Source organism: Streptomyces sp. NPDC017448, from assembly GCF_044330565.1.
GTDB lineage: Bacteria > Actinomycetota > Actinomycetes > Streptomycetales > Streptomycetaceae > Streptomyces.
Genome location: NZ_JBIRLM010000010.1, coordinates 167412 through 220599, shown reverse-complemented (window position 1 = coordinate 220599; position 53188 = coordinate 167412). Strand labels below are relative to the sequence as shown.

The 53188-nt window shown below is 73.5% G+C and carries 57 protein-coding genes, 1 pseudogene and 1 riboswitch (2 of these 59 only partly in view); of the genes and pseudogenes, 25 read left to right on the top strand and 33 right to left on the bottom strand.

The window, feature by feature from the left end:
- The 3 genes from ACH4K1_RS18990 to ACH4K1_RS18980 all read left to right on the top strand — a co-directional run.
- Positions 1-33, top strand: the 3' portion of a protein-coding gene (locus tag ACH4K1_RS18990; protein ID WP_398090437.1) for a hypothetical protein. Its footprint begins 147 nt before the window's first position; only the last 33 of its 180 coding nucleotides appear in the window; its start codon lies off the left edge, out of view; it ends in the stop codon at positions 31-33.
- A gap of 831 nt (positions 34-864) precedes the next feature.
- A complete protein-coding gene (locus ACH4K1_RS18985) occupies positions 865-1470 on the top strand; it encodes a TetR/AcrR family transcriptional regulator (protein ID WP_398090436.1) in 606 nt (201 codons plus the stop codon).
- 51 nt (positions 1471-1521) lie between these two features.
- Complete coding sequence (locus tag ACH4K1_RS18980) at positions 1522-3180, top strand: acyl-CoA dehydrogenase family protein (RefSeq protein WP_398090435.1); 1659 nt, start codon at positions 1522-1524, stop codon at positions 3178-3180.
- A 74-nt stretch (positions 3181-3254) separates the two neighbouring features.
- Here the strand turns inward: ACH4K1_RS18980 and ACH4K1_RS18975 are convergent, their stop codons facing one another.
- On the bottom strand, positions 3255-4088 hold the full coding sequence (locus ACH4K1_RS18975; protein ID WP_398090434.1) for a TioE family transcriptional regulator: 834 nt from the start codon (positions 4086-4088) through the stop codon (positions 3255-3257).
- 58 nt (positions 4089-4146) lie between these two features.
- On the opposite strand from ACH4K1_RS18975, the gene ACH4K1_RS18970 reads away from it, so the two are divergent.
- The 9 genes from ACH4K1_RS18970 (at position 4147) to ACH4K1_RS18930 (ending at position 14057) form a co-directional block, all read left to right on the top strand.
- Positions 4147-5349, top strand: a complete 1203-nt coding sequence (locus ACH4K1_RS18970) for an erythromycin esterase family protein (protein WP_398090433.1) — start codon at positions 4147-4149, stop codon at positions 5347-5349.
- Between the two features lie 126 nt (positions 5350-5475).
- Entirely contained in the window at positions 5476-6375 is a 900-nt protein-coding gene (locus ACH4K1_RS18965) for an LLM class F420-dependent oxidoreductase (protein ID WP_398090432.1), read from the top strand.
- Between the two features lie 144 nt (positions 6376-6519).
- Positions 6520-7614, top strand: coding sequence for a Rieske 2Fe-2S domain-containing protein (locus tag ACH4K1_RS18960; RefSeq protein ID WP_398090431.1), 1095 nt, complete (start codon positions 6520-6522; stop codon positions 7612-7614).
- 420 nt (positions 7615-8034) lie between these two features.
- Entirely contained in the window at positions 8035-8796 is a 762-nt protein-coding gene (locus tag ACH4K1_RS18955; RefSeq protein ID WP_228994656.1) for a DeoR/GlpR family DNA-binding transcription regulator, read from the top strand.
- A 138-nt stretch (positions 8797-8934) separates the two neighbouring features.
- On the top strand, positions 8935-10305 hold the full coding sequence (locus ACH4K1_RS18950) for an ABC transporter substrate-binding protein (protein WP_398090430.1): 1371 nt from the start codon (positions 8935-8937) through the stop codon (positions 10303-10305).
- Positions 10302-11264, top strand: coding sequence for a carbohydrate ABC transporter permease (locus tag ACH4K1_RS18945; RefSeq protein ID WP_398090429.1), 963 nt, complete (start codon positions 10302-10304; stop codon positions 11262-11264). The genes ACH4K1_RS18950 and ACH4K1_RS18945 overlap by 4 nt, the downstream gene beginning before the upstream one ends.
- On the top strand, positions 11261-12139 hold the full coding sequence (locus ACH4K1_RS18940) for a carbohydrate ABC transporter permease (RefSeq protein ID WP_398090428.1): 879 nt from the start codon (positions 11261-11263) through the stop codon (positions 12137-12139). Before ACH4K1_RS18945 ends, ACH4K1_RS18940 begins: the two co-directional genes overlap by 4 nt.
- Positions 12136-13125 (top strand): zinc-dependent alcohol dehydrogenase family protein, encoded by a 990-nt coding sequence (locus ACH4K1_RS18935; protein WP_398090427.1) that lies wholly within the window; start codon positions 12136-12138, stop codon positions 13123-13125. Before ACH4K1_RS18940 ends, ACH4K1_RS18935 begins: the two co-directional genes overlap by 4 nt.
- A complete protein-coding gene (locus ACH4K1_RS18930) occupies positions 13122-14057 on the top strand; it encodes a PfkB family carbohydrate kinase (protein WP_398090426.1) in 936 nt (311 codons plus the stop codon). Before ACH4K1_RS18935 ends, ACH4K1_RS18930 begins: the two co-directional genes overlap by 4 nt.
- Positions 14058-14175: 118 nt before the next feature.
- Here ACH4K1_RS18930 and ACH4K1_RS18925 read toward each other — a convergent pair whose 3' ends face one another.
- From ACH4K1_RS18925 to ACH4K1_RS18890, 8 genes and pseudogenes are all read right to left on the bottom strand, one after another.
- Positions 14176-14253 (bottom strand): 50S ribosomal protein bL37, encoded by a 78-nt coding sequence (locus ACH4K1_RS18925; protein WP_373465217.1) that lies wholly within the window; start codon positions 14251-14253, stop codon positions 14176-14178.
- A gap of 227 nt (positions 14254-14480) precedes the next feature.
- Entirely contained in the window at positions 14481-14867 is a 387-nt protein-coding gene (locus tag ACH4K1_RS18920; RefSeq protein WP_398090425.1) for a VOC family protein, read from the bottom strand.
- Positions 14868-14916: 49 nt separating this feature from the next.
- Positions 14917-15345 carry a DUF4190 domain-containing protein gene (locus tag ACH4K1_RS18915; RefSeq protein ID WP_398090424.1) on the bottom strand — a complete coding sequence of 143 codons (429 nt, stop codon included), beginning with the start codon at positions 15343-15345 and terminating at the stop codon, positions 14917-14919.
- A 122-nt stretch (positions 15346-15467) separates the two neighbouring features.
- Positions 15468-15729: pseudogene (locus tag ACH4K1_RS18910) on the bottom strand (transposase).
- Complete coding sequence (locus ACH4K1_RS18905; RefSeq protein WP_398090502.1) at positions 15687-15992, bottom strand: winged helix-turn-helix domain-containing protein; 306 nt, start codon at positions 15990-15992, stop codon at positions 15687-15689. The pseudogene ACH4K1_RS18910 and the gene ACH4K1_RS18905 overlap by 43 nt, the downstream one beginning before the upstream one ends.
- 176 nt (positions 15993-16168) lie before the next feature.
- Positions 16169-17422, bottom strand: coding sequence for a sulfite oxidase (locus ACH4K1_RS18900; protein ID WP_398090423.1), 1254 nt, complete (start codon positions 17420-17422; stop codon positions 16169-16171).
- A complete protein-coding gene (locus ACH4K1_RS18895; RefSeq protein ID WP_398090501.1) occupies positions 17419-18642 on the bottom strand; it encodes a homoserine O-acetyltransferase in 1224 nt (407 codons plus the stop codon). Before ACH4K1_RS18895 ends, ACH4K1_RS18900 begins: the two co-directional genes overlap by 4 nt.
- Positions 18639-20000 carry a bifunctional o-acetylhomoserine/o-acetylserine sulfhydrylase gene (locus ACH4K1_RS18890; protein ID WP_398090422.1) on the bottom strand — a complete coding sequence of 454 codons (1362 nt, stop codon included), beginning with the start codon at positions 19998-20000 and terminating at the stop codon, positions 18639-18641. The genes ACH4K1_RS18895 and ACH4K1_RS18890 overlap by 4 nt, the downstream gene beginning before the upstream one ends.
- A gap of 603 nt (positions 20001-20603) precedes the next feature.
- Between ACH4K1_RS18890 and ACH4K1_RS18885 the strand changes: the two genes are divergently transcribed.
- Complete coding sequence (locus tag ACH4K1_RS18885; RefSeq protein ID WP_398090421.1) at positions 20604-21101, top strand: YfbM family protein; 498 nt, start codon at positions 20604-20606, stop codon at positions 21099-21101.
- A gap of 194 nt (positions 21102-21295) precedes the next feature.
- Here ACH4K1_RS18885 and ACH4K1_RS18880 read toward each other — a convergent pair whose 3' ends face one another.
- From ACH4K1_RS18880 to ACH4K1_RS18860, 5 genes are all read right to left on the bottom strand, one after another.
- Entirely contained in the window at positions 21296-21514 is a 219-nt protein-coding gene (locus ACH4K1_RS18880; RefSeq protein WP_398090420.1) for an MbtH family protein, read from the bottom strand.
- Positions 21515-21644: 130 nt separating this feature from the next.
- Positions 21645-22538, bottom strand: coding sequence for a siderophore-interacting protein (locus tag ACH4K1_RS18875; protein ID WP_398090419.1), 894 nt, complete (start codon positions 22536-22538; stop codon positions 21645-21647).
- A gap of 318 nt (positions 22539-22856) precedes the next feature.
- Entirely contained in the window at positions 22857-23420 is a 564-nt protein-coding gene (locus tag ACH4K1_RS18870; RefSeq protein ID WP_398090418.1) for a DJ-1/PfpI/YhbO family deglycase/protease, read from the bottom strand.
- 54 nt (positions 23421-23474) lie between these two features.
- The gene (locus ACH4K1_RS18865) at positions 23475-24602 is read right to left on the bottom strand and encodes a glutamate--cysteine ligase (RefSeq protein ID WP_398090417.1); all 1128 of its coding nucleotides are present in this window, start codon (positions 24600-24602) and stop codon (positions 23475-23477) included.
- A gap of 29 nt (positions 24603-24631) precedes the next feature.
- On the bottom strand, positions 24632-24859 hold the full coding sequence (locus ACH4K1_RS18860) for a DUF5133 domain-containing protein (RefSeq protein WP_398090416.1): 228 nt from the start codon (positions 24857-24859) through the stop codon (positions 24632-24634).
- A gap of 285 nt (positions 24860-25144) precedes the next feature.
- On the opposite strand from ACH4K1_RS18860, the gene ACH4K1_RS18855 reads away from it, so the two are divergent.
- Positions 25145-25390 (top strand): hypothetical protein, encoded by a 246-nt coding sequence (locus ACH4K1_RS18855; protein ID WP_398090415.1) that lies wholly within the window; start codon positions 25145-25147, stop codon positions 25388-25390.
- 76 nt (positions 25391-25466) lie between these two features.
- Here the strand turns inward: ACH4K1_RS18855 and ACH4K1_RS18850 are convergent, their stop codons facing one another.
- On the bottom strand, positions 25467-25595 hold the full coding sequence (locus ACH4K1_RS18850; protein WP_398090414.1) for an LPFR motif small protein: 129 nt from the start codon (positions 25593-25595) through the stop codon (positions 25467-25469).
- A 228-nt stretch (positions 25596-25823) separates the two neighbouring features.
- On the opposite strand from ACH4K1_RS18850, the gene ACH4K1_RS18845 reads away from it, so the two are divergent.
- Entirely contained in the window at positions 25824-27371 is a 1548-nt protein-coding gene (locus ACH4K1_RS18845; RefSeq protein WP_398090413.1) for an MFS transporter, read from the top strand.
- Between the two features lie 79 nt (positions 27372-27450).
- On the opposite strand, the gene ACH4K1_RS18840 is transcribed toward ACH4K1_RS18845, so the two are convergent.
- The 7 genes from ACH4K1_RS18840 to ACH4K1_RS18810 form a co-directional block, all read right to left on the bottom strand.
- Positions 27451-27654, bottom strand: a complete 204-nt coding sequence (locus ACH4K1_RS18840; RefSeq protein ID WP_030188562.1) for a cold-shock protein — start codon at positions 27652-27654, stop codon at positions 27451-27453.
- A 267-nt stretch (positions 27655-27921) separates the two neighbouring features.
- Positions 27922-28320, bottom strand: a complete 399-nt coding sequence (locus tag ACH4K1_RS18835; RefSeq protein WP_398090412.1) for a DUF6221 family protein — start codon at positions 28318-28320, stop codon at positions 27922-27924.
- Positions 28321-28415: 95 nt separating this feature from the next.
- Positions 28416-28880, bottom strand: a complete 465-nt coding sequence (locus ACH4K1_RS18830) for a VOC family protein (RefSeq protein ID WP_398090411.1) — start codon at positions 28878-28880, stop codon at positions 28416-28418.
- A gap of 3 nt (positions 28881-28883) precedes the next feature.
- On the bottom strand, positions 28884-30494 hold the full coding sequence (locus ACH4K1_RS18825; protein WP_398090410.1) for an MFS transporter: 1611 nt from the start codon (positions 30492-30494) through the stop codon (positions 28884-28886).
- Between the two features lie 126 nt (positions 30495-30620).
- Entirely contained in the window at positions 30621-31637 is a 1017-nt protein-coding gene (locus tag ACH4K1_RS18820; RefSeq protein ID WP_398090409.1) for an NAD(P)/FAD-dependent oxidoreductase, read from the bottom strand.
- Positions 31634-32161 (bottom strand): isoprenylcysteine carboxyl methyltransferase family protein, encoded by a 528-nt coding sequence (locus tag ACH4K1_RS18815; protein WP_398090408.1) that lies wholly within the window; start codon positions 32159-32161, stop codon positions 31634-31636. The genes ACH4K1_RS18820 and ACH4K1_RS18815 overlap by 4 nt, the downstream gene beginning before the upstream one ends.
- Positions 32162-32242: 81 nt before the next feature.
- Positions 32243-33295 carry a type III polyketide synthase gene (locus tag ACH4K1_RS18810; protein ID WP_398090407.1) on the bottom strand — a complete coding sequence of 351 codons (1053 nt, stop codon included), beginning with the start codon at positions 33293-33295 and terminating at the stop codon, positions 32243-32245.
- Between the two features lie 118 nt (positions 33296-33413).
- On the opposite strand from ACH4K1_RS18810, the gene ACH4K1_RS18805 reads away from it, so the two are divergent.
- A complete protein-coding gene (locus ACH4K1_RS18805; protein ID WP_398090406.1) occupies positions 33414-34337 on the top strand; it encodes a UbiA family prenyltransferase in 924 nt (307 codons plus the stop codon).
- Positions 34338-34616: 279 nt separating this feature from the next.
- On the opposite strand, the gene ACH4K1_RS18800 is transcribed toward ACH4K1_RS18805, so the two are convergent.
- Complete coding sequence (locus ACH4K1_RS18800; protein ID WP_398090405.1) at positions 34617-35450, bottom strand: transglycosylase SLT domain-containing protein; 834 nt, start codon at positions 35448-35450, stop codon at positions 34617-34619.
- A 5-nt stretch (positions 35451-35455) separates the two neighbouring features.
- Positions 35456-35643, bottom strand: a riboswitch (cyclic di-AMP (ydaO/yuaA leader).
- Between the two features lie 451 nt (positions 35644-36094).
- Between ACH4K1_RS18800 and ACH4K1_RS18795 the strand changes: the two genes are divergently transcribed.
- From ACH4K1_RS18795 to ACH4K1_RS18785, 3 genes are all read left to right on the top strand, one after another.
- Complete coding sequence (locus ACH4K1_RS18795; protein WP_398090404.1) at positions 36095-37486, top strand: FAD-dependent oxidoreductase; 1392 nt, start codon at positions 36095-36097, stop codon at positions 37484-37486.
- 532 nt (positions 37487-38018) lie between these two features.
- Positions 38019-39359 carry a TrkH family potassium uptake protein gene (locus ACH4K1_RS18790; RefSeq protein WP_398090500.1) on the top strand — a complete coding sequence of 447 codons (1341 nt, stop codon included), beginning with the start codon at positions 38019-38021 and terminating at the stop codon, positions 39357-39359.
- Complete coding sequence (locus tag ACH4K1_RS18785; RefSeq protein WP_398090403.1) at positions 39352-40041, top strand: potassium channel family protein; 690 nt, start codon at positions 39352-39354, stop codon at positions 40039-40041. The genes ACH4K1_RS18790 and ACH4K1_RS18785 overlap by 8 nt, the downstream gene beginning before the upstream one ends.
- A 38-nt stretch (positions 40042-40079) precedes the next feature.
- Here the strand turns inward: ACH4K1_RS18785 and ACH4K1_RS18780 are convergent, their stop codons facing one another.
- Together ACH4K1_RS18780 and ACH4K1_RS18775 are read right to left on the bottom strand one after the other, a co-directional pair.
- On the bottom strand, positions 40080-42599 hold the full coding sequence (locus tag ACH4K1_RS18780) for a SpoIIE family protein phosphatase (protein WP_398090499.1): 2520 nt from the start codon (positions 42597-42599) through the stop codon (positions 40080-40082).
- Positions 42600-42762: 163 nt separating this feature from the next.
- Complete coding sequence (locus tag ACH4K1_RS18775) at positions 42763-43380, bottom strand: hypothetical protein (RefSeq protein WP_398090402.1); 618 nt, start codon at positions 43378-43380, stop codon at positions 42763-42765.
- A gap of 282 nt (positions 43381-43662) precedes the next feature.
- On the opposite strand from ACH4K1_RS18775, the gene ACH4K1_RS18770 reads away from it, so the two are divergent.
- Entirely contained in the window at positions 43663-45189 is a 1527-nt protein-coding gene (locus ACH4K1_RS18770; RefSeq protein ID WP_398090401.1) for a helix-turn-helix domain-containing protein, read from the top strand.
- Between the two features lie 146 nt (positions 45190-45335).
- On the opposite strand, the gene ACH4K1_RS18765 is transcribed toward ACH4K1_RS18770, so the two are convergent.
- Positions 45336-45527 (bottom strand): DUF6381 family protein, encoded by a 192-nt coding sequence (locus ACH4K1_RS18765; protein WP_228994628.1) that lies wholly within the window; start codon positions 45525-45527, stop codon positions 45336-45338.
- A gap of 228 nt (positions 45528-45755) precedes the next feature.
- Positions 45756-46952 carry an aromatic acid exporter family protein gene (locus ACH4K1_RS18760; protein ID WP_398090400.1) on the bottom strand — a complete coding sequence of 399 codons (1197 nt, stop codon included), beginning with the start codon at positions 46950-46952 and terminating at the stop codon, positions 45756-45758.
- Between the two features lie 125 nt (positions 46953-47077).
- Here ACH4K1_RS18760 and ACH4K1_RS18755 point away from each other — a divergent pair, with 125 nt between their 5' ends.
- Complete coding sequence (locus tag ACH4K1_RS18755; RefSeq protein ID WP_398090399.1) at positions 47078-47260, top strand: DUF6480 family protein; 183 nt, start codon at positions 47078-47080, stop codon at positions 47258-47260.
- Positions 47257-47928 carry an endonuclease gene (locus ACH4K1_RS18750; RefSeq protein WP_398090398.1) on the top strand — a complete coding sequence of 224 codons (672 nt, stop codon included), beginning with the start codon at positions 47257-47259 and terminating at the stop codon, positions 47926-47928. Before ACH4K1_RS18755 ends, ACH4K1_RS18750 begins: the two co-directional genes overlap by 4 nt.
- A gap of 81 nt (positions 47929-48009) precedes the next feature.
- Here the strand turns inward: ACH4K1_RS18750 and ACH4K1_RS18745 are convergent, their stop codons facing one another.
- From ACH4K1_RS18745 to ACH4K1_RS18725, 5 genes are all read right to left on the bottom strand, one after another.
- Positions 48010-48189, bottom strand: coding sequence for a hypothetical protein (locus ACH4K1_RS18745; protein WP_398090397.1), 180 nt, complete (start codon positions 48187-48189; stop codon positions 48010-48012).
- A 74-nt stretch (positions 48190-48263) separates the two neighbouring features.
- The gene (locus tag ACH4K1_RS18740; RefSeq protein ID WP_398090396.1) at positions 48264-48653 is read right to left on the bottom strand and encodes a hypothetical protein; all 390 of its coding nucleotides are present in this window, start codon (positions 48651-48653) and stop codon (positions 48264-48266) included.
- 198 nt (positions 48654-48851) lie between these two features.
- A complete protein-coding gene (locus tag ACH4K1_RS18735) occupies positions 48852-49592 on the bottom strand; it encodes a hypothetical protein (protein WP_398090395.1) in 741 nt (246 codons plus the stop codon).
- Positions 49593-49660: 68 nt separating this feature from the next.
- Positions 49661-49855, bottom strand: coding sequence for a hypothetical protein (locus ACH4K1_RS18730; RefSeq protein WP_073770646.1), 195 nt, complete (start codon positions 49853-49855; stop codon positions 49661-49663).
- A gap of 117 nt (positions 49856-49972) precedes the next feature.
- Positions 49973-50848, bottom strand: a complete 876-nt coding sequence (locus tag ACH4K1_RS18725; RefSeq protein WP_398090394.1) for a phosphatidylinositol-specific phospholipase C/glycerophosphodiester phosphodiesterase family protein — start codon at positions 50846-50848, stop codon at positions 49973-49975.
- 308 nt (positions 50849-51156) lie between these two features.
- Here ACH4K1_RS18725 and ACH4K1_RS18720 point away from each other — a divergent pair, with 308 nt between their 5' ends.
- Positions 51157-51918, top strand: coding sequence for a hypothetical protein (locus tag ACH4K1_RS18720; protein ID WP_398090393.1), 762 nt, complete (start codon positions 51157-51159; stop codon positions 51916-51918).
- A gap of 331 nt (positions 51919-52249) precedes the next feature.
- On the opposite strand, the gene ACH4K1_RS18715 is transcribed toward ACH4K1_RS18720, so the two are convergent.
- Positions 52250-52396, bottom strand: coding sequence for a hypothetical protein (locus ACH4K1_RS18715; RefSeq protein WP_398090392.1), 147 nt, complete (start codon positions 52394-52396; stop codon positions 52250-52252).
- A gap of 310 nt (positions 52397-52706) precedes the next feature.
- Between ACH4K1_RS18715 and ACH4K1_RS18710 the strand changes: the two genes are divergently transcribed.
- Complete coding sequence (locus tag ACH4K1_RS18710; RefSeq protein ID WP_398090391.1) at positions 52707-53123, top strand: phage holin family protein; 417 nt, start codon at positions 52707-52709, stop codon at positions 53121-53123.
- Positions 53120-53188, top strand: partial view of a DUF3618 domain-containing protein gene (locus tag ACH4K1_RS18705; protein ID WP_398090390.1) — the beginning only. It continues 297 nt past the right edge of the window; 69 of the gene's 366 nt are visible here — the first part of the coding sequence; its start codon is at positions 53120-53122; its stop codon lies off the right edge, out of view. Before ACH4K1_RS18710 ends, ACH4K1_RS18705 begins: the two co-directional genes overlap by 4 nt.

The window sequence follows — 53188 nt, the reverse complement described above, 5'->3', positions numbered from 1 at the left end:
GGTAACCGGATCGGCGGCTCACGCAGGCGCTGAGGAACGCGCGGCGGGGGGGGGCCCCGGCGGGGGGGGCCCCCCCCCCGGGGGGCCCCGGGGGGGGGGGGGGGGGGCGGGGGGCCGGGGGGGGCCCCCCCGGGGGGGGGCGGGCCCGGGGGGGGGGGGCCCCCGGGGGGGGGGCCCCCCCGCCGCGCGTTCCACCGGAGGCCTCGGTCGAGGATCCGGGCGACGCCCTCACGGTAGGAGGTGACGGCGAAGCCGGAGGAGCGCTTCGTGGACTTGGAGATGTCGAAGACGTTGCCCCCCGGTAGCACGGCAGCAGTTCCCCGACCTCTCCGAGCGGGGCGATGAAGCGGCCGCCGAGGGTGAAGACCGCCAGGGGAAGCACGGTGTGAGGAGTTCGGCGTCGGCGTCGGCCCGATCGGCGAATCGACCTTGGTCTTCGACTGCCGTCGGAAGAAGTCCACGGCGGCGACGCGCGGATCCCGGGCGATCTCGTCGAGATCGGCGGCCATCCGGAACCGGTCGTACAGACCGCCCCGGGGAACCGGGACCTCACGGCCTACCAGATCGACCTCGACGGTGTTCTCGTGGGTCTGCGGCGATGACATGAAGGTTTACCCACCCCCATATAAGCAATGCGCACATGCCTGTAGAACTCGATGTGAGCGCCGTCAGCAACAGAGGGGCTCCTACCGGGGAGCACGGCGGCCGGGCGGTACGTCCGGCGCCGTACGCGGACCATGGCGGCGGGGTGGCCGAAGCGACGGCCGCGCCCGCCCGGCCGGCCCCGGGCCGCCGGAGGACGGGCGCGCCGCCCGTCGGCTCACGACCGTGGCGCGATGCTCTGAATGATGGTTCACTTCTTCCATGGCCTATCGCAAGACCCCGGCCGAAGCGCGCCGGCTCGAAGCCGCCCGGGAGCATCTCGTCGTACGCGCCACCGAGGTGGTGGCGGAGGCCGGGTGGGCGCAGGCGTCCGTGACGGCCGTCGCCGACGCGGCCGGGATCGCCGCCGGCTCCGTCTACCAGCACTTCCCGTCCAAGTCCGCGCTCGCGGTCGAGGTCTTCCGGCGTGCCGCACAACGCGAGGTGGAGGTGCTGACCGAGGTGCTGGCGGGCGACGGCGACGCGACCGAGCGCCTGCGCCGGGGGGTGGAGGTGTTCGCCCGCCGCGCCCTGGAGAACCCCGGTCTGGCCCACGCCCTGCTCGCCGCCCCCGCCGAGCCCGCGGTCGGCGCGGAGCGTCTCGCCTTCCGGCGCCGCTACCGGGCGCTGTTCGCCGCGGTGATCGACGAGGGGATCACCGCGGACCTGCTGCCCGCCCAGGACCCGGAGACCACCGCCGCCGCCCTCACCGGCGCCGTCGGCGAGGTCCTCGTGTACCCGCTGACCACCTCGGCCGCGCACGACGCGGACCTGCTCGTCGCCCGCCTCACCGCCGTGGCCCTGCGCTGCGCGGGCGCGGCCCCCTGACCCGCACCGCGTCCCTGCGCCCCCCCGTCCCGCCGTCCCGGAGGAAATGCGATGACCCCGCCCGACACCCCGCGCAGCAACCCGTCCGCCGTGACACACGAGGTGACCAACCAGCCGCCTCCGCTCCTCGGTCACGACGCCGCCGACGACGCGGTGCTGCTCGAAGGGGTACGGCGCGAGGGCGCCGGGTGGCACGTGGACGAGCTGCACCGCTTCGGCCGCTACGTGGGCAGCGAGGAGGCGCAGCACTGGGCCGACCAGGCCAACCGCCACGAGCCGGAGCTGCGTACCCACGACCGCTTCGGCCACCGGATCGACGAGGTCGAGTTCCACCCCGCCTACCACGCCCTGATGGAGGCGTCGGTCGGGGCCGGACTCGCCGGGGCGGCCTGGGCCGACGAGCGCCCCGGAGCCCATGTCGCCCGCGCCGGGGGCTTCATGCTGGCCTCGATGCTGGAGCAGGGGCACCTGTGCCCGGTCTCCATGACGTACGCCGTGGTCCCCGCCCTGCGCCGCTCCCCCGCCCTCGCCACCACGTACGAACCGCTGCTGACCAGCCGGGTGTACGAGCCGGGGCTGCGCACGCCCACCGCCAAGCGGGGCCTGCTCGCCGGTATGGGCATGACGGAGAAGCAGGGCGGCACCGATGTGCGCGCCAACACCACGGCCGCCGTCGAGCAGGGCGACGGGACGTGGCGGCTGCGCGGACACAAGTGGTTCACCAGTGCGCCGATGAACGATCTCTTCCTGGTGCTGGCCCAGTCGCCGGGCGGCCTGTCCTGCTTCCTGGTGCCGCGCGTGCTGCCGGACGGGAGCCGCAACACCTTCCGTATCCAACGGCTCAAGGACAAGCTCGGCAACCGCTCCAACGCCTCCAGCGAGCCGGAGTTCGACGACACCGTGGCCTGGCTCGTGGGCGACGAGGGCAGGGGGGTGCGCACCATCATCGACATGGTGACGATGACCCGGCTCGACTGCGTGCTCGGTTCCGCCGCCGGCATCCGTGCCGCGCTCGCCCAAGCGGCCCACCACGCCCGGCACCGCTCGGTGTTCGGCGCCCTGCTCGTCGACCAGCCGCTGATGCGCAACGTACTGGCGGACCTGTCGCTGGAGTCGGAGGCGGCCACGACCCTGGCGCTGCGCCTGGCGGGGGCCGCCGACCGGGCGCACCGGGGCGACGCCGGGGAACGCGCCTTCCTGCGCCTGGCCACGGCGATCGGCAAGTACTGGGTGTGCAAGCGGCAGCCCGCGGCGGTGGCCGAAGCCCTCGAATGCCTCGGCGGAAACGGGTACGACGAGGCGTCCGGTATGCCCCGGCTGTACCGCGAGGCCCCGCTCAACGGCATCTGGGAGGGGTCCGGCAACGTCAACGCCCTCGACATGCTGCGGGCGTTGACGCGTGAGCCGGAGTCGCTCGAAGCGCTGCGCGCCGAGATCGAGGCGGCCGCCGGGGCGGACGCGCGCCTCGACGCGGCCTGGCGGGATCTCCGGGCGGAGCTGGACCGGCCGGAGGACGCCGCGTTGCGGGCCCGCCGGGTCGTCGAGCGGGCCGCTCTCGTGCTGCAGGGCTCGCTCCTGGTGCGTCACGCGCCGGGCGCGGTGGCCGACGCGTTCTGCGCCTCCCGTCTCGCCGGTGACCAGGGGCTCGCCTTCGGCACTCTTCCCGCGGGTACGGGCTTCGGGGCTCTGCTGGGCCGGCTGCCGGCCTGAGCAGGGCGGCAGCCGGTGCCGGGAGGCGGCGGGCCGTCGCCCGCCCACGTTCGCCGCGGGGGCCGCCGCCCTGGTCAGGTGGCGTGCGGGCCCTCCGGGTCCGGCCGGGTGGCCGGTACGCCGCGCTCGTCGAGGTAGGCGTCCAGCGCGGCGGCCCCGGCCAGCATCGCGCGCCCGCGGGCGGCCAGCCGGGCATGCCAGTCGTGCAGGGCGGCCGCCAGCGGTTCCGGACCGCCGGCCGCCCGCAGCCGGTCGACCAGCAGGGCGATCTGCTCCAACCGGTAGCCTCCCCGCCTGAGTTGGTGGGCCAGCCGCACGTCCCGCACATCGGCCCCGCCGTACACCCGGTATCCGGTGCGCGGATCGCGGTGCGGGGCCACGATCCCGGCGCGCTCCCATGCCCGCAGGGTGGCGGGCCTGATCCCGAGCTTCGCCGCCAGCGGGCCCACGAACATCCCACCGCCGCCGGACCCGGGCCCCGCACCGGGGCCGGGCGCCGCACCGGTCCCGGGCGCGGGGTCGGTGCCGGGCGCGGGGTCGGTCCCGGGCGCGGCGTCGGGCCTCAGGTCACGCAGGGCGCTCTCGACGGCTCGCAGGGTGCGCCGGTCCTCCAGGAGCTGGGCGTGGCTCTCGTCGATGAGACGGAACGCCTCCTGCTCTTCGCCGTGGTTCACCGCGCGCATGATCGATGTCGCCGCCGCGTGCCCATGGCCGGGGAGGAGCGCCAGGAAGGCGGCGAGGGCCTGCGCGTGCAGCGGGGTGTAGGTGCGGTAGCCGTGGGGGGTGCGTCCGGCGACCGGCAGGACCCCGGCCGCCTCGTAGTTCCGGACGGCCTGCGTCGACAATCCGTGCCGCCGAGCCAGATCGACCGGCCGGAGGCGTCTACTTGTTTGAGGGTTTTTCCCCATGCGGACGAGGATACCGAGGAAAAGTCTCCACCGAGAGTTCAACGATACGGTTGAAGCCATGGCCAACGACATCAAGGACATCGCCCATGCCGTCCAGGCGGCCTCCGTCATGGAGCTGTTCGCCGCCCCGCCCCGGGTGCTGACCCTCGGCGAACCCACCCACGGGGTGGACGCCCCGCTCCGGCTGCGCAACGCCCTCTTCCGGGAGCTGGTCGAGCAGGCGGGCTACCGGACCGTCGCCCTCGAGAGCGACTGCGTGGCAGGACTCCTCGTGGACGACTACGTGACGACGGGCGCCGGCAGCCTCGACGAGGTGATGGAGCAGGGGTTCAACCACGGTCTCGGGGCTTCTGCCGCCAACCGTGAACTGGTGCGCTGGATGCGCGCCTTCAACGACGGCCGGCCCGCGCTCGACCAGCTCCGGTTCGCCGGCTTCGACGGCCCTCTGGAGATGGCCTGCGCGGCGAGCCCCCGCACGGCCCTCACCGCGCTCCACCGCTGCCTGGCGGACCATGTGGAGACCGGCCTGCTCCCCTGCACCGCCGAAACGCTGGACCGCCTGCTCGGCCCCGACGACCGGTGGACCGATCCCGCCGCGATGCTGGATCCCGCCGCGTCCTTCGGACGGTCGGCCGAAGCCCGCGAACTGCGGCTGCTCGCCGACGACCTGGGGACGCTGCTCGACATCTGGACGCCGCACCTGGCCACGGCGGTCCCCCGGGAGGCGTTCGACCGGGTGCGCCTGTACGCGCGGACCGCCGTCGGCCTGCTGCGGTACCACTACTGGATGGCCGACGCGTCGCCGAGCCGGCTGGCGCGGCTGTCGGGGCTGCGGGACCACATGATGGCGGACCGCCTCCTCGCCCTCGCCGAGCGCGGGCCGGTCCTGGTGCACGCCCACAACAGCCATCTCCAGCGGGACATCAGCTCGATGCGGATGGGCGGGATGCCGCTGGAGTGGTGGAGCGCGGGCTCCCTCGTGAGCGCCCGGCTGGGCGAGGACTACGGGTTTCTGGCCACCGCCTTCGGCACGCTGCGGCACCAGGGGGTCGACGCTCCACCGGCGGACACCCTGGAGGGGGCCCTGTACGCGCACGGGGAGGAGACCTGTCTGGTGGACGCCGCGGAGCTGGCCGCCGCCCTCGGTTCCCCGGGCCCCGGCCGGCGCACGTCCCCGTACTTCGGCTACGCCCCGCTCGACCCGGCCCAGCTGCCCCGTATCGACGGAGTCGTGTTCATGCGGGACGTCCCCGAGGAGTGAGGACGCCCCCGGGGCGGCGGGCGGGCCGGGCCGGTGCCGTGCGGCGCCGCACGCCCCCCGCACCGCCGGACGGGTGAACCTTCGGTCCGTCAGGAATAGTCGGGGCGGAGCGTTGTTGATCCCACCATGACTTCTGAGATTTCCGGTACGGGCAGGAACTTCGGACGCGTGGGGATCTGGAGCGGCGCGCTGCACGCGTCGCGGGTGGACGACGCCGGCGGGAAGGCGATCACGGAGGCGCTCGCCGAGCTCGACGAACTGGGGTACGGCACCGTATGGGTCGGGGGCAGTCCGACGCCCGGGGACGCCGCCGCCGTCGTGGCCGCCACCCGCTCGGTCACGGTGGCCACCGGCATCCTGAGCATCTGGGATCACACGGCGGAGGAGGTGGCCGCCGCGGTCGCGGCGATCGAGCCGGAAGAACGCCGCCGTTTCGTCCTCGGCCTGGGGGTCAGCCACGGCCCGATGGTGCCGCAGTACGCGAAGCCGTACAGCGCGATGGTGGCCTACCTCGACGCGCTCGACGCCGCCGAACCGTCCGTCGGGGCGGGCCACCGGGTCCTGGCGGCCCTCGGCCCGAAGATGCTCGGGCTCGCGGCGGACCGGGCGCTCGGGGCCCACCCCTACCTCGTCACCACCGAGCACACCGCCGAGGCCCGCGAGGCGCTCGGCCCCGACGCGTTGCTCGCCCCCGAGCTGACGGTGGTGCTGGACACCGACCCCGACCGGGCCCGCACCACCGCGCGGACGATGCTGGAGATGTACCTGCGACTGCCCAACTACACCGCCAACCTGCTGCGTCTGGGGTTCACCGAGGGCGACTTCGAGGGCGGCGGCAGCGTCCGGCTGCTCGACGCGCTCTTCGCGCTGGGCGACGCGGAGCAGGTGGTGCGCCGGACCCGGGAGTACCTGGACGCCGGGGCGGACCACGTTGCGTTGCAGGTGCTCACCGCCGAGGAGGGCGGCGGAGGGCTGCCGCGGGCCGCGTGGCGTGAGCTGGCGGAGGCGTTCGGCGACCGGCTCTGAGGCCGCGGACGCACTCCTCCGCTCCTCCCCCGACCCGTCAACACGTCGCACCTCTCATCCCCTTCGGGTGAGGTGCGGCGTGTCGGGGGGATCACGGAGCGCTCCCGGGCAGCCTCTGGGGGGACCAGTCGTGGAGGGGGACGCGTGGGAGTGTCACGTCAGTACGGACGCGCCATCAGTGAGGGTCCGACACCGGCCGACGCGGCGGGGGCTCCCGCGCTGCCGTATCCGAGCGGCTGGTCCGCGCTGGCCTTCTCGCACGAGCTGCGGCCGGGCGCCGTGCTCACCCGGCCGCTCGCGGGGGGCGACGTCGTCCTGTACCGCACCGGCACGGGGGCGCTGCGCGCCGTCCGGCCGTACTGCCCGCACCTGGGGGCCCATCTCGGTCTGGCGAAGGTCGAGGGGGAGGACCTCACCTGCCCCTTCCACTTCTTCTCGTTCGGCCCCGACGGCAGGTGCGTGCGGACGGGGTACGGCACACCGCCGCCCCGGTCCCCGCTGACGCACCTGCCCGTCCACGAGGTCAACGGGGGCGTCTTCGTCTGGCGGCACCACGACGGCCGGGATCCGGACTGGTCCGTCCCCCAGTGGCACGAGATCGGCCACCGGCCCGCGCGCACGGCCGCCTGGGAATTGGCGGGCAACGTCCAGGAGGTCATCGAGAACTCGGTCGACCTCGGGCACTTCGCCACCCTGCACGGCTGGGCGAAGGCCGAGATCGACGGTCCCGTGGCGTACGACGGCGCGACGTTCCGCGTCGCCATGCGGGCCCACGAGTCGGCGCCGCTCGTGGGCGACTTCACCGTGGAGGTGAAGGTGGCCGGTTACGGGCTGGGCTGTCTGCACGCCGATGTGCACACGCCCCGCTTCGGGCTGCGGATGTGCACGATGGTCATGCCGACCGCGATCGGCCCCAACCGGATGCAGTTCCGTCAGCTCAACCGCATCGCCTTCGACGAGCCGGGCCGGCTGCCGCCCCGGCTCGCCCGGGTCGTCAGCCGTACCGCGGCCCGCCTCCTGGACCGCCCCGTCTTCCGGTCCAGTTGCGAGTTCACCGCCGCCGACTTCCCGATCTGGCACCACAAGCAGTACCAACAGCCGCCCCGGCTGGCCGCCGGGGACGGGCCGATCGGCCCCTTCCGGCGCTGGGCGAAGCGGTTCTACCCCGCCTCACCCGCCAGGGGCGAGGCACCCCGCCCCCGGCGCGGCGAAGACGAGGACAGTGCCGTGCTCTCCTGACCCGGCCCGCTCCCCCGCCCCGCCCCACCCTGCTCCGCTCCGGCCGCCCCCGCCCCGCCCCCTCGTCCCGGCGCGTCCGTTCTGGCGCCCCCTCGTCCCGGTGCGCCCGTTCTGTCGCCCCCCTTGTGCGTCCCGTCCTCCCCTGCCCTCCTCCGGCCTCGCGGAGGCCGGGACTCCGCGCTTCGGGCGCCATTCGGGCATGGCCCGCGGTGGAACGGGCGCGCCGCACGACCGGCCCGGAGGCCGCACCGGACGTGACCAGCACCGCAGTCGACGGGGAAACGGGCACGAACGGGCCGAGGGAACAAGGGGAAGTGGCTGGTCGTAGCCCCGGCACTGCTTGTACAAACGACACACGAGTCCGAACGGACATGCGGACTCCGCCCGTAACGGGCCCAGTAGCGACCAGGGACGTGCACCGTGGACACCGAGGAACGCCGTCGGGGAATTCTGGACACCGCCCGGCGGGAGGGCTCGGTCGGGGTGAACGCCCTGGCGGACCTGTTCAAGGTGGCCAAGGAGACCGTCCGCCGCGATCTGCACGTCCTGGAGGAGCACGGGCTCGTCCGCCGGACCCACGGCGGCGCCTACCCGGTGGAGTCGGCAGGCTTCGAGACCACGCTCGCGGTCCGTACCACGCGCAACGTCCCCCAGAAGTCGCGGATCGCGGCCGCGGCCGCCGATCTGCTCGGTGACGCCGAGACGGTCTTCGTCGACGAGGGCTTCACCCCGCAACTCGTCGCTGAGGCGCTTCCCCGGGACCGGCCGCTGACCGTGGTCACCGCATCCCTGGCCGTGGCCACCTCCCTCGCCGGCGCCGGGAAGACCTCGGTGCTCCTGCTGGGCGGCCGGGTGCGGGGTTCGACGATGGCGACCGTGGACCACTGGGCCTCCCGGATGCTCGCGGACTTCGTCATCGACCTCGCCTACCTCGGGGCCAACGGCATCTCCCGCGAGTACGGCCTCACCACTCCGGATCCCGCCGTCGCCGAGGTGAAGGCGCAGGCGCTGCGCAGTTCGCGGCGGCGGATCTTCGCCGGGATCCACAGCAAGTTCGGGGCGGTGAGCTTCTGCCGGTTCGCCGGGGTGGCCGACTTCGAAGCGATCGTCACCGACTCCGGACTCTCCTCGGCCGAGGCCCAGCGCTACTCCCTCCTCGGGCCGCAGGTCATCCGCGTCTGACCGGCTCTCCCCCGGCGGCCCCCGCCGCCGGTGAGGCCGGCGCAGCGTACCGCCCGCACTCCCCCACCCGCTGGGGCGTGGTCCGCCATGCCCGCGGCGGCCCGATCACCGAGCCGCTACGACTGATCAGGAGCCCCCATGCCCCACCCAGGACGCCGTCGCCGGCCACGTCCCCGTGGCCGCGCCTGTGCCGCGGCCGCCGCGGCACTGGCCCTGCTCACCACCGGCTGCGCCGGGGCGGGCGGGACCTCCTTCGGCGGCGGTGACGCGCTGAACGTCCTCATGGTGAACAACCCGCAGATGGTCACGTTGCAGAAACTGACCGCGAAGCACTTCACCGGGAGGACCGGCATCAAGGTCCACTTCACGGTGCTCCCGGAGAACGACGTACGCGACAAGATCAGCCAGGACTTCTCCAACCAGGCCGGCCAGTACGACATCGCCACCATCAGCAACTTCGAGTTGCCGTTCTTCGCGAAGAACGGCTGGCTCAGCCCTCTCGACGCGTACGCGCGGGCCGATGCCTCCTTCGACCAGGAGGACATACTCCAGCCGCTCGAGGACTCGCTGACCGCGGAGGACGGCAAGCTCTACGCCCAGCCGTTCTACGGCGAGTCGTCCTTCCTGATGTACCGCAAGGACGTCTTCGAGAAGCACGGCCTCACCATGCCCGCGAAGCCGACCTGGGAGGAGGTGGCGGCACTCGCCGAGCGGGCGGACGGTGCGGAGCGCGGGATGAAGGGCATCTGCCTGCGCGGGCTGCCGGGCTGGGGCGAGGTCATCGCCCCGCTCACCACGGTCGTCAACACGATGGGCGGGACCTGGTTCACCGAGGACTGGGAACCGCGTCTGACCTCACCGGAGTTCACGAGGGCGACGAAGTTCTACGTCCGTCTCGTACGGGAGCACGGGGAGCTGGGCGCCCCGCAGTCCGGGTACGCCGAGTGCCTGAACAACATGACCCAGGGCAAGACCGCCATGTGGTACGACGCCACGGCGGGCGCCGGGTCGCTGGAGGCCGAGGGCTCCCCGGTGAAGGGGAGGATCGGGTACGTCCCCGCCCCCGTCGAACGGACCAGGAGCTCGGGGTGGCTGTACACCTGGGCGTGGGGGCTGCAGAAGGCGTCCAAGAAGACCGACGACGCCTGGGAGTTCGTCTCCTGGGCGTCCGGCAAGGAGTACGAGGAACTGGTCGGGGCCACCAGCGGCTGGGCCGACGTCCCGGCCGGCAAACGGGCCTCCACCTATGCCAACCCCGACTACCGGGCGGAGGCGGGGGCGTTCGCCGACGTCACCGAGCGGGCCATCTCCGAGGCCGACCCGAAGAACCCGGGCATCCAGCCCCGTCCCACGGCGGGCATCCAGTTCGTCGGCGTACCGGAGTTCACCGATCTGGGCACCAAGGTGGCGCAGGAGATCAGCGCCGCCATCGCGGGCCGCCAGTCGGTGGACGCCGCGCTCGCCGCCTCCCAGAAGCTGGCCGAGAAGGTCGCGGAGGAGTACCGATGACCGCCACCGCGGCGAGAGAGGCCGCCGCGCCTCCCGAGGCCCCGGCGAGGAAACCGGCCGGCGCCCGGCGGCGCGCGTGGGCGACCCGTGCGCCCCTGTTGCCCGCGCTCGTCTTCCTCATCGCCGTCACCCAACTGCCGTTCGTGGCGACGCTGGTGATCTCGTTCTTCGACTGGAACTCCCTCAAGCCGGAGAAGCGCCGCTTCACCGGGTTCTCCAACTACGCGTCGGTCTTCACCGACGAGGCGTTGCGCGAGTCGGTCGTGACGACCGTCGTCCTCACCGCGTCCGTCGTCGTCGTCAGCGTCGTGCTGGGGCTCGCCTTCGCGCTGCTGCTCGACCGCGCCTTCTTCGGCCGCGGGTTCGTGCGCACCCTGCTGATCACCCCGTTCCTGCTGGTGCCGGTCTCGGCCGCGCTGCTGTGGAAGCACGCGCTCTACAACCCGGAGTACGGGTTGTTCAACGGGGCGCTCACCTGGTTCGGCGAACTGTTCGGCATCGAGTCCGTGGCGCAGCCGGAGTGGACGTCGGAGATGCCGCTGATCGCGGTCGAGGCGGCGCTGGTGTGGCAGTGGACGCCGTTCATGATGCTGATCCTGCTGGCCGGGTTGCAGAGCCGGCCCGCCGAGATCACCGAGGCCGCGCGGCTGGACGGGGCCGGGTCCTGGCAGATCTTCCGCCATCTGACCCTGCCGCATCTGCGCCGCTACCTGGAGCTGGGCGTCCTGCTCGGATCGGTGTACATCGTGCAGAACTTCGACGCGGTCTTCACCATCACCTCCGGCGGTCTGGGCACCGCCAACCTCCCGTACACCGTCTACGAGACCTTCTACCGGGCCCATGAGTACGGGCTGGCGTCCGCCGCGGGCGTGGTCGTGGTGATCGGCACGATCATCATCGCCACCTTCGCCCTGCGGGTGGTCTCCTCCCTCTTCCGTGAGGAGGCGAGCCGCGCATGAGCGCCTCGACCGCGACCACCGCACCCGCGTCCGCCCACGCCGCGACGCGCAGGGCACGTCGCCGCTCGGCCGTCCTGGGCGTGGTCGCCTGGGCCGTCGGGATCGGCTTCTGCCTGCCCGCCCTGTGGATGGTGCTGACCTCCTTCCACGCGGAGGCCGACGCGGCGACCAACCCGCCGTCGATCGCCGCCGCCCTGACGCTGGACGGCTACCGCGCCTTCTTCGGCGGCGGGGGCGGTCCGACGCCGTGGCCCCCGCTGGTCAACTCCCTCGGCGCCTCGTTCTTCTCGACCGTGCTGGTGCTGCTGCTCGCCCTGCCGGCCGCGTACGCGCTCTCCATCCGGCGGGTGCGCAAGTGGACGGACGTGATGTTCTTCTTCCTGTCCACCAAGATGCTCCCGGTGGTCGCCGGGCTGCTGCCGGTGTACCTGTTCGCGAAGAACACGGGGCTGCTGGACAACATCTGGCTGCTGGTCCTGCTCTACACCTCGATGAACCTGCCGATCGCGGTGTGGATGATGCAGTCCTTCCTCGCGGACGTACCCGTCTCGATCATCGAGGCGGCGCAGGTCGACGGGGCCCGGCTGCCGACCGTCCTGCGCCGGGTCGTCGCCCCGGTCGCCGGCCCCGGGATCGCCGCGACCTCCCTGATCTGCTTCATCTTCAGCTGGAACGAGCTGTTGTTCGCCCGGGTGCTGACCGGCGTGGTCGCCGGTACCGCGCCCGTCCACCTGACCGCCTTCGTCACCAGCCAGGGCCTCTTCCTCGCCCAGCTGTGCGCGGCGTCCGTGGTCGTGTCCCTGCCGGTGCTCGTCGCCGGCTACGCCGCCCAGGACAAACTCGTCCAGGGCCTCTCGCTGGGAGCAGTCAAATGAGGGCAGCCATCGTCGAAGAGGTCGGCAAGGTCTCCGTGACCACCGTCCCGGACCCCGCGCCCGGCCCGCGCGACGTGGTCGTCAAGGTCGCCTCGTGCGGACTGTGCGGAACCGATCTCCACATCCTCCAGGGGGAGTTCGCCCCCACCCTGCCGATCGTGCCGGGGCACGAGTTCGCCGGGGAGATCGTCGGCGTCGGCGCGGACGTCACCGAGCTGTCCGTCGGCGACAAGGTGGCCGTGGACCCCTCGCTCCACTGCCACGAGTGCCGCTACTGCCGGTCGGGGCGCGGCAACCTGTGCGACGCCTGGGCGGCGATCGGCGTCACCGTGCCCGGTGGCGCGGCCGAGTACGCGGTGGCGCCCGCCGCCAACTGCGTACGCCTGCCGGAGCACATCGACGTCCGGGACGCGGCGCTGATCGAGCCGTTGTCCTGCGCGGTGCGCGGGTACGACGTCCTCAACGGCAACCTCGGGGCCGAGGTGCTGATCTACGGATCCGGCACCATGGGCCTGATGATGCTGGAGCTGGCCAAGCGCACCGGCGCCGCCTCGGTGGACGTGCTGGACGTCAACCCCCGGCGGCTGGCGACCGCGACGACCCTGGGCTGTACGGGTGCGGCGGCCCGCGCCGAGGAGCTGGACCGTCCGGGCGGCTGGGACGTGGTCATCGACGCCACGGGCAACGCGGCGGCGATCCAGGACGGGCTGGGGCGGGTCGCCAAGGGCGGTACGTTCCTCCAGTTCGGGGTCGCGGACTACGCGACGAGGGCGGTGATCGAGCCGTACAGGATCTACAACCAGGAGATCACCATCACCGGGTCGATGGCGGTCCTGCACAGTTACGAGCGGGCCGCCGCGCTCTTCGCGAGCGGGGTGCTGGACGCGTCGGTGTTCATCAGCGACCGGCTGCCGCTGGAGCAGTATCCGCAGGCGATCGAGCGCTTCCGGGCGGGGATCGGACGCAAGATCGTGGTGGAGCCGTGACGGAGGCTCCGGTCGCCCGTTCCGGACGGGAGCGTTCCGTCCTCGTGGTGGGCGAGGCGCTGGTGGACCTGGTCCCGGCCGAGGGCGGCGCCGGCGTCCGCGTGGCCCAGCCGGGCGGGGCGCCGGCCAACGTGGCGGTGGGGCTGGCCCGGCTCGGCGGGCGGGCGTCCTTCGTGGGCGGGATCGGCGACGACGCCTTCGGGGACACCGTCGAGCGGTGGCTGGCCGGGGCGGGCGTCGACCTGTCGCTGAGCGCCCGCCCGGCGCTGCCCACGGCGCTCGCGGTGGCCGACCCCGGCGTCCACGGGAACACATACCGCTTCCACCTCGGGGACACGGCGACCTTCGCGCTGCCCGACCGGGCGGCGGAAGCGGGGCGCTTCGGCGCGGTGTACGCGGGCGGGCTGGCCGCGGTCGTGGAGCCGGCGGCGGCGGTGGTGGCCGCCGTCGCGCGGGAGGCCGCCCGTTCCGGGCTGCTCGCGGTGGACCCCAATGTGCGTGAGGACCGCACCCTGGACCCCGTACGGAGCCTGGGGCGGCTGCGTGAGCTGTGCGCTCTCGCGCGGGTCGTGAAGGCGAGCGACGAGGATCTGGTGCGGCTGTGGCCGGACGCGGCCCCCGAGGCGAGCTGCCGGGAGCTGGCGGAGCGGGGGCGGCTGGTGGTGATGACCCGGGGCGAACGGGGGGCCACGGCGTACGTCCACGGCGCCCCGGCGGTCTCCGTGCCCGCCCGGCCGGTGCGGGTGGTGAACACCATCGGCGCGGGCGACGCGTTCATGGCGGGGATGCTGACCTGGCTGGGGGCGGAGGCCGACTGGTCCACGGAGCTGACCGCCGAGCGGACGAAGGCGATGCTGGAGTACGCGTCGGGGGCGGCGGCGTCGGTCTGCGCCCAGGCGGGAACGGAGCCCTCGGCCCCGCTCGGTGTGTGAATCCCACGCCGGCCGGGCATCAGGAGGAGGACCCGAGTTCCGCACGGCCCTCCCCCGGCCCACGGAAAGCGCCGCGGCCCCCGCAAGCAGGGAAGCTTGCGGGGGCCGGGGCGTCTTCTCAGCTCTGCGGCCGCTTGCCGTGGTTCGCGGCGTTCTTGCGGCGGGCCTTCTTCTTGCGACGTCGCTTCGAGGACATCGAACCCTCCTTTTCTGCTCGGTGCTCCGTTGCGGACGGTCCAGCGGGCGGTGCCACCCGTGATCACCGGCTCGCCTACCCACCCACACCGTGGCAAACCGCCGCCGCGGGTGCAACCGGCGGCCCGGCGCCGGGCGGGGGTGGACTGATGTGCGGGAGAGCACCGGCCGGGCGGACGGCGTGCGGAGTCCGGGGCCCGTCGGGACCGGGCAGGCCGCGCCCACCGCTCAGGGCCGGTAGCGCAGGGGGTGGTCGTCCGGCACCTCGACGACGGCGATCCGCACCCCGTCGGGGTCCTCGATCCACATCTCGACCAGCCCCCAGGGTTCACGGCGCGGCGGGCGCAGAACGGTCACGCCGTTCGCCCGCAGTTCCTCGTGAGCGGCCTCGGCGTCCTCGACCTGGAGCCAGATCCGCACGGAGGGCGAGGGCCGGGCCTCGCTCCTGCCGGAGAGTTCCAGGAAGCCGCCGCCGAGGAAGTAGACCGTGCCGCGCTCGGGCCCGGTACCGAACTCGCGGTACACGGCGAGGCCCAGTGCTTCGCCGTAGAAGGCGCGCGAACGCTCGGGGTCGGTGGGGCGGAGCAGAATCCTGCTGCTCAGTACGTGCACCATGGCACCGAGCGTACGCCTCGCCCCGCGCGGGGCGGCTGTACCGGAAGCCTCAACCCGCCAGTCCGTCGATGAAGTCCTCGGAGCACCGGTCCTCGGCCGCCCGGCTGTCGGCCCGGTCCACGCAGTCCTGGAAGTTCTTGAACTCCTGGGAGTCGAACACGGAGACGGCCAGGACGAGGACGATCGCGGAGCCGATCAGGCCGAGCGCGCCGAACGCGGCGCCGACCACCGCCATCGCCCGGCGCGGGGCGCGGCCCTGCCGGGTGCGGAGTGCGGCGATGATACCGAAGACGATCGCCAGCAGGCCGAGCAGCAGGCCGCCCACGATGGTCCAGAAGAACAGGCAGGCGATGAGGCCGAGCACGAGGGCGGCGACCGCGAACCCGTTCGTCGGGGCGGGCGCCTGATCCCCGTAGGGGCCGTGGTCGCCTGCGGGCTCTCCCGGGTACGAGGCGTCCGGGTACGAGGGAAGGGACATCGGGACGGTGCTCCTGTTCTCCTGGCTTCCCGTCCCCCTGCCCCGTGGCCCGGCCGCCAACCGCCGCCCCGGTCACGCTCCGGCAACTACTGAGGTTGAACTCGGGATGTCGTGCTGCTGGGTCAGGCGGGTCGGATGGTGAGGCCGGTCTCGGTGGGGCAGCCGTCGATGAGGTTGCTGCGGTACTGGATGTGCCGTAGGCCGTTTCGGACTGTGCGGATGAGGTGCTCTGGTGTGGAGAAAGCGACGGTGGAGAGCCAGCCGCGCCGCAGGAGGGACCAGATGCCTTCGACGGGGCTGAGGTCGGGTGCGGAGGGCGGGCTTGCAGCAGGTCAGCGCTGCTATGGAGATGCGTCTGCGGGAACGGCCTCGGACCCGGACCACCGGGGTGCGGCCTCGTGGTGACCCTGTCTTGGCGTGCGGCGGCGTCCTGGAGAAGCCGGCTTCGGCCTCGAAGACCAGCCAGGCCCCACGGGCCGCCGCTGACCTTCCGCGCGGGGCCCCACCTCCTTGACCCACCCCGCGACCGCATCCTCGTCCCGCTCCATGGCACGACGGGCCGGGACCTGGCAGGACCAGCCGTTGCGCACCAGCAGCTTCCGCACACCCTGGACCGTGTACGCCAGATGGAAGCGCCGGCCGATCACCGTCTTCGCCCGGTTCAGCGTCCAGCGCTGGTCCTCCCGGCCCTGCGCGACCGGCCCCCTGGCCGGCCCCTTGGCCGGCTCCGCCGCCGCGAAGCGGCTGCGCACGACGGTCGTGGTGCTGCGCTGGGCACGGCACGGGGGCGTGGTCGCGGATGGAGTACCGCGCGGCGCCGGGCTCAGCTCACCGTCACCGGATGCCGCACCACCGCGTCGAACAGATAGCCCTGGGTGTTGTGCGCGGTGGCCACCGGCTGTGTGCGCCCCGAACGGTCCGTCGCCCGCGCGAGCAGCACGGCGGGCCCCCGCTCCCTCGGCGCCCAGTCCGCCGTCCAGCGCACCCAGCTCCCGGCCCTCGGCGCGTCCCGCAGCCGGGCCTGCCGCCAGTGCGCGCCCCCGTCCGTGCTGACCTCCACGGTCCGCACGGGAGCCTCGCCCGACCAGGAGCGACCGGTCAGCAGTGCCCGCCGGTGGGCGGGGAACACGGCTCCCGGGGCCAGCTCGAACGCGCTCTTCAGCGTCTGCCGGGTCAGCGGCGCGCTGCCCCCGGGCGGGTGCTCGGGGCCGAACAGCCGGTAGAGACCGGTGTTCCACGGCGTCAGCAGCGGCTCGGCGCTCACCTCGATGTCGCCGACCCACTTGATGTGGGCGACGCCCACCCAGGACGGCACGATCAGCCGCACCGGGAACCCGTGGTCGGGCGGCAGCGGCTCGCCGTTCATCTCGTACGCGAGCAGGACGTCGTCCAGCGCCTTCGCCACCGGCAACGGACGGCGCACCCGGCCCAGGTTCACCCCGTCGCTGACGACTTCGGCGTCCAGACCGCGCGGCAGCACGTCCACCGCGTGCCGCCCGATCCCCGCCCGGTGCAGCACGTCCGCCAGCCGCACACCGCGCCAGCGCGCCGTCCCGATCGCGCCGAGCGTCCACGCGGTGCCGGTGACCGCTTGGCCCTGCTGCGAGGTGAAGAAGCCGCGCCCGTTGCCCGCGCACTCGACGAACGCCGTACGCGTCACCGCCGGCAGCTCCAGCAGATCCGCGAAGCCGAACGTCACCGGCCCGCCGCGCAGCCCGTCGCCCCAGACCGTCAGCCGCCATGCGTCCCGGTCGATGCGCGGGGTGGAGGTGTGGTTGCGGACGAAGAACCGGTCGGCCGGGGTGAGCCGGCCGGTGCCCCGCAGCGCGGCGAAGTTCGTCTCCGCGTTGGTGCCGCGCAGGGTGAACAGCTCCGGCGGCAGCGGTTTCACCACTCCGGGCAGTCCGCCGGCCGCCCGCGCCGGAGCGGCGAGGGAGGCCAACGGCAGGGCGGTCGAGGCCGCCGTGACCTGTTTCAGCAGGTCGCGGCGTTCGATTCCGGCTGAGCGGGCCCGGCCGCGGGACCACTGCCGCGTCCGTACCCGGTCGTAGGCGTCCTCGGTCGATGCCGGGCTCATGGAAGCTCCTCGGGGGTCCGGTGATGGGAGGGGAGGGAAGAGGGGGGACCGGGCCGGGGCTGCGGCGCCCGCGCCAGCAACTCCCGTACGAGCACGCCCACCTGATCCGTCTCGACGAGGAACCCGTCGTGCCCGCGGGGCGAGACGATGGTGCGCGCGCCGTCCGCCCCCGGCAGCAGCTCCGCGAGCAGCTCCTGCTGCGCCGGTGGGTACAGCCGGTCCGAGTCGACGCCCGCGATGAGGGCGGGCAGCTCCGCGCGGCGCAGTGCGCGGGCGATTCCGCCCCGGCCCCGCCCGACGTCGTGCCCGTTCATCGCTTCGGTGAGCGTCACATAGCTTCCGGCGTCGAACCGGCGCACCAGCTTGTCGGCGTGGTGGTCGAGGTAGGACTCCACGCGGTAGCGGCCTCCGTGCGACGGATCCTCGCCGGGCTGCGGCTCCCGGCCGAAGCGGGCGGTCAGCTCCGGTTCGCTCCGGTAGGTGATGTGGGCGATGCGGCGCGCCTGCCCCAGACCCCGGTGCGGGCCGTCGCCGGGGGCGGCCCGGTGGTAGTCACCGCCCCGCCACCCCGGGTCGGAGCGGATCGCACCGATCTGCACCGTCCCCCAGGCGATCTGCTCGGCGGAGGCGGCGGCCGGGGCGGCGAGCACGAGCAGCGCACCGGTGCGCTCGGGCCTGCTCACCGCCCACTCCAGGGCCCGCATGCCGCCCATCGACCCGCCGAGGACGGCCGCCCACCGGCCGATTCCCAGGGCGTCGGCGAGCGCTGCCTCCGCCGCCACCTGGTCCCGCACGCTCAGGCGCGGGAACCGGGATCCCCACGGCGTGCCGTCGGGTCCGGAGGAGGAGGGGCCGGTGCTGCCCCCGCAACCGCCCAGAACGTTGGGCGCGACGACGAACCAGCGGTCGGTGTCGATCGGGCGGCCCGGGCCGACGAGCGCGTCCCACCAACCGGGCGTGGGGTGGCCCGGCCCGGCGGAACCCGCCACATGGCTGTCGCCCGTCAGCGCGTGCAGCACGAGCACGGCGTTCGATCCGTCCGCCGTCCGCTGCCCCCAGGTCTCGTACGCCAGGCGCACCCCCGGCAGCCGGACGCCGGACTCCAGGGGCAGCGGGTCGCCGATCGCCGCCCAGCGGCGACGACCGGGCGGATCCCCCTCCCGCCGGCCGCCGGAGGCGGGCGGGAGGGGAAGCGCACGGTGCGGGGCCGAACGGTTCAGGACGCCGCCTTCGCAGCCCGGAAGCCCGCCTCCAGGTCGGCCTTGAGGTCGTCCACGTTCTCCAGCCCCACCGACAGCCGCACCAGGCCGGGCGTGGCCCCGGTGGCGATCAGCTGCTCCTCCGTGAGCTGGCTGTGCGTGGTGGAGGCCGGGTGGATGATCAGGCTCCGCACGTCCCCGATGTTGGCGAGGTGGCTGAACAGTTCGACGGCGTCCACGAACCGCCGGCCCGCCTCGGCCCCGCCCGTCAGCTCGAAGGCCAGCACGGCCCCGGCGCCGCGCGGCAGATAGCGCTGCCCGGCCTCGTACCAGCGGTTCGACTCCAGCCCCGCGTAGTGCACGGCCGCCACCTCGTCGCGCCGCTCCAGCCAGCGCGCCAGCTCCAGCGCGTTGGAGGTGTGCCGCTCCAGCCGCAGGCTGAGCGTCTCGATGCCCTGGAGGAGCAGGAACGCCGAGTGCGGCGACAGCGCGGGGCCCAGGTCGCGCAGCAGTTGCACCCTGAGCTTCACCGCGAACGCGCTCGGGCCGAGGTCGGGCCAGTAGCGCAGCCCGTGGTAGCTCGGGTCGGGCTCGTGGAACTCGGGGAAACGCTCGGGACGCGCCCCGAAGTCGAACGTCCCGGCGTCCACGACCACCCCGCCGATCGTCGTGCCGTGGCCGCCCAGGAACTTGGTCGCCGAGTGGACCACGATGTCCGCGCCGTGCTCGATCGGCCGCAGAAGGAACGGGGTCGGCACGGTGTTGTCCACGACGAGCGGCACCCCGGACCCGTGAGCGGCGTCCGCGACGGCCCGGACGTCCAGCACGTCGCCGCGCGGATTGCCGAGCGTCTCGGCGAAGAACGCCTTCGTGTTGGGCCGGACCGCCGCCCGCCACGCCTCCACGTCCTCGGGGTCCTCGACGAACGTCACCTCGACGCCGAAGCGCGGCAGCGTGTGCTGGAAGAGGTTGTACGTGCCCCCGTACAGCGACGGGGAGGAGACGATGTGGTCCCCGGCCCCGGCCAGCGTGAGGATCGCCAGCGTCTCGGCGGCCTGTCCCGAGGCCAGCGCGACGGCCGCGACGCCGCCCTCCAGCGCGGCGACGCGCTGTTCCAGGACGTCCTGGGTGGGGTTGTGGATACGGGTGTAGATGTTGCCCGGCTCGGCCAGGGAGAAGACGTCGGCCGCGTGCTGCGTGTCGCGGAAGACGAAGGACGTCGACTGGTAGATCGGCACCGCGCGGGCGCCGGTCGCCGGGTCCGGGACGGCGCCCGCGTGGATCTGCTTGGTCTCGAACGACCAGGCGGCTCCCGGGACGTCGCGGTCCTGGTCCTCGGGGGTGTGGCCTGCTGTGACGGAGTCGAGCGGCTGGCTCATGTGGTTCCTCGCACGGGGCGGTGACGGTCTGGGTACGGACCGTAGGCCGCCCGTCCGCACCCCCGAAAGCGCCTCGTCCGTATGGCCACGAACCCGCAACGGCCCGTCATGTCCCGCAACATGACGGCAACGAACGCGCAGCACACGTCATACGGCGGTGACGCGGCCCGCCGCGCTGTCGCCGCCCGAGCGCCGAGGACGAGGCGGCACACGCCGTCCGCCGGAACGGGGGCGCCCGCGGGAGCGGTCGCGAGGGCCGGGTGCTCGCTCATCGGGCCGCCTCCTCGGCGGAACGGGGCAGCCGGCGCGTCGCCCGCAGGACGTCGATGGAGCCGGGGCTTGGTCCACCCGAGTGTCTGCTTGGACAGGCGGAACGTGTGCTCCCGGCGCACCAGAGCCTTACCGCCCGGCCCCGGGGCGGCCGCCGACGGGAAGAACCGGCGACCGGCGCCCCGTCACGACGTCGGGCGGGTGCTTGCCACTGGCGAGGCATACGCCCGGCCGGCTCACCACAAGAAGGGCGCCGAGCCCCGCCGCACAGAGTGCGTACCGGTTCAGGGCCGGCCGACGCCGCTGTCGGACACGCTCCGTATGCTGCCGCCCATGAGCATGAACGGGGAGTACCTGCGCGTCACGCCTGCCGAACTGGACCGGGCCCTGAGGGATCCCGAGTGGGCGTGGAATCTCGTCGAGGAGATCCAGGACGCGCAGACGGAGGGTGAGCCTGCACCGGCCGAGGCGCGGCACTTCACCACACACCAGACATGGCACCTGCTCGGGTTCCTCCTGCAACGCTCGGTCTTCCCCGTCGACGTCGTCCACGGCGAGGAACCTCTCGCCACCGATGACTGGGGGTACGGACCGCCGCGGTACCTGACCCCGGAACGGGTACGACTGGCCGCTGACGCCCTGCACCGGACGACGTACGACCAGCTCATCCAGGATGTCGACCCATCCGAACTCACCAAGGCCGAGATCTACCCCCAGATCTGGGACTCGCCTGCCTCGCTGGAGTGGGCCGGCGACCTCTTCACTCCCCTGGCAGAGTTCTTCCAGAGCGCCGCGTCCGCCGGTCACGCGATGCTGATCTGGATCGACTGATCCACCTGCGGGCGGCCCGAGGGTCGAACGGCAAGCTGAATGTCCTGGCCGGGGGTGCTCGGCGGGGCGGCGCGGGCGACGGGACGACGGCGGCCCCGCACGCGGTGTGCGGGGCCGCCGAGGACCAAGTGCGGGGGAGCCCTCCAGGCGTGGCCGTGGTCCCGCCCGGGCGGGGGGCCGACGGTTTCGGGGCCTCAGGCGGGGTCGGTCGCCATGCTCTCGATCAGGCTCTTGGGGCGCAGGTCGGTCCAGTTCCGCTCGACGTAGTCCAGGCACGCCCGGCGGGTGTCCTCGGGGTGCGCCACGGCCCATCCGGCGGGCACCTCGGCGAAGGCCGGCCACAGGGAGTGCTGTCCCTCGTCGTTGACGAGCACCAGGTAGGCGCCGTCCTCGTCCTCGAACGGATTGGTCACCGCATCCTCCAGCCACTTGAACAATGATTACTTCATGTGATCGCCCCGCGACCCTACCCGCCGGCTCCGGGGTCGGCCCGTCGGGCCTCGCGGAGCGCCGTGGCGTCCACCGCCCCGTCAGGGGCCCGGCTCAGAGCCCGAATTCGCTCAGCCGGGCCTCGTAGCGGATGGTGACGTCCACGGAGTCGCCGGCCGGGCCGTCCCACAGGGCCTCCAGTTCGGCCCGCACGGCGTCGGGCAGCGCCTCGTACCGCTCGGACCAGGTGTCGGAGTTCGGTATCCAGTAGCCGACGACCTTGAAGCGGTCCGCCGGGAGTCCCAGGTCGCGGCGGAGGTAACGGCGTGCCGCGCGCAGGGCGTTGGTCTCCCCCGCGACCCACACGTACCCGCCGGCGAGGTCCGTGCCGGGCGGGACGGCGGCGGCGACCAGGTCGGCCAGGCGGCTCGGTCCGTGGCCGTTCCCGCCGTAGGTCCAGGTCGCCTTGGAGTCGGGCAGCTCCCGCAGCGGCAGTACGGCGGAGGGGTCGGGGGCCTCCAGGACCACCCGGGTCCTGACGTGGTCCGGGGTGTTCTCCAGCAGGCGGGCGACGGCGGGCAGACCGGTCTGGTCGGCGACCAGGACCTGCCAGGCGAGGTCGGCGGGCGGGCTGTAGAGGGCGGTCGGATCGTTGACGCCGATGACGTCTCCGGGCCGAGCCCCGGCGGCCCAGGTGGAGGCCACTCCGCCCTCGTGCAGGACGAAGTCGATGTCGATCTCGCCCGCCTCCGGACGCACCGCGCGGACGGTGTACGTGCGCATCGGGGCGACGGGCTGCCCCGCCGGGGTCTCCCAGCCGCCCTGTTCGGTCGTCCGCGGCAGGGAGACCTCGGTGCGGTCCGGGCCGTGCGGGAGGAAGATCCGCACGTACTCGTCGCCGGTCCCAGTGGTCCGGAAGCCCGCCAGCCCCTCCCCGTGGAAGGTGAGGCGGGTCATGGTCGCGGTGAGCGGCCGCACTCGGGAGACGACGGCTCGGTGGATCGTCATGGACACTGCCCCTTCGCACACGTGGACGGCCTGCACGCCCTGCCCGTCGGGACAAGGAAACCGAGCCGTCTTAGGTCAGCCTAACCTTAGGGGCGCCGGTTCGGGAAGAAGGCGACGAGGCGCTCCGCCCGGACCCGGGTACGGACGGCGGTGGTGGAGCGGGCAGCACGGCGCCGTCGGCGGCGCTCGCGGAGAAGGCGCTCCAGCCGGCCGGAGGGGCCGCTCCGCGAGGGCCGCGCGTCGAGGGGCGGAGGTCGCGGCATACCGGGCGGTACGCCGCGACCTCCGCCCCGTGCGGCGCCGGGCGGGAAGGGGCGCTCACTCCTCCGCGAGCACGGCGTCGATCTCGCCGAGGAAGTCCTCCAGGTCGTCCGGGGTGCGGGAGGTGATCAACGGCCACCCGGAGGCGTCGTCGCGGACCACCGGCTTGTCGACCCAGGTGCCGCCCGCGTTGGTGATGTCGGTGCGCAGCGAGGCGTACGAGGTCAGCGTCTTGCCGTTGACGTAGCCGCCTTCGATCAGCGCCCACGGCCCGTGGCAGATGGCCGCCACCGGGCGGCCGGAGGCGGCGAACGAGCTGACGATCCGGGTGGTGGCCTCCTCCAGGCGCAGCGAGTCGGCGTTCAGCGTGCCGCCCGGGACCAGCAGGAGGTCGTACGCGGCGGGGTCCACGTCGTCGAGGGCGAGGTCGGGTCGCACGGTCTCGCCGGGATCGCGGTCGCCGACGAGGGTACGGATCTCATCGGTGGAGACCGCCGCCACGCTGACCCGCGCCCCGTGGTCGCGCAGGTGCTTGACGGGGACGACGAGCTCGTCCTGCTCGACGCCGTAGTTGGTGACGACGGCCAGGATGCGGCGGTCGTCGAGAGCGTTGGTGGACATGGACTGCTCCGTTCCTCTGGGGTCGTTCACCCGGAGTCGTTCACCCGGGGTGGTTCATGCGGTGGGTTCGTGCGGCCGCTCCGTCGCGGGCTCGCCCGCGGTGATCCGGACGCACTCCGCGACCGTCTCGCGCAGGCTCCCGGTCCGCGCCAGGATCTCGCGCTGGATCCGTGCGCCGTTCCCGCGCCGGTCCACGTCGGCCAGCGCCTTCTCCGCGGCCTCCAGGTCGCCGCTGTCCTTCAGCGCGTCCCGTACGTGGTCCATCAGGGCCCGCAGGACGTCGCCCACGGGCTCCGGCCGGAGGGTGGCCGGATGGATCAGCCGGTCGTCCAGCCCCGAGCGACCCGCCCGCCAGGAGGCCACCCGCAGCAGGCCCACGCTGGTGTCCGGGGCAGGGCGGCCGGACCGCCACTCGCGTGCGGCGGTCTCCACCAGGCCGCGTACCAGCGTGGCCAGCAACACCGTGTCGGCCGGGTCCAGGCAGACGTCCGCGACCCTCACCTCCACGGTGGGGTACCGGTGCGAGAGGCGCGCGTCGAAGTAGACCATCCCCTCGTCCCGGAGCACCCCGGTGGCGACCAGCGACCGCACCTCGGCGTGGTAGGCCGCGGCCGATCCGTGGACCCCCACCGGGCCCGCCGAGGGCCAGCGGCCCCACACCCGGCTGCGGTAGCTGCTGTAGCCGCTGTCCTTCCCCTGCCAGAACGGGGAATTGGCGCTCAGGGCGAGCAGGACGGGCAGCCAGCACCGGATCCGGTCGAGTACGGCGACGCCCTCCTCGTCCGACTCCACCGACACATGGACGTGGCATCCGCAGGTCAGCTGCTCCTGGGCGGTCAGCCCGAAGTGCTCGGCCAGCCACCGGTACCGCTCGCCCGTGCCGATCTCGGGGCTGACCGGGAGCGGCGAGGTGGCCAGGGCCGCGACCGACGCCCCGGCCTCGGCGGCGTGCCGCACCGCTTCGGCACGCCAGCGGCGGACCGAGGCGCCCAGCTCCCCCATGTCCGAGCAGGGGTGTGTGGAGAATTCCAGTTGCTGGCGGTGCAGCTCCGACTCGAAGGCCGACTCCCCGACCGCTTCCTTCTCGGCGATCGCCAGCACCGCCGAGGACAGCGCCCTCGCCTCCCCGCTGGCCGCGTCGACCAGCAGCAGTTCTTCCTCTACGCCCACCGTGCGGACCACAGCGCCTCCCCTTCGACGATCGACGACGCTCAGGCGGAGAGGACGGAGTCGTCCTCGGGCCGGGCGCCGGGCAACCGGTGGCGGGCGGCGACCAGGGCGCTGTCGACGTCCCCCGTGCCCGTGGACACGCAGAGCGTGTACGCCACGTCGTCCATGCGCTGACGCGCCTCCTCGCTGCCGCTGTCCGCGTGCAGGAGACGCAGTACCTCGTACTGCTCGACGAGGTTGCGCAGGACCGTGGGGTGGGCCATCAGCATGAGGGGTTCCTTCCGCCGGATTCGTCGGGTGACGCCAGGTGCCCGAAGGGGGCAAGGCCCCGGGTACCCGCGCAGCGGCGAGCCACACACAGCGGGCGGCGCGCCGCCGCCCCGAGCCGTGCGGCGGACCCTCGGGGCCGTACGAGGACGGCCGCGCCTCTCCCCCCTTCCGGCGGGGCGGCCGATGCCGCACCGATCGGGTGACTGGTTCCCCCGGGAACGGGTACCCACCAGGGCGCATCACTCGTCCCCCCGCACCCCGGGGCCGCACGGAAGGAAGCCCTCATGACCGACCGCAGGCCGGAAGGCACCGCCTACACCGGAGCCGCCGGCAGCCCTCCTCCCGTACCGGCGGACATGCCGGACCAGCAGGCCCAGGAGGGCGAGGACGCTCTCGACATACCGATTCCGGACCGGGTGGCCCGCGAGAGCGACCCGGAGCTGGACGAGGCGGGGGCCGGCCGGGACGCGCCGCGCAACGCGGGCGCGCACCCCGAGGAGCACCCGGCTCCGGAGGAGACGCCGGGCTGACCGTTCCGGCTCACGCCCGCGCGCGACGCATCTGTGCCCCGGCCCGTCGACGGGCCGGGGCACAGATGCGTCGCGTTCAGTGGTGTCCGCGTGCGGTGCTCGACGCGCCCGAGAACAGCCTGGCCACCGCCCGGAAGGGCAGGGTGACCACAGTGGCGACGGCTCCCCCGATGGAGCGGAGTACGTCCGCGATGGCCTTCAGCATGGGTCTGCCCTCCGTTCTCGCTCCGGGGCCTCCCGAAGCGTTCGGTTCGAGGACCCCCGCGTACCCGGCCCGCGGCCCGCCAATCGGATCGCGCGCGGGGGGAAGACACGTAGGGCCTCCTCCGGCGCGGCCTGCCGCCCGGCCGCCGTTTGTCCGGTTTCATCTCCGGGTACCCGCGCCGCGGCCCGGACGGCCAGGCCGGGACGCCGTAGCTGAGGAGGCATGCGCATGAGCAGAGACGAACCGGTGCTGGGAACGGTCTCGACCCGGGTTCCCGCCCGGCTGGACCGGCTTCCCTGGTCCCGCTGGCACTGGATGATCGTGATCGGCCTCGGGACCGTGTGGATCCTCGACGGTCTGGAAGTGACCGTGGTCGGCAACATCGCCAGCCGGCTGTCCGAGGACGGCAGCGGCCTGGACATCACGGACGCCCAGGTCACCGGTGTCGCGGCGGCGCTGTACGTGGCGGGAGCCTGCTCCGGCGCGCTGTTCTTCGGCCGTCTCACCGACCTCTACGGCCGCAAGAAGCTGTTCCTGGTGACGCTGGCCGTCTACCTCGGCGCCACCGCCATGACCGCGGTCTCCTTCTCACCCTGGTGGTTCTTCCTCTTCCGCTTCCTCACCGGTTTCGGCATCGGCGGGGAGTACGCGGCCATCAACTCCGCCATCGACGAGCTGATCCCGAGCAAGTACCGGGGCCGGGTCGATCTCATCATCAACGGCAGTTACTGGTTCGGGGCGATGGGCGGGGCTCTGCTGTCGGTCCTCGCCCTGAACACGGATCTCTTCCCGCAGGACATCGGCTGGCGGCTGACGTTCGCGCTCGGCGTGGTGCTCGGCCTGGTCATCCTGCTCGTACGCCGTCATGTTCCGGAGAGTCCCCGGTGGATGTTCATCCACGGGCGCGGGGAAGCGGCGGAGCGCCTCGTGGACGAGGTGGAGCGCACGGTCGAGGAGGAGAAGGGGCGGGCGCTCCCGGAGGCCGCGACGGAGATCACCATCCGGCAGCGCAGGAGCATCGGGTTCATCGAGATCGGCCGGAGCGTCTTTCGGGACCACCCCCGGCGGGCCACGCTCGGCTTCGCCCTCTTCATCGGGCAGGCGTTCCTCTACAACGCCATCACCTTCGGGTTCGGCTCCATCATGGTGAAGTTCTTCGACGTCTCCAGCGGGACGACGGGGTACTACTTCGCCGTCATCGCCTTCGGCAATTTCCTCGGCCCCCTTCTGCTCGGGCGTCTGTTCGACACCTGGGGGCGTCGTCCGATGATCGCGGGGACGTACATCCTGTCCGGGGTGCTGCTGTTCGGAACGGCGTGGCTGTTCGGTGCGGGGCTGCTGACCGCCACGACGATGACGCTGTGCTGGTGCGTGGTGCTCTTCTTCGCCTCCGCCGGGGCGAGTTCCGCCTACCTGACGGTCAGCGAGATCTTCCCGATGGAGACGCGCGCCATGTCGATCGCGTTCTTCTACGCCATCGGCACCGCGGCCGGCGGCATCTCGGGCCCCCTGCTGTTCGCGAGCCTGACCGAGAGCGGTGTGGTCTCCGACGCCGTCATCGCCTTCTGCGTGGGAGCCGCGCTGATGGTGGCGGCGGGGGTGGTGGCGGTCTTCTTCGCGGTGCCCGCCGAACAGCGCTCGCTGGAGGACATCGCCACTCCCCTGTCGGCGGTGGCGGACGACGGCGGCGGACGGCGGAAGGGTCCGGAGGGGCCCGGGGAGAGCACCGGGGGCGCGGGCGAAGGCCCGTCCGGCGGGGGGCGCCGGCCCCACTGACCGGCTCTTCCCGCCGTGCGACGCCCCGGGGCCCCGGAACGGTTGACCGTTCCGGGGCCCCGCGGCCGGGCTGTCCGGATCAGGCGGCGGTGATGTTCTCCGCCTGCGGGCCCTTCTGGCCCTGGGTGATGTCGAAGGTCACCGCCTGGCCTTCCTGGAGCTCACGGAAGCCGGAGGCGTTGATGTTGGAGTAGTGCGCGAAGACGTCCGGACCCCCGCCGTCCTGCGCGATGAAGCCGAAGCCCTTTTCCGAGTTGAACCACTTGACGGTTCCGCTGGCCATGCCTGTACCTCTCAGCAGTAAACGGATCCGCACCGTGCGGACCCGGAGGTGATCGCCCTGGTTCTCAGGCACTGCACAGCAAAACGCCCGCGCCAGGCGCGGGCAGGTACTGCGAACCACGACATCTGTCGGCGACGCTACACGGCGAGATCACTCCTCACCAGAGAGCAACGCCATTTTGCTGTGGATCACTCTCCCCGAAACCGGCCCGTACCCCTTCGGTGGCGGTCCGTTCACGGTGTCCGGGCCCCAAGCCGTCGCGCACGCCTACTGGATGAATCGGGGCAGCCAGCGGGCCTGGTAGTCGGGGTGGCCCGCGTATTCGGCGGCCAGCTGGCGTACGGCGAAGCCCAGGCCCACGGCGCGGCCGGAGCGGAAGTCCTCGGCCGGACGGTCGGTGTCCAGGTCGGCCACCTCGACGTACTCGCCGAGCATGACCCGGTTGGTCTCGATGCGTTCCAGGGTCCGTGCGGGGTTCTGGAGCGCGATGTGCTGGTCGAAGCCCCGGTCCCGCACCGTGAACGCCACGCCGCCGGTGCGGTCGTGGACCTCGCCCGGCACATCGGCCGGGCAACGCCATCGGTCTCCGCCGGCGGCCAGGGCGACCTGTTCCTCGTCGGCGAGCCGCGCCCGGACGAAGGCCACCATGTCTGCGTTGGCGCCCATGTGGATGCCGCTCCCTTGCGCTGATGAATCGCTGTACTCGCTACGGGGAGCATTCTGGTGGAACCGGCGCGACGCGATCCACCTCCGCATCCGGTTCACCCCACCGTGTCCCCCGAGCCGTCCGCGTTCCGCGCCGCCAGGCCGGCGAGCACCCGGTGCAGGGGCTCGGTCTTCCGCCGCCGGTACTCCTGCACCGCCCAGCCGTTGCCGTCCGGGTCGGTGAAGTACAGGAAGGCCGCCCCGTCTTCGGAGGAGTACCGCTGGGGCTCGCTCACCTCGACGCCCCGGGCGACGAGTTCGGCGTGGGCGGCGTCGATGTCGGTGACGCAGAGCTGGAGGCCGTGGTACGTACCCGGCTGCGGCGTCCCGGTCGGGTGGGGCAGGCCGTCGGTGAGCGCGATGGAGCAGCCGGATCCGGGCGGGGTCAGCTGGACGACGCGGGCGCCCGGCATGACCTCGTCGTCGATGTCGAGGTGGAAGCCGAGCTTGTCCCGGTAGAAGTCCCGGGCCCGGTCGAGGTCGGTCACGGGGAGCACGATCACTTCGAGGGTCCAGTCCACGGCTCAGCGCCCTTTCGCGGGTCGGTCGGGGCCCGGGGCGGCCCCCGGTCCGGTCTCGGCGTCCTCCCCCGTCCCCTCCCCGGCGAGCGGCGCCGCGCCGCCCCGGAGGCGGGCCAGGTCGTCGGGGCGCACCTGGATGATGAACAGGGCGACGAGGGCGGCGAGCACGGCGAAGCAGGCGGCGACCACGAAGGCGCTGGAGACGCCCGAGGTGAGGACCTGGTCGCCCCAGGGTGCGGGCAGTTCGCCGGTCCTGCGGAACTCCAGGCGCTGGGCGGGGGTGCCCTCGCGGAGGAATCTCGGCACCTGGACGTCCGCCTCGTTGCGGCTGGCCGTGCCGAACGTCGTGACCAGGATCGAGAGCCCCAGGGATCCGCCGACCTGCTGGGTGGCGTTGAGGACGCCGGAGGCGGCGCCCGCCTCCTTCGGGGCGACGCCCGAGACCGCCATCAGGGTCAGCGACACGAACTGCATGCCCATGCCGAAGCCGAAGACGAGCATCGGTCCGAGGATCGAGCCGAGGTAGGAGCTGTGGACGTCGGTCAGCGTCAGCCAGCCGAGCCCGGCGGCGGCCAGGAGCGCGCCCGCCACCATGAAGGGTTTCGGCCCCCACGTGGGCAGGAGCCGGGAGGCCAGGCCCGCGCTGACGGCGATGACGGCGCTCACCGGGAGGAAGGCGAGTCCGGCCCGCAGCGGGCTGAAGTCGAGGACGTTCTGCACGAAGAGCGTCAGGAAGAAGAACATCCCGAACATCGCCGCGGCGAGGCTGAGCATCATCGCGTACGACCCGGCGCGGTTGCGGTCGCGGAACATCCACAGCGGCGTGATGGGCTGTTTCGAACCGTGCTCGACCAGGATGAACCCGGCGAGGAGGACCACGGCGGCGGCGAACGAACCGAGGGTCAGCGCCTCGGTCCAGCCCTCCTCGGAGGCGCGGATGAAGCCGTAGACGAGCAGCACCATGCCGGCCGTCGAGGTGAGCGCGCCGCTGATGTCGAAGTGGCCCGGGCGGCGTTCGGACTCGGGGATGTAGCGGGGGGCCGCGACGGCGATCAGCAGACCGATGGGGATGTTGACGAACAGGACCCACCGCCAGTCCAGCCACTCCACCAGCACCCCGCCGGCGAGCAGCCCGATCGCGCTGCCGCCCGCCGAGACGGCTGCGAACACCCCGAAGGCCCGGTTGCGTTCGGGGCCCTCGCGGAAGGTCGTGGTGATCAGCGACAGGGCGGTGGGCGAGGCGATCGCGCCGCCCACGCCCTGGAGGGAGCGGGCCGCCAGCAACTGCCAGCCCTCCTGGGAGACTCCGCCGAGCAGGGAGGCGAAGACGAAGAGGAGCACGCCGAAGACGAAGACCCGGCGGCGGCCGAGGATGTCGCCGAGCCGGCCGCCGAGCAGCAGCAGTCCGCCGAAGGTCAGTGTGTAGGCGTTGACGACCCAGGACAGGTTCTCGGTGGAGAACCCGAGGTCCTTCTGCATGTGCGGCAGCGCGATGTTGACGATGGTGACGTCGAGCACCACCATCAGCTGGCACGAGGCGATGACCAGCAGTGCCAGTCCGCCGCGGTGCCGGTCGTGCGCCGTGGCCGGGGGTGTCGCGCGGGAGCCCGTCATGGTGGAGTTCGTCTTCCGTGCCGAGGGCAGTGCGCCGCGTACGCGCGGGCGCTCACCCGAACGACGGTAAGCCGGAACCGGGGCTCCCGCCATTCGGGCGGCCGGCCGTCCGCGCCCCCTCCCGTCTCACTGGAGCGCGTGCACGGCGGTACGGAACACGGCGGGCGCCCGGTGGGCCGCGGCGACGATCAGCCGCGCCGAGGACGGGCGCCCGGCCGCGCCGAGCAGGGCGGCGGTGAGCCACCGGTGGCGCCGTGTGACCCGTGCCCAGCGGCGGGGGTAGTCCTCGGGCCGCCCGGCGGTCAGGCAGTCGACCGCGGCCGTCGCGGTGGCCGCGGCGAGGGCGATGCCCTCCCCGGTCAGGGCGTCCACGTAGCCCGCGGCGTCACCGACCAGCAGGACACGGCCGGCCCGCCGGTCGAGCGCCCGCTGGCGCAGCGGGCCGGCCCCCCGGACGGTGGTGGCACCGGTCGTGCCCGCGAGCCGGGCCGCGAGGGCGGGGAAGGCCGCCAGGTGCTGGTCGTAGGGGCGACGGTCGCGGCTCAGCATGGCCACGCCCACCAGGCGGTCGCCGACCGGGGTCACGTACGCCTCGCCGTACCGGGACCAGTGCACCTCGACGTGGTCGGTCCACGGGGCGACCGGGTAGTGGCGGCGCAGGCCGTAGCGTCCGGGGCCGGGGGCGGGCCGGTCGAGGCCCAGGGTGCGGCGCAGCGGGGAGTGGAGGCCGTCGGCCGCGATGAGCCAGCGTGCGGTGAGCCCGGCGGCGGTGACGGAGCGCTCGTCCTGCCGGACGCCGTGCACCTTGGCGGGGACGACGCGTACGCCGAGGGCGGCGGCCCGCTCGCGCAGGGCGTCGTGGAGGTCGGTGCGGCGCACGCCCGCCCCGGGGCCGCCCCGGAAGGCCGCCTCCGCGCTGCGGTGCCCGTCGGTGTAGCGGATGCCGCGCAGTTCCCGGCCCTCGACCCGTACGCCGAGGCCGCGCAGGGCGGCGACGCCACCGGGCATGATGCCCTCGCCGCACGCCTTGTCGACGGGGGCGGCGCGGGGTTCGACCACCACGGCCTCCATCCCCGCCGACGCGGCCCGGATCGCGGCGGCCAGTCCGGCGGGTCCCCCGCCCGCGACCAGGACGTCGATCACGCCCGTGCCTCCCCGGCCGGAAGGCGGGCGAGCGCCCCGTCCTCGCACCGGATCCGCACGGCCATGAGCGCGGCGTTCAGGGCGGTGAACACGAGGGCGGTCGTCCACGCACCGTGGACCAGCGGCAGGGCGATCCCCTCGGCGGCGACGGCGACGTAGTTGGGGTGGTTCAGCCACCGGTAGGGGCCGCCGGCGGCCTTGGGCAGGCCGGGGACCACGATGACCCGCGTGTTCCAGCGGGGGCCGAGGGCCCGGACGCACCACCAGCGCAGCCCCTGGGCGGCCAGGACGACGGCCGCCATCGCCCAGCCGAGCACGGGCGGGAAGGGGCGTTCCGCGAACCGGGCCTCCGCCAGACAGCCGACGAGGAGCGCGGTGTGCAGCGCGACCATCGCCGGGTAGTGGCCGCGCCCCGATTCGACGCCGCCCCGGGCCCGGCTCCAGCGGGTGTTGCGGCGGGCCACGACGAGTTCGGCGAGGCGCTCGGCGGCGACGGCCAGCACCAGGAGGGTGTACCAGGTCATACGGGCTTCCGTTCGGGGGCGGGGTCTTCGCCGGGGGGCGGGGCACGGGTTCGGGCCGCGCGTTCCGCCCGGGGCGCCGTACTACCAGCGCAGCAGCACCAGTTCGCAGCAGAACCCCGGGCCCATGGCCAGCAGCAGTCCGGGGGTGCCCGGCTCCGGGCGGCGCTGCTCGATGGTGTCCCGCAGGACGTGGAGGACCGAGGAGGAGGAGAGGTTGCCGATGTCGGCCAGCGACCGCCAGGTGACGTCGAGCGCTCCCTCGCGCAGGTCGAGGACCTCGGCCACCGCCTCCAGCACCTTGGGGCCGCCCGGGTGGCAGACCCAGTGGGCCACGTCCTTCGGTTTGAGGCCGTGCTCGTCGAGGAACTCCCTCACGTCGTCGGCGAGGTACCGGCGCACGACGTCGGGCACGCTCGGATCGAGGACGACGCGGAACCCGGTGGATCCGATGTCCCAGCCCATGACGTGCTCGGTGTCCGGGTACATGCGGCTGCGGGTGGCCACGATCTCCGGTCCGGCGGCGGCCCGGCGGCCGCCCAGGGCGACCACCGCCGCCGCGCCGTCGCCGAACAGGGCGGTCGCCACCAGGTTGGCGGGCGACGCGTCGTGCCGCTGGAAGGTGAGGGAGCACAGTTCGACCGAGAGCAGTACGGCCACCTCGTCGGGGTGGCCGAGGAGGTAGTCGTGCAGCCGGGCCGTCCCGGCGGCCCCGGCGACGCAGCCGAGGCCGAAGACGGGCAGCCGTTTGACGTCGGACCGCATGCCGAGGCGGGCCACCAGCCGGGAGTCCACCGAGGGGGCGGCGACGCCGGTGACGGAGGTGAACATCAGCAGGTCCACATCGGTGGGCCGCAGCCCCACCGCCCGCAGCGCCCCGCGGACGGCCTGGACGCCGAGGTCGACGGCGGACCGGATGAACACGTCGTTGGCGGGGCCGAATCCGTCGAGGTCGCGGTAGTCGTCCAGGGGCAGCACGGTGTGCCGGGTGCGGACCCGGGCGTTCGCGTGGAGCCGGTCCAGGACGCGGCGGTCCGCTCCGGGCGGCAGGCAGGTGCGGGCCACCATGTCGGTGACCTCCGGCTGGGTGTGACGGTGGGGCGGCAGGGCTCCGTGGACCGCGGCAATGCGGGTCATCCTGCCTCCTGCTTCGGTGGCGTCATGCCCACATCCTGCCCGCAAAGAGTGGTAAATCGGTGCAAAAGACCCGCCAGATCTCCGCGCTGACGGGCCGACGGGCCTCTACCATCGCCCGATGGACGCCACGGAGAGGGTGAGCCCGGCCGGCTCCGCCGCACCCGAAGCCGCCCCGGGCGCTCCGTGGGCGGGGACCGCGGACCCGGCCGGGGCGGGCCGGCCAACCCGGCTCACGGGTCTGGCGGCGGCGTGCCACCCGGGGCCCGCGCTCGCGGTGACCGCACTCGCCTGCGCCCTCGCCCTCGGCTCCGGTCTCGGCGGCCCCCGTTCCGTGCTGGTCACGGCGGCGGTGCTGACCGGCCAGCTCTCGGTGGGCTGGTGCAACGACGCGTACGACGCCCGCCGTGACGCGCGGGCCGGGCGCCGGGGGAAGCCCGCCTCCGACGGCACGGTGGGGCCGGGCGCCGTCTGGGCGGCGGCGGGGAGCGCACTCGTCCTGTGCGTACCGCTGTCGCTGGCGTGCGGCGCCCTCGCGGGCACGGTGCACCTCGCCGCGGTCGCGGTCGCCTGGCTCTACAACCTGTGGCTCAAGGGAACCGTCCTGTCCTGGCTGCCGTACGTCATCGGGTTCGGCGCGCTCCCCGCGACCGTGACGCTCTCCCTCCCCGGGGAATCCTGGCCCCGGTGGTGGACGGTGGCGGCGGGGGCCCTGCTCGGGTTCGCCGCGCACCTGGCCGACACCCTGCCGGACATCGCGGCGGACGGGGCCGCAGGAATCAGGGGCCTCCCCCATCGGCTGGGCGCCGCGAGGACCCGGCTGCTGCTGCCGCTGCCGCTCCTCGCCGCCACGTCCGTGCTGGTGTTCGGGCCGCCGGGGACGGTGGACGCCGGGGACGGGGCGGCGCTCGTCCTGGCCGGGGCGACGGCGATCGCGGGGCCGGGGCTCGGCGGGCGGTGGCGCAAGGCCGCGCTGGGCGGGGCGGTGGCCGTGGCGGCGGTGGATGTGGTGCTGCTGCTGGCCCGGGGCGCGGCCCAGGTCTGAACAGGGCGCCCGCCGAGAACCGGTTCCGGGGAGGGCACGGCTCCGGGAAGCAGCCGGCCCGGGCTTGCTCTTCACGCCCGGGCTCTCGCTCCCGCCGCCTTCAGGGCGTCGTCGCCCCTGCGACCCCCGTCACTCCCGGCGGAGCGGAACAGGTTCTCCTGCCGATCGCGTGGTACGTCACGAGCTGATCGGGGGCGTCTTCCCGGTACGCCCGAGGGGCCCCGGACCGAAGGGGGTTTCCATCGGTCCGGGGCCCCTCGGGGCGGTGGCGCGGAAGGATCAGTAGGCGCCGAAGACGTTGTCGATCGAGCCGTACCGGTCGGCCGCGTAGTTGCACGCGGCCGTGATGTTGGCGACCGGGTCGTAGCTGTCGGTCGAGGTGCCGGGGACGTGGTACGCCTGGAACGTCGGGTCGATGACCTGGAGCAGCCCCTTGGACGGGGTGCCCTTGACCGCGTTGGAGTCCCAGTTGTTGATCGCGGCCGGGTTGCCCGAGGACTCGCGCAGGATGTTGCGGTGGATTCCCTCGTAGGTGCCGGGGATGCCCTGCTCGGCCATGATCGCGAGCGATTCCCGGATCCAGCCGTCGAGGTCGTTCGTGTACGCGGCCGCCTTCTTCGCGGCGGCCGGGGCGGCGTTCGCCACGGGCGCGGCATTGACGCGCTCGGAGCGGTCGGCGCGGTCCGCGGAGCCGCCGCGGGTGGCGGCGGAATCCTTCGGGGCCGTGCCGTCCGCAGCCTTGGCGGACGTGCCGCCGAGGGTCAGCTTGATTCCCGGCTGAATGAGATCGGGATTCTCACCGATGATCTTCCGGTTGCCTTCGTACAGCTTCTCCCAGCCGCCGCTCACGGAATGCTCGCGGGCGATCTTGGAAAGGGTTTCGCCGGCCTTCACGGAATGCTGGGAGGACGCGGCCTGCGCGGCGGAATTCACCTGGGTGGACACAGCGGCGGGGGCTACGGCCGCCTGCGGAGCGGACGGCGCGGGAGCGGCGAAGGCACTGGTGGCGCCGATCACCGGGAGGGCGAGAACGGCTCCACCGGCGGTCACGGCGGCGAGGCCGCGACGCAGCGAGACGACCTGGGGACGGCGGTGCTTACCCTGTGCGGGCATGGGGGTTTTCCTCTCCGGCGCCTACGAGGTGAGCTGTCGGGTTCAGACGGGAGATGTCTGGCCGCACAGGCGTGCGACTTCACCCCGAGCCGTTCCGGTCACGGATCGGCGACTTACCTGGTTCCCCCGCTCCTGCCGTACGTGAGTGGGTTGCGGATTCCCGGACGGCGGCAGGATTCGGCGTTCCATCCGGATTGACGGTGACCGTAGGCGAGAAACCTCGGGGCGAACAAGTCCCGCATTCCGCATTCCCTTTTCTCCGCATGATCGAATAGCGGAATTCAGAGATCACGCCGCGCCGTCACGCCGTCAACTTTCCCCGCACGGAAGGGAACCGATGGTTCCGCTTCTGCGTCCGCCCTCACGGACGTGACGCTCACCACTCCTTCACATGGATGGCGAGAATGCGACCCATCAAATGCCCTACAGGGCTCGATAAGCCCTTTAGAGACCAGAAAGCACAAACAAACCAAAACGCCCATACCGTCACGACAAAACGGGCTGAACGGGCACTCCAGGCGAGGGGGGTCGAACAGTCGGCGAGCCGATCGCTTACGGTGTGGGGTGGAGACTAGTAAGCCAACCCTTACCTCCGCCGTACGCTGTACCTGCCCGCGTTCGCCCGCCCCGAAGGATCACCACCCATGACACGCCCCGTCCGCGTCGCCATTGTCGGAGCCGGCCCCGCCGGTATCTACGCTGCGGACGCGCTGCTCAAATCCGAGGTCTGCCAGGACCCGGGGGTCTCGATCGACCTCTTCGAGCGGATGCCCGCGCCCTTCGGCCTGATCCGCTACGGCGTGGCCCCCGACCACCCGCGCATCAAGGGCATCGTCAAGGCCCTGCACCAGGTGCTGGACAAGCCGCAGATCCGTCTCTTCGGCAACGTCGACTACCCGAACGACATCGACCTGGACGACCTGCGCTCGTTCTACGACGCGGTGATCTTCTCCACCGGCGCCGAGGCCGACCGGTCGCTCGACATCCCCGGCATCGAGCTGGACGGCTCCTACGGCGCGGCCGAGTTCGTCTCCTGGTACGACGGCCACCCCGAGGTGCCGCGCACCTGGCCCCTCACCGCGGAGAAGGTCGCCGTCCTCGGCGTCGGCAACGTGGCGCTCGACGTGGCGCGCGTTCTGGCCAAGACGGCGGACGAGCTGCTGCCCACCGAGATCCCGGACAACGTGTACCAGGGCCTCAAGCAGAACAAGGCGGTGGAGGTGCACGTGTTCGGGCGGCGCGGCCCTGCCCAGGCCAAGTTCAGCCCGATGGAGCTGCGGGAGCTGGACCACTCCCCCAACATCGAGGTCATCGTCAACCCCGAGGACATCGATTACGACGAGGGCTCCATCGCCACCCGCCGGGAGAACAAGCAGGCCAACATGGTCGCGCAGACCCTGGAGAACTGGGCGATCCGCGATGCCGGCGACCGCCCGCACAAGCTGTTCCTGCACTTCTTCGAGTCCCCCGTGGAGATCCTCGGCGAGGACGGCCGGGTCGTGGCGCTGCGCACCGAGCGCACCGAGCTGGACGGCACCGGCAACGTCCGGGGCACCGGCCGGTTCACCGACTGGGACGTCCAGAGCGTCTACCGGGCCGTCGGCTACTACTCGGAGGAGCTGCCCAAGCTCCCGTTCGACGTGGCCTCCGGCACCGTCCCGCACGAGGCGGGGCGCGTCATCTCCGGGGGCGAGCACATGACCTCGGTCTACGTCACCGGCTGGATCAAGCGCGGTCCGATCGGTCTGATCGGCCACACCAAGGGCGACGCCAACGAGACGGTCGCCTGCCTCCTGGAGGACCGTGCCGCCGGCCGTCTGGCCGAGCCCGCCACGCCCGCCCCGGAGGCCGTCGAGGCGTTCCTGGAGAGCCGCGGCGTGCGCTACACGACCTGGGAGGGCTGGCACCGGCTGGACGCCCACGAGCAGGCGCTCGGTGCGGCCCAGGGCCGTGAGCGGATCAAGGTCGTGGAGCGCGAGGGCATGCTGGACGCCTCCGGCGCCTTCGCCCCGGCCGAGCGTCCCGCCGACGCCTGATCGACCCAGCACCCGATCGGACGGGCCGCCTGCCGAGCACGAGTTCCAGCCCGGCAGGCGGCAGTTCGCCCCCCTGGCAGTGCTTGGCCAGGTCGGTCCGGGGCCGACATGCCGGGTTGCCGGATGGGGCGGGCGGCGGCCCGAAGCACGAGGAGTCTCCGCAGGGCACGGGTGGCCCGGTAGAGGCTCGGGGCCGGCGGCGATCAGAGCCCACACCCCGATACTGATCAACCACCACAAGTCACCGGCGGCCCCGGCTGCGATCAGAAGCACGGCGGCCAGAAACAGGCTGTACTCACCGCGCCGCAGGCCCTGGTCGAAATCCGGGCCCTTCCCCCGGGCGCCCGGAAGCCTGGTACGGGCTGGTGCGCGGGGGTGTCGACGAGTGACTCTTCGGGGGCGCATGGCCCCACCGTAGAGACGGCAGAGCACGGGCGGCACGTCCTCGTGTCGAAAGCGGCGTCAAGATTGTCTATCGTCTTCCAGTGCGAACAATCGTGGTGCCCGCCCGCAGGACGGGAGTCTTGCTGTGGTGACGCCGCGGTGGCCGCGCCTTCGCCATCCGGCGCAGGCGGTCGTGGCCGGCTTCGCCATGGCGATCGCGGCCGGGACCGGTCTGCTGATGCTGCCGGTGGCCAAGGCCGGACCGGGAGGCGCCGGTGTGCTGGAAGCGCTGTTCACATCGACCTCCGCTGTGTGCGTGACCGGTCTGGTCGTGGTGGACACACCCGGATACTGGACCGGTTTCGGGCACGCGGTGATCCTCGGGCTCGTCCAGGTCGGCGGCTTCGGCATCATGACCTTCGCCTCCTTGCTGGTTCTGCTGGTCTCCCACCGCATCGGCCTCAGAGCGCGCATGACGGCGGCCGCGGAGACCAAGACCCTGGGCCTGGGGGACGTCCGCTCGGTCGTGACCGGTGTGGTCAAGGTCAGCATCCTGCTGGAAGCGGTCACCGCGCTGGCACTGGCCCTGCGGTTCGCGATCGCCTACGACGAGCCGTGGCCGCGTGCCGCGTGGCTGGGCCTGTTCCATGCCGTCTCCGCGTTCAACAACGCTGGGTTCGCCCTGTACTCCGACAGCCTGATGGGCTTCGTCGCCGACCCGTGGATCTGCCTGCCCATCGCGCTGGCGGTCATCGCCGGCGGCCTGGGCTTCCCAGTGCTGTTCGAGCTGCGCCGCCGGTTCCGCAAACCGCGCGGCTGGTCCTTGCACACCAAGATCGTGCTGTGGGCCACCGGCATCTTCCTGATCGGCGGCAGCGCCTTCATCACCGCGATCGAATGGTCCAACCCCGCCACCCTGGGCCCTCTCGATGTTCCCGGGAAACTGCTGGCCGGGTTCTTCCAGGGCGTCATGCCGCGCACCGCCGGGTTCAACAGCCTCGACACCGCCCAGATGAACCCCGCGAGCTGGCTGGGCGCAGATGTGCTGATGTTCATCGGCGGTGCCAGCGCCGGCACCGCCGGCGGCATCAAGGTCACCACCTTCGCCGTGCTGTTCTTCGTCATCTACGCGGAGATCCGCGGCGAGGGCGCGGTCGACATCTTCCACCGCCGCCTGCCCGGTGATCTCCAGCGCCAGGCCCTGACCGTGGTGCTGCTGTCCGTGGCCGCCGTCGCCACCACCACCGTGGCCTTCATGGTCTTCTCCGACCACGGTCTGGACCGGTCGCTGTTCGAGGTCACGTCGGCCTTCGCCACCGTCGGCCTGTCCACCGGCATTACCGCCGACCTCCCGGTCGGCCTGAAACTGCTGCTGATCGCGCTGATGTTCATCGGACGGCTCGGGCCCATCACCGTCGCGTCCGCGCTGGCCCTGCGCAGCCGCGTCCGCCTGTACGACCTTCCCGAGGAGCGACCCGTCATTGGCTAGGAAGACCGCCCCCAAGAGACGGCGCACGCGCCCGGAGAGCTCCGTCGTCGTCATCGGCCTGGGCCGCTTCGGCCGTGCGCTGGCCCTGGAACTCGTCGACGAGGACACCGAGGTCCTCGGCATCGACGAGCAGCCCGAAGTGGTCCAGTCCCTCTCCGGCTCCCTCACGCATGTCGTGCGGGCCGACTCCACCAAGGAGGACGCCCTGCGCCAGCTGGGCGTCCACGAGTTCGACCGCGCTGTCGTCGCCATCGGCACCGACCTCGAAGCCAGCATCCTCACCGCCTCGCTGCTGATCTCCTTCGGCATCAAGAGCGTCTGGGCCAAGGCCATCAGCGAAGCCCACGGCCGCATCCTCACCCAACTCGGCGTCCACCACGTCGTCTATCCCGAACACGACATGGGCCAACGCGTCGCGCACCTCGTGCGGGGACGCATGCTCGACTACATCGAGTTCGACGACGACTTCGCCATGGTCAAAACCAACCCTCCCGCCGACATCGTCGGCCTCCCCCTGTCCAACAGCGCGGTCCGCACCCGCTACGGCATCACCGTCGTCGCCATCAAGCGCCCCGGCGAGGGCTTCACCTACGCCACGCCCGAAACCGTCGTGGAAGCGGACGACACCATCATCGTCGCCGGCCGCACCCGGGCAACCGAACGCTTCAGCGAACTCCGGTAAGGCCGCGTTCAGCGGATCACGGCCCCGGGACCACCTGGCTAACGGGCCGGGTCCGGGGCGGCCCCCGTGCTCCCCGGGTCCGGCCTCCTGAACGTTCGCCGCAGGCCGGGCCAGGTCGCCCCTGCCGTGGGGGGCCGCCGCGCGCAGCGGGCGGCGAGCAGCAGCGCGATGTCGTCCGGGCGCTCGACGGCGGCCCGGGCCTCGGCGATGACCTGGTCCGCCCGGTCCGCCAGCGGCACCGCGCCGATGCGTTCGACGGTGGCGCGCAGCCGCTCGATCCCCTCGCCGATGTCCGTTCCCGGGCGCTCGATCAGCCCGTCCGTGAACAGGGCCAGCATCGCCCCGGGCTCCAGCCGCACCTCCGTGACCGGGTAGGACGCATCCCCGTCGATCCCGAGGACGATGCCGCCGGGCAGGTCCAGCACCTCCGTCCGGCCGTCGGGGCGCCGCAGCACCGGCTGCGGGTGCCCCGCCCGTACGGCCCGGGCCACCCCGGTCGCCGGGTCGAGGGCGATGTAGCAGCAGCTCGCGAACTGCCCCGGGTCGAGGTCGATGAGCAGCCGGTTGGTGCCGCTGACCACCTCTTGGGGGTCGTAGTTGTTGAGCGCGAACGCCCGTACAGCGCTGCGGAGTTGCCCCATGGTCGCGGCTGCGGCGACCCCGTGGCCCTGGACGTCGCCGATGACCAGGGCGAGTTCGCGGCCGGTCTCGATGACGTCGTACCAGTCGCCGCCCACGTCCATGCCCTGGGTGCCGGAGAGGTAGCGCCCCAGAGTGTCGACCCCGTCCACCTCCGGCAGCCGGTGCGGCAGCAGGGCGTCCTGGAGTCCGCGGGCGAGCGCCGCCTCGCTGTCGTAGCGCTGGGCGCGCTGCAGGGCCTGGGCGATGAGCCCGGCCAGGGCGGTGAGGACCGTACGCTCCTCCGGGCTGAAGCCGCGCGGCCGGTCGAAGCCGAGGATGCAGGAGCCGACGGGCCGCCCCGAGGCGATCAGCGGCAGGAACGCCCGTGCCCCGACGTCCGCGTCGATCGGGATGCCCGGATACGCCTCGGCCAGGCGCTGCATGGACTCGAAGAAGATCGGGCGGCCCGTGGTCAGGGTCTCCACACCGGGGATGCGGACGTCGAGGCCGACGCCGTCGAAGCGGTCGAGGAACCCCTGGGGGAAACCGGTCTCCCAGGCCAGGTGCAGATGGCGCTCGTTCAGCAGGTAGATGGCGAGCTGGCGGCCGCCGAACGCCGGGAGCAGCTCCTCGGTGACCACCGCCGAGACCTGGCGGGCCGTGACCGCCTCGGTCAGCGCGATGGCGAGTGCCACCGGGCGGTACAGGGCGGAGGAACGGTCTGCGGTCGACCCGATGCCCAGCCCCGGCGCGGTGAGGGAGCCGGGGGTGTAGGCGGGGCGGTCGGTGTCCTGGAGCACGACGCTCACCCCGTCGTGGGCCGGGTACAGCGAGACCGACAGCCAGCGCGAGGGCGGGCGGCGGGCGAGGAAGTGCACGGGCTCGTCGGCGATCAGGGCGGCCCGGTAGTGGTCCTCGTACGCCTCGTGCCCGAACCACGGCAGGGCCTGCCACACCAGGTGACCCACCAGCTCCGTACGGGAGTGGCCGAGGAGTTCCCCGGCCAGGGCGTTGACGTACGTGATCCGGCCCAGCCGGTCCAGGGAGAGGATGCCCCGGGGCAGCCGGTCGGCGGCCTCCGGCACGACGGGGCCCGAGCCGAGGTCGACCAGGAAGCCGGTCAGGCGACCGGCGGGCGCGTCGCCGCCCGGGCGGGCCCAGCGGCCGGAGAGCTCCAGCAGGTGGGACCGGCCGTCGGGGCCGCGCAGCCGCATCCGGCGCACCACCGGTTCGGCCGACTCCACCGTCTGCCGGGCCAAGGCCCACAGCCCGTACACGTCCTCCGGTACCAGCCGTTCGGCGAGCGCGTCGACGGTGCCGGGGAAAGCGGCGGGTTCGAAGCCGAGGATCGCGCAGAGTGCGTCGTCGGCGGCGACCCGTCCCGAGCTCAGGTCCCAGTCGAAGCGGCCGACCCGCACCGGGGGCGCGGTGGCCGCCGGCAGCTGCACGGGGGCCGGCTCTCCCTCCCACACGCACGCCACGCCCCGCCGCTCCAGGCCGGTGAGCACGGTGCCGAGCCGCCGGCCGAGCCGGTGCAGCCGCTCGCCGTCGGCCGGGGCGACCGGCCGCCCCGGCGTGGAGGCCCGCAGGACCACCAGGACGCCCACGCTCCCCCGGCGCCCGGTGATCGGCGCCCACAGCGAACCGAACGGGAACGGCAGCCCGGCCATGAGCTGCGGGAACCGGCGCATCGCCTCCTCGGCGTCGGACAGCAGCACGGGCCGTCCCGTGCGGTACGCCTCGGAGACCGGGAAGGGCCGGTTCACGTGCATCCGCCACCAGGGGCGGAACAGCGGGCCCGGCAGTCCGGCCAGCACCGCGAGCCGCAGGAGCCCCGGTGTGCCGCTGCGCAGGTAGACCCCGCCCGCGAAACCGCCGCTGGACTCGACCGCGCCGACGAGGGACTGCGCGAGGACGAGGGACAGCTCGTCCGGCACCCGGCCGACGTCCTCCGCCCCGGTCCCGCGTCCGGCGGGCGGGGGACGCCGGGTCGTATCGTGCCGGGTCACACAGTCAGGATGCTCCGGCCGGTGGCGCCACGCACCTCCGGCGACCGGCCGCCCCCCGGCGGCCGGTCGCGCTCACGAGGTCTCGGCGGGGTCAGTACAGCCGGGCGACGGCGGTGCGCGTGGTCTTCCTGAACCCCTCCAGCGGGGCGCCGTCCAGCTCGCCCATCTGCCCCCACTCGACGACGGTGACCGCCCGGCCGTCGCGGCCCACGGAGTACAGCCCGATGTCGGTGGAGCCGACCTCCGGGTAGGAGGTGTCGATGCTGTAGAGGTGCGCGCCCTCCTCGATGTCGATCCCGCCGTGGTAGAACGCCTCCCCCTCCAGGCCGGGGTCCTGCTCCTTCAGCCGGTCGAGGCAGGTCTCCAGGGAGGTGCGCAGATCGGCGGCGAGCTTTGCGGCCCGCGCGGTCGTGGTGGCGACCGTGATGGTCTGGCGGGCCTGGGTGTCCAGTTCGGTGCGGAAGTCGCGGTACCGGGTGCCGGACGCCGGAACGGTCTCGGCGGTGCACACCGACCCTTCCTGCGGCGCGCCCCGGCGTACCGGACCGGCCGTCCAGGGGGTGAGGGAGGGGGGCAGTTCGCCCGCGGTCAGGAACTTCGGCAGGACGGGAGCCGGGGTCGGCGCCGCCGCAGCGGATGTCGGGGCCAGGACGGTGACGGCGAGGCCGGCCGTCGCGGCGGTCAGGAGGGCGGTACGGAAGAGGCGCATGGTGAGGTTTCCCCGTTTCGGACGGTGCGTCGAGCGGCGCGGTCGGACAGTGGTTCATCGGGTCGGCCGTACGGCCCGGCACCAGGCGTACGGAGCCCGCTCGGGGCCGTACGGCGGCGTTGCGTCAGGCGGTACGGGAACGGGGACCAGCCTGGGCCGCCGCCCCGGATCCGGACAAGCGCGACACGGCTTCCCGCCGGGCTGGAACCGTCCCACCCCCGGTGACGTGGGTGTTCCCAAAGGGCTGGAACGCCTCGGAACGGCGCGGGGGAGGTCGAGCGGGTGGTGGGTGACGCCGGGGGGACGGCACGGGCGGTACTGGCGGCGCGGCTGAACGCGCTGCGGGAGGGGTCGGGCCGGACGTACGCGTCGCTGGCCCGCCGGATCGGAGTCAGCGGCTCGACGCTGCACCGGTACTGCACGGGGCGGACGGTCCCCGCGGAGTTCGCCCCGGTGGAGCGGCTGGCCCGGCTGTGCGGCGCGTCGGCCGCCGACCGGCAGGCACTGCACCGCCTGTGGCTCCTCGCGGACGGGGAGCGGGCGGACCGGCAGGGGGCGGAGGAAGCGGTGGGCGGGCCCGTCGGCGGGCCGCCGTCTGCCGGGGGCGGTCCTGAGGCCGGGGCGGCCCTCTCGGCTCAGGAGGCCCACGAGGACGCGGACGGCCCGGTGCGGGGCGGGGGCCGTCCCGGGACGGACGGGGTCGGGGCCGGGCCCTCGGTGGCCACCGCTCTCGGGCCGTCCGGCGGGGGGACGGCCCGCCCCGGCCCCTCCTCCGGGGAGGCGGAGACGGCCGTACCGGAGGGCGGCGGACGTTCCCCGGTGCCCGATTCCCGGCCCCGCCGAGCGCGTGGGTACGGGCAGGTGCTCGGCGGTCTCGCCGCCGCCTCCCTCGTCCTCGCCCTGGTCGCGGCTCTGGGCGGAACGGCGCCCTCCGGACCGGCCGGGGGCCGCTCCCCTGCCGGCCGTCCGGGTCCGCCGGCGGTGGGCGCCCCGGCGCTCACACCTTCGGGCCCCTCCGCCCCCGCGACCCCGCGAGCCGCGCCGAGCCCGCCGCCGAGCGGGACGCCGTCCGGCGGCGGCACGGCTTCGCCCGCGCTGTCCGGTACCGAGACGCGCGACCAGGCCGGGTCCGCCCCTGTGGGGGGCCCGGCGGGCCCGCCGCCGGGCCCTGCGGCCGGGCGGGCGCCGTTCACCTGGACCGGCGAGGACCATGTCTGGAAGAACGGCTGTGACCACGCCTACCGCCTCGACCGGGCCCCCGGCGCCGTGCCGCCGCCCCCGGCGGAGGCCGACGCCGCCCCCTGGGCGGCTGCGCTCGGCGCGGTGCACGCGGGCGAGACGGGGGTCCGGATCACCGTGCAGGGCCGGGACGAGCGGGCCGTGGTGCTGGAATCCCTGCGCATCCGGGTCGTCGAGCGCCGCCCGGTGGCCGGGGGCCGGGTCTACCGCATGAGCTCCGGCTGCGGCGGATCCCTCACCCCGAGGATGTTCGACGTGGACCTCGACGCGCCCCGCCCCGCCGCCCGCCCGGTCGCCGGCAACGATTCCGGCGAGCCCGTCGCGGCCGTGGCCTTCCCGTACCGCGTGTCGGTCACCGAGCCCGAGGTCTTCCTGATCACCGGCCGTACGGTCGGCTGCGACTGCGACTGGTTCGCGGAGCTGGGCTGGAGCAGCGGCGGCCGGTCCGGCACCGTGCGCGTCGACGACGGCGGGCGGCCGTTCCGTACGGGAGGGGTGCGGGGGCGGCCCGTGCTCGACTACGACACGACCGCCCGCCGCTGGGTGGCCGCGGAGGCGGCCGGGTCCTGAAGCGGCGGGCCGCCGCACGGAGGCGGCCGGGGCGCGGGGCGTCCGCGAAGGGGGCGGGGGGCCCTACCGGGTACGGAGCGCACCCGGTCCGCGGGCCCCGCCCGCGGGACCGCTCACCGGTTCGCGGCCCCGCTTCCGGGCCCTGCCTACTTTTCGGGGTAGACGTCCCCGGCCGCCATCGCGCTCTGCTGTTCGCTCCGGTCCCGGATCGTCCGGGACTTCTTCTCCAGCCGCTCGCGTTCGTGCGGGTCGCTCGCGCGCTCCGCCGCCTCCGCCAGCTGCCGGGCCTTCTCACGCATCTGCCGGGCCAGGTCGGCCGGCTCGTCCGAACCGCTCATCACCACTCCTTGGACGCAGGGGACCTCTGTCCCCAGCGAACCAGCGACCGGCCGCCTCCGCATGTCGCGCGGCCGGGCGCGGACCGCTCTCGGCGGCGGGCGGCCGGGCACGGACAGCCCCGCGCCGCCGGGCCCGGGCGCCGGCCCCGGGCTCGGGCGCCGGCCCCGGGCTCGGGCGCCGGCCCCGGGCCCGGGCGCCGACCCCGGTCGTACGCCTGCTCGGGCAGGCTACCGGCCCAGCCGGCTCATCAGCGCGCGCAACCGGGGGTGGCGGGCGTGCGCCTCCGCCGAGCGGCGGTCCAGCTCCTCGCCGAGCCGCTTGGTGCGCTCCTCGATGTCGAGTTCGTCCAGGATCCGGTCGATCTCGGCGAGCAGGGAGCCGTGCAGCTGCCACTGGCGCGGGTGCTCCTGGACGTCCTCCAGCAGCAGATCGGCCACCAGGTCGCGGGTGGCGCGGCTGCGGGCGAGCGCCTCGGAGAGCCGTTCCTCCGCCGCGTCGGCGTCGGCGGCGAGCTGGGTCGTCACCAGGACGGCGAAGCTCTCGATCGCCTCCGCGAGGTGGCCGAAGAGTTCTTGGAGCAGTTCCGTCACGTCGGACGGGAACAGCGCCTCCTCGGTACGGGCCTTCGCCAGGTCGGTGAGGGAGCGGGAGAGGACGCGCAGGACGACGGCGCAGATCTCCAGCGTGTCCAGCCCCGTCCGCAGGACGACCCGGTGCAGCAGTCCATGTCTCACCCTGGGGTTGAAGGTGAGACTTTCCTCCGCCTGCCGCAGGGAGGCGTCGACCTCCACGATGTCGTGGTCGAGTCTGCGGGCCTCGTGGAGCCGGGCGGCGGCCCGGGAGACGGGGCTGTGCCCCACGACCTCCTCGCCCATGCCGCGCAGCATCGCGCCCATCCGGGCGGCCAGCGATTCGATGGAGGCGCCGGCCGAGCCGACCCAGACGGGCGGGGCGAGGAGCAGGTTGAACAGGAGCCCGACGCCGGCTCCGATCAGCGTCTCCCACACCCGGTCCCAGGCGGTGTCCGCGACCTGGGAGACGCCGAGGACGAGCATCGCGCTGATCGCCACCTCCGGCACGAACTCGTTGACCCGTACCAGCCGTCCGATCATCAGCGCGGTGAAGATGGTCAGGCCCAGGCTCCACCAGCTCAGCCCCACCAGGGAGCTGAAGCCGATGGCGATGAGGACGCCGACGACCACCGAGTTCACCCGGCGGATACCGGTGGTGAGGGTCGCGTAGAGGGTCACCTGGACGACCAGGAGCGCGGTGAGGGGAGCGGTCAGCGGGGCGGGTTCGGGCAGGAACCAGACGGCGACGGAGTAGGCGATGACGGCGGCCGCCGTCGAGCGCAGCGTCTGCACGCCGACGGGTTCGGTGGTGCGCTGTACGAGTTTGACGACGGGAGCGGAGACTCGGGGCATTCCTTGACGGTGCCCCGAATCCTCTCCCTCAGCACTCCCCCCGCCCGGGCTCCGCCGTACGGCCCTGTCCCCGGGGCGGAACACGCGGGGGTGCGCGGGGACGCGGTCGGAGAGACCCTGGAGGCATGGCTGTTCTGCTGAATCCCCCAGGTGAGACACCGCCCGCCGAAGGATCCATCGGTGAGGCCCACGAGGAACGCGCGGACGGAGGGCTCTGGGAGCACCCGGGCGTCTGGACCGGGCTGATCCTGCTCGGAGCGCTCATGGTCGCCGGGTTCTTCCTCGCCCGCGTCTTCGGCTTCGGATGAGCGCCGGGGTCTCCGCATCGGCGCGCCGGACCGCCGACGCGCTGCTGGAGCGGTACGGGCGGACGTATGCGGCGGAGGCGGGCATCCGGATGCGCGACACCCCGCAGCCCCTGTACCAGCTCCTGGTGCTGAGCCACCTGCTGAGCGCCCGCATCCGCGCCCCGGTCGCCGTGGCGGCCGCGCGGGCGCTGTCCGGGCACGGGATGCGTACGCCGCGCCGGATGGCCGACGCGACCTGGCAGCAGCGCGTGGACGCGTTGGGCGAAGGCGGCTACCGCCGCTACGACGAGCGGACCTCCACCCAGCTGGGGCAGGGCGCGGAGCTGGTCCTCGACCTCTGGAAGGGCGATCTGCGCCGGCTGCGCGCGGAGGCGGACGGCGACGGGGAAGCGTTGCGGGCGGGCCTCCAGCGGGTTCCGGGAGTCGGCCCGGCGGGAGCCGACGTCTTCGTACGCGAAGTGCAGGGGCTGTGGCCGGAGGCCGGGTTCCACGTCGGCGCGAAGGGCCTCCAGGGAGCCGAACGGGTCGGACTGCCCGCCTCCGCCGCCCGGCTGGCCGAGGTGGCCCGGGGCAGGGATCCGGCGGTGTTCGCCGCGGCGCTGGTCAGGGCGGCCCTCGACAAGGAGAGCGCCGAGGCGGTCCGGGAGGCCGCGCGGGCCCGGAAGTGAACCCCGTGGCGGCCGAGGGGCGGGGCGTACGAGGGCGCCCGGGCCGTGCGTGCGGCCCGGGCGCCCTCGGTTCCTCCCCGCTCAGCGGCCGGCGGCCGCCCGCGCCGCGCGGGCCCGGGCCTCCGCGCGGCGGGCCTCGGCCTGTTCCCTCCTGCCCTCGGCCTTCAGCCGCTCGTTCTCGAGGGCGATGCCGTCCGATTCCTTGATCATGCCTTTGAGCCTCCGCGCCTTGGCGCGGGCTATGTCGGTGCTCTTTCCCACTGCTGCCTCCATGCCGCGGGGGGACACGCGCTTTCCCCTCCACTATGCCTATCCGCGCGGCGGAGCGCAGGGGCCTACAGCAGCGGGCTCTCGCCCTCGTCCGTGCCGCCGCCCTCGACCTGGAGGGCGAGGTCCTGGAGGACGTCGGCCGACGACACGTCGGTCTGCCCGGAGTCATGGACCTGGGCCAGCATCGTGAACGCGAGGGTGAAGGCGCTCACCAGCTGCTCGACCGCGCCGCCGACCTCGCGTCCGACGACGGCGACCACCTCCTCGACGGTGAAGTCGTCGGGGATGGCGATGTGGGGCATCGTCTCGTTGAGCAGGGCGGTGACGGCGCCCGCTCCCGTGTCCAGGTCTTCCCGTTCGAGGTCCGCCTCCAGCAGACGCTGCATTTCGCGCGCCTCTGTGAGGATGCCGATCACACGCTTCACGACTTCCCGTTGCTCCATGGGCGCGAGCATAGGCCGTGGGGGCCGGTCGCAGCCTCCCCTCGCGTGGACGTGCCCCGGTTGTCGCAGCGAGGAGCGGACCTCTTGGCCGGACGGACGGTAAAGCGCGCGGGAGAACGAGCGGAGCCCGGCGGGGCCGTCGCGCTGCCGCCCCGTGGCGGCGGCCGTCCCGCCGCCGTGGCGCTCGCCGTGGCCCGGGGCGGGGCGCGCTCAGCGCGGCGGGCGCTGGGGGCGGGAGCGGTTCTCCCGCATCGCCCGGCGGATTCCCGCCGCCGTCGAGCGGGCGTGTTCCGTGGTCGCCGTGCGGTCGGCGACCGAGGTGACGAAGCGGTGCAGCGGCTGTCGGCAGTGGGCGCACGGGGTGTCGGTCGTGATGTGGTAGCCGTCCTCGCACTGCGGGTCGGTGCAGGAGCCGGGTCGCAGGAGCTGCTCGGCGATGTCCTGGGCGCTCCACCGGCGGCGGCCGTCCTCGTCCAGCTCGCCCAGCGCGTGGGACCAGCGGAGGTTCCAGCGGCGTTCGACGCGCTCGCGCAGCTGGGCGGCGCTGCGGACGGCGATCTCCTGGTGGATGAGGTCGTGGACGGTGCTCGGCACCCGGCCGCCCAGGGCCTGGAGGAGCTGGGGCGGCAGGGCCTGGAGGACGTAGCCGCGCGGGTTGCTGCGGGCGTTCTCCCGCCAGCGGTCGCAGGCGCAGGAGCCGTCGGGGCGCTTCGGAGCGTGGCAGCGGCCGCACAGGCCGCGGCACTCGGCGCAGAGCCCGCCGTCGAGTCCGTCCAGGTGGGGCGCGGGGGCCCGGCCGCAGGCGTGGCAGCAGGCGGCACACGGTCCGCAGAGCCGTTCGTCGCCCGCCTTGGTCGTCCAGCTCCGCGTCTGGCACCGGCAGCACAGGGCCGTGTTGCAGTACTCGTGGTGGGCGGCGCCCGAGTGCCGGCCGGGTGACGGGAAAGACATCTGCCCATTGTGCGGGATGCCCGGTGCGGGCGCGGCCGGCCCCCTGCCGGGTCCGGCCGCCGGTTCCGTCAGGGGTGCAGGCTGCTGACCAGGTCGGCGGTGGCGCCGATGCCGTCGTGGATGGTCGGGGCCATGCTCGTACTGGCCATGAGGAAGCCCAGCAGGGCGCAGACCAGCGCGTGGGAGGGCTTCAGCCCGCCGTTGCGCAGGAAGATCACCGCCAGGATCGTCAGAAGCAGCACCAGTGAGATCGAAATGGCCATGGCCAACCTCCTCCGCCGCGCCGGATTTGCGGCATTCGGCCGCCAGTGTGGCGCAGCGGGGCGGCCGTTCGGCGCACTGGCGTGTCCGCCGAACGGGTACTCCCGGCAGGTGGCGCGTTAGAGGGCCGCGGCGGCGCCCCGGCGGGCGCGCAGGAACGCTTCCAGCCCGGCGAGGTCGTCGGTGTTGAGGTGGTCGACCCCGGCGGCCAGCAGCTCGGACCAGACCGCCTCGCGTTCGGGCCCCGGGAGGTCGGGCGTGGCCCAGAAGCGGATGCGGCGGCCTTCGCGGTGGGCGGCGGCGACGAGGGCGCGCAGCCGGTCCCGCTCGGCGCGGGGGAAGGGGCCCGTGCCGCGCCAGCCGAAGCTCTGGGTCCAGTTGGCGCTGACGAGCGGGGCGAAGGAGGCGGGGGCCGGGGCGCCGAGGTCGTCGAGACGGCCGTCGTAGAAGGCGAGGCGGGTGGGTTGGGCCTCCATCGGCGTCCGGGCCGCCCGGTCGCCCGAGACGACGACGGTGACCGCCCCGGGGCGGACCCGGCCGTGGTGGTAGCGGGTGAGGTGGCGGTGGCGGCGCAGTTGCCGGTCCAGTTCCCGGTAGGCGGCGACGCCGTCGGCCTTGATGTCGACGAGGAGTTGCAACGGGGCCCGACGGTGCGGGTGCACGCCGCCGCGGCCGGCGCGGACGAGGGCGGCGAGCGGGTCGAGGTAGAGGGAGGCGAGGGTGCGGGCCGGGTCGAGGGTGGCGGGCTCGTGGGCGACGAGGAGTTCGCCGTCGACGAGGAAGACGTCCGCCTCGACGCTGGTGAATCCGTGGGCGAGCGCGTCGTGCAGGGGGCGCGGATGGAGGTAGTCGTTATGGGCGTGGGCGTGGCGTAACGGACGCGGGCGGTGCGGGCGGGCCGGTGCGGCAACCGCGGCGGCGGTGGGGACGGCGATGCCCGCGGCGGCGGTGGCGAGGGCGACCGTGAGCGCGCGGCGACGGGTGGGGTGGGCCATGGGGACTCCCTGAGCGGCGGACGGGGTCGCCACGAGTATGGGGGCGCCGCCGCCTTTATTGTCAGGTGCCTGCCAGGTTGTTCGGCGATGTTTCACGCCCCGGCCACCTCGGAGGCGTCCGGCCCGGCCGGGGCGGCTCCAGCGCCCCTCCCCCGCCGCACCGCCCCTGGCCTCCGGCCCGACGGGGGCGGGGATCGCCCGATGCCCCATCGTGATGCGGGCGTGTACAACCCCGGACGGGTGCCGGGCGTCTGTCAGGCGTCGGGGGACGAACCCCCGGCGTCTGACAGACGGAGATCGGGGATCAGGTGGGAAAGCAGCTCTGGAGAGCCGCCGTGGCCGGTGGCGCGGCGGCGGTCTTCACGGCGGTAGCCGCGGTACCGGCCGGGGCGGTCGAGGGCGGGGCCTCGTTCAGCCGGGTCCAGGTGAACGGCGGCAAGCCGATCGTCATCGGGACGACGAAGGAGGTCGTCGTGCCCGCCTCCTTCCGGATGACGACCGAGCGCCAGGGCAAATGGCGCGCGGTGTTCCTCTACCGCAGTGGCGGGGACCGGCTGTGGCACACCATCGAGACGGACGAGTGCGTCAAGGCGGGCTCGGGCGTCTGCGACATCAGCGAACGTATGTACTTCCAGCCCGGCGTGTACGACATGCGCAACAGCGAGGCCGGCGCCTGGAAGGTGGCAGCCGAGGTGTACTTCAAGGGCGGTGGCGGTGACGTCGACGACAAGGGACAGACGGTCTACGTCCAGCGCAACTCCCGCCTGACCGTCAACGCCTCGCCCGAGCCGGTGGCCAAGGGCAGGACCGTCACCGTGACCGGAAAGGTCACGCGGGCCGACTGGGAGACCAGGAAGTACGCCTCCTACGGCGGCCGCCACGTGAGCCTGCAGTTCAAGCCCGCCGGCGCCACCTCGTACACCACGGTGAAGAAGGTGTACGCGAACGGCTCGGGCGTCCTCAAGACCACCGTGAAGGCGTCCAGGACGGGCACGTGGCGCTGGGCGTACTACGGCAACACCACCACCGGGCCGTCCACCTCGCCCGGGGACGGCGTCGTCGTGAAGTGACGCCCGCCGGGTCGGCGAAGGCGCGGAAGCCGAAGCGCGCTTCCTCGTGCGGCGCCGACTTGAGCCCACGTTCGGGAAACACGCGTCCCAGGTGATGCGTTTCGCCTTCCGGAAGGGCGGACTCCTGGAAAGGGAGTCCGCCCTTCCGCGGCTTGTGCGCCCGGGCCCGGCGGGGGAAGCCGTGGGGCGGAGTCCCATCGCGTCGGCCCCCTCCGATGCCTCCGGGGACGAGGCTCCCCGCCCTGCCGCCGCCGTGCACGGGCTGTCCTTCGCCGTGACCGGCGTGCGGGGTCAGGACGCCCGGGGGGCCTCGCGCGTCGGAGCGCCGGTGTCACCGGCGCCCGCGGAGCCGGCCCAACATGCTGCGGGCCTGGGCGCGCTTGCGCGGGTCGGCCGCGGCACGCCGGGCCGACTCGATGGTCCGCCGCCCCTGGGGGCTGCGAGTGAACCGCGTGATGCGGGCGATCAGTCCGGGCATCGTTCCTCCTCGGGGAGACACACTCTTCGCCTACTCGTCTGCCCCGCTCCGGGCCGTCCGCACCTGCGCGGTGACGGCGCACCGGCCCCGGGCCCGTGCTGCGGGGCCGAACGGCGGATCCGGGACGGGTGCGCTCCGGGAGCCCGAGGAGCGCGGCAGCGGGCGGGTTCAGCGTTGCCTCGCCGCAGGACGGGTGGGGAGGCGAACGGTGGGTAGCCGGGCGACGACGGCCCACACATCCGGATGCGGAGGCTCCGCCGCGGCGGCCGCTTCTCCGTGACCATCCCGATCGAGAAGAGGTGACCTCATCATGAGCACAGCAGGACGGCAGGCCCCCGAGACCGGCGATGAGCCGGTGGGGGTTCTCGTCTCGCGTGCCTCACAGCAGATCTCGGAGCTGGTGCGCGAGGAGATGCGGCTGGCGCGCGCCGAGATGGCGGAGAAGGGCAAGCGTTTCGGGAAGGGCGGCGGCCTGTTCGGCGCCGCGGGGCTCGTCGGCGTCCTGACGGCCCAGGCCCTGGTGGCCACGTGCATCGCCGCACTCGCACTGGTCCTGCCCGTGTGGGCGGCGGCCCTCATCGTCACGGCGGTACTGGCGGCAGTGGCCGGAGTGGCCGCCGTGGCGGGGAAGAAGCAGATCGACCGGGCCGGAACCCCCGCCCCGGAACAGACCATCGACAGCGTCAAGGCCGATCTGGCCGAGGTCAAGGAGAAGGCTCACCGATGAACGACGCATCACAGAACGAGTTGGGGACGCCCACCCCGGAGGAACTGCGCGAGCAGGTCGAGCGC

What these genes read in the sequence shown, in the direction of transcription:
- ACH4K1_RS18815 (WP_398090408.1), bottom strand. Translation starts at nt 32,161, where the DNA reads ATGACCTGGTACACCCTCCTGGTGCTGGCCGTCGCCGCCGAGCGCCTC.
- ACH4K1_RS18740 (WP_398090396.1), bottom strand. Translation starts at nt 48,653, where the DNA reads ATGCTCGCGCCCATGGAGCAACGGGAAGTCGTGAAGCGTGTGATCGGC.
- ACH4K1_RS18725 (WP_398090394.1), bottom strand. Translation starts at nt 50,848, where the DNA reads ATGGCCCACCCCACCCGTCGCCGCGCGCTCACGGTCGCCCTCGCCACC.
- ACH4K1_RS18775 (WP_398090402.1), bottom strand. Translation starts at nt 43,380, where the DNA reads ATGCGCCTCTTCCGTACCGCCCTCCTGACCGCCGCGACGGCCGGCCTC.
- ACH4K1_RS18965 (WP_398090432.1), top strand. Translation starts at nt 5,476, where the DNA reads ATGACTTCTGAGATTTCCGGTACGGGCAGGAACTTCGGACGCGTGGGG.
- ACH4K1_RS18850 (WP_398090414.1), bottom strand. Translation starts at nt 25,595, where the DNA reads ATGCTGAAGGCCATCGCGGACGTACTCCGCTCCATCGGGGGAGCCGTC.
- ACH4K1_RS18805 (WP_398090406.1), top strand. Translation starts at nt 33,414, where the DNA reads ATGGACGCCACGGAGAGGGTGAGCCCGGCCGGCTCCGCCGCACCCGAA.
- ACH4K1_RS18730 (WP_073770646.1), bottom strand. Translation starts at nt 49,855, where the DNA reads ATGGCCATTTCGATCTCACTGGTGCTGCTTCTGACGATCCTGGCGGTG.
- ACH4K1_RS18945 (WP_398090429.1), top strand. Translation starts at nt 10,302, where the DNA reads ATGACCGCCACCGCGGCGAGAGAGGCCGCCGCGCCTCCCGAGGCCCCG.
- ACH4K1_RS18710 (WP_398090391.1), top strand. Translation starts at nt 52,707, where the DNA reads ATGAGCACAGCAGGACGGCAGGCCCCCGAGACCGGCGATGAGCCGGTG.
- ACH4K1_RS18875 (WP_398090419.1), bottom strand. Translation starts at nt 22,538, where the DNA reads ATGACGATCCACCGAGCCGTCGTCTCCCGAGTGCGGCCGCTCACCGCG.
- ACH4K1_RS18985 (WP_398090436.1), top strand. Translation starts at nt 865, where the DNA reads ATGGCCTATCGCAAGACCCCGGCCGAAGCGCGCCGGCTCGAAGCCGCC.
- ACH4K1_RS18795 (WP_398090404.1), top strand. Translation starts at nt 36,095, where the DNA reads ATGACACGCCCCGTCCGCGTCGCCATTGTCGGAGCCGGCCCCGCCGGT.
- ACH4K1_RS18825 (WP_398090410.1), bottom strand. Translation starts at nt 30,494, where the DNA reads ATGACGGGCTCCCGCGCGACACCCCCGGCCACGGCGCACGACCGGCAC.
- ACH4K1_RS18940 (WP_398090428.1), top strand. Translation starts at nt 11,261, where the DNA reads ATGAGCGCCTCGACCGCGACCACCGCACCCGCGTCCGCCCACGCCGCG.
- ACH4K1_RS18935 (WP_398090427.1), top strand. Translation starts at nt 12,136, where the DNA reads ATGAGGGCAGCCATCGTCGAAGAGGTCGGCAAGGTCTCCGTGACCACC.
- ACH4K1_RS18915 (WP_398090424.1), bottom strand. Translation starts at nt 15,345, where the DNA reads ATGTCCCTTCCCTCGTACCCGGACGCCTCGTACCCGGGAGAGCCCGCA.
- ACH4K1_RS18810 (WP_398090407.1), bottom strand. Translation starts at nt 33,295, where the DNA reads ATGACCCGCATTGCCGCGGTCCACGGAGCCCTGCCGCCCCACCGTCAC.
- ACH4K1_RS18760 (WP_398090400.1), bottom strand. Translation starts at nt 46,952, where the DNA reads ATGCCCCGAGTCTCCGCTCCCGTCGTCAAACTCGTACAGCGCACCACC.
- ACH4K1_RS18980 (WP_398090435.1), top strand. Translation starts at nt 1,522, where the DNA reads ATGACCCCGCCCGACACCCCGCGCAGCAACCCGTCCGCCGTGACACAC.
- ACH4K1_RS18950 (WP_398090430.1), top strand. Translation starts at nt 8,935, where the DNA reads ATGCCCCACCCAGGACGCCGTCGCCGGCCACGTCCCCGTGGCCGCGCC.
- ACH4K1_RS18755 (WP_398090399.1), top strand. Translation starts at nt 47,078, where the DNA reads ATGGCTGTTCTGCTGAATCCCCCAGGTGAGACACCGCCCGCCGAAGGA.
- ACH4K1_RS18845 (WP_398090413.1), top strand. Translation starts at nt 25,824, where the DNA reads ATGAGCAGAGACGAACCGGTGCTGGGAACGGTCTCGACCCGGGTTCCC.
- ACH4K1_RS18920 (WP_398090425.1), bottom strand. Translation starts at nt 14,867, where the DNA reads ATGGTGCACGTACTGAGCAGCAGGATTCTGCTCCGCCCCACCGACCCC.
- ACH4K1_RS18925 (WP_373465217.1), bottom strand. Translation starts at nt 14,253, where the DNA reads ATGTCCTCGAAGCGACGTCGCAAGAAGAAGGCCCGCCGCAAGAACGCC.
- ACH4K1_RS18800 (WP_398090405.1), bottom strand. Translation starts at nt 35,450, where the DNA reads ATGCCCGCACAGGGTAAGCACCGCCGTCCCCAGGTCGTCTCGCTGCGT.
- ACH4K1_RS18735 (WP_398090395.1), bottom strand. Translation starts at nt 49,592, where the DNA reads ATGTCTTTCCCGTCACCCGGCCGGCACTCGGGCGCCGCCCACCACGAG.
- ACH4K1_RS18890 (WP_398090422.1), bottom strand. Translation starts at nt 20,000, where the DNA reads ATGAGCCAGCCGCTCGACTCCGTCACAGCAGGCCACACCCCCGAGGAC.
- ACH4K1_RS18750 (WP_398090398.1), top strand. Translation starts at nt 47,257, where the DNA reads ATGAGCGCCGGGGTCTCCGCATCGGCGCGCCGGACCGCCGACGCGCTG.
- ACH4K1_RS18970 (WP_398090433.1), top strand. Translation starts at nt 4,147, where the DNA reads ATGGCCAACGACATCAAGGACATCGCCCATGCCGTCCAGGCGGCCTCC.
- ACH4K1_RS18835 (WP_398090412.1), bottom strand. Translation starts at nt 28,320, where the DNA reads ATGGGCGCCAACGCAGACATGGTGGCCTTCGTCCGGGCGCGGCTCGCC.
- ACH4K1_RS18975 (WP_398090434.1), bottom strand. Translation starts at nt 4,088, where the DNA reads ATGGGGAAAAACCCTCAAACAAGTAGACGCCTCCGGCCGGTCGATCTG.
- ACH4K1_RS18765 (WP_228994628.1), bottom strand. Translation starts at nt 45,527, where the DNA reads ATGAGCGGTTCGGACGAGCCGGCCGACCTGGCCCGGCAGATGCGTGAG.
- ACH4K1_RS18885 (WP_398090421.1), top strand. Translation starts at nt 20,604, where the DNA reads ATGAGCATGAACGGGGAGTACCTGCGCGTCACGCCTGCCGAACTGGAC.
- ACH4K1_RS18860 (WP_398090416.1), bottom strand. Translation starts at nt 24,859, where the DNA reads ATGCTGATGGCCCACCCCACGGTCCTGCGCAACCTCGTCGAGCAGTAC.
- ACH4K1_RS18900 (WP_398090423.1), bottom strand. Translation starts at nt 17,422, where the DNA reads ATGAGCCCGGCATCGACCGAGGACGCCTACGACCGGGTACGGACGCGG.
- ACH4K1_RS18870 (WP_398090418.1), bottom strand. Translation starts at nt 23,420, where the DNA reads ATGTCCACCAACGCTCTCGACGACCGCCGCATCCTGGCCGTCGTCACC.
- ACH4K1_RS18840 (WP_030188562.1), bottom strand. Translation starts at nt 27,654, where the DNA reads ATGGCCAGCGGAACCGTCAAGTGGTTCAACTCGGAAAAGGGCTTCGGC.
- ACH4K1_RS18715 (WP_398090392.1), bottom strand. Translation starts at nt 52,396, where the DNA reads ATGCCCGGACTGATCGCCCGCATCACGCGGTTCACTCGCAGCCCCCAG.
- ACH4K1_RS18855 (WP_398090415.1), top strand. Translation starts at nt 25,145, where the DNA reads ATGACCGACCGCAGGCCGGAAGGCACCGCCTACACCGGAGCCGCCGGC.